The following is a 56,483-nucleotide window of genomic DNA, read 5'->3' as shown; positions in this document are numbered from 1 at the left end:
CACTTCGGTCGCGTACATATGTGGATGGCGCGGCTCGTACGGGGAGGTGGCAGGCAAGTGGTGGATCAGCTGACGCAGCACGATCCGCGGCGGATCGGGCCGTTCGAGGTGCTGGGCCGGCTGGGGGCCGGCGGCATGGGGCTGGTCTATCTCGCACGCTCGGCGTCCGGCCGGCGCGTGGCGATCAAGACGGTGCGCACCGAGCTGGCCGAGGACCAGCTCTTCCGCGTCCGCTTCACCCGCGAGGTCGAGGCGGCCCGCGCGGTCTCCGGCTTCTACACCGCGGCCGTCGTCGACGCCGACCCGCGTGCCGCCGTGCCCTGGCTGGCCACCGCCTACGTGCCCGCGCCCTCGCTGGAAGAGATAGTGAACGAGTGCGGGCCGCTCCCGGCGCAGGCCGTGCGCTGGCTCGCCGCGGGCATCGCCGAGGCCCTCCAGTCCATCCACGGGGCGGGCCTGGTCCACCGCGACCTCAAGCCGTCCAACGTCCTCGTCGTCGAGGACGGCCCCCGGGTGATCGACTTCGGCATCGCCTCCGGTGTCTCCAACACCCGGCTGACGATGACGAACGTCGCCGTCGGCACCCCCGCCTACATGTCCCCGGAGCAGGCCAAGGACTCCCGCAGCGTCACCGGCGCCAGCGACGTCTTCTCGCTCGGCTCCACCCTCGTCTTCGCGGCCACCGGCCACCCGCCCTTCCATGGCGCCAACCCGGTCGAGACCGTCTTCATGCTGCTCCGCGAGGGCCCCGACCTCACGGGCCTGCCGGACGAACTGCGCCCGCTCATCGACGCCTGCATGCAGATGGAGGCCACCGGCCGTCCCAGCCCCGCCGACCTCCAGGCTCAGCTGGCCCCGCACCTGTTCGGCTCCGGCTCCGACGACAGCGGCACCGCCTCCGCCTGGCTGCCGGAGAAGGCGGTCGCGCTCATCGAGACCCGCCGCGGCGGCCGTACGGCCGTCAAGGCCGTCCCGGTCACCACCGGCGGCCCCCGCGGCGGCGCCCGGCCGGCCGTCCCCCCGCCGCCGCCCTACGACCCGCCGGTCCCGGCCCGCGTGCCCACCCCGGCCGGCGCCCCCGGCACCGGCCCGGTCCAGCTGGCCGGCGCCAAGGTGCCCATCGGCCCCGGCCCCCGGGTCGCCGACGCCCGCGCCGCCGCCGTCAAGGCGCCCCCGCCCGAGGCCGGACTGGTGGCCGGCTGGTCCCGGCCCCGTCCCGGCGTGGCCGCCGCCGACCCCGCCGTACCGCCCGCGCCCCCGGCGCCCCCGGAGACGCCGGGCGGCTGGCGCCCCTGGCGTTTCCGCATGTCCAACGACGTCTGGGGCACCCCGTCGGTCGACGGTGACCTGGTCTACGTCACCTCCTTCGAGGTGCACGCCCTGGACGTGGCCACCGGCCGCCGCCGGTTCAAGACCCGGGACGTGGCCTGGTCCATGGCGGTGGCGGACGGCCGTGTCCACGCCTCCGACGGCCCCACCCTGTTCGCGCTGGACGCCCGCGAGGGCACCGACCTGTGGCGGCTGTCCACGGACGCCTGGGTGTACTCCCTGAACGCCGACCGCGGCACCGTCGTCACCGGCACCCGGGGCGGCGGGGCGCAGGCCTGGGACGCGTCCAACGGCCAGAAGCTGTGGGAGATCACCGGCTGCCAGACCGACTTCGAGTCCCCCGAGGCGGGCCCGGTCGTCCACGACGGCACGGTCTACGTGTGGCAGGACGCCCGGCTGCGCGCCCTGGAGGCCCGCACCGGCGAGGAACGCTGGTCGTACCCCATCGGTGACGCCGCCTCCTGCGGCGGTGTCCCCGTCCGTCTCGCCCCGGCCCCCGACGGCTGCGTCTACCTCTCCGCCGGCACCCGGGTCCTCGCCGTCGAGGCGGCGAGCGGCATCGTCCGCTGGCACTTCGAGGCCCCCGCGGTCTTCCTGTGCCCGCCCGCGTACGCCCCGGGCCCGGCCGTCACCGGCGGCGGCGTCTACCTCGCCGACTACCTCGGCACGGTCTACGCCCTCGACGCCGCCGACGGCCGCGACCGCTGGCGCATCGCGACGGAGGGCCGCTCCTCGGTGGAACCCGTCCTGGTGGCCGCCGGGCACGTGCACGTCGGCAGCGGAAAGGGCCTGTACACCCTGGACGCGGTCACCGGCACGCCCAAGTGGCGCTTCCAGGCGGGCGGTGACGTCGTGGGCGCGCCCGCCGTGGCGGAGGGCCGCATCCACTTCGGTTCCACCGACCACCTGCTGTACACCCTCAAGGCCGACGACGGCCGGCTGCGCTGGAAGCTCGCCACGGGCGGCGAGATCACCGGCTCACCGGTCGTGCGGGACGGGGTGGTGTACGCGTGCAGCAAGGACCGGTGCGTGTACGCGCTGGACGCGGAGAAGGGCACGGGGACCGCGCGGACCGCGTAGGGCGCGACGGCCGTCGCACCGGTGTACACGGAAAGGGCTCCGGACGGCGGCCGTCCACGGCCGACGCTACCCCCGGCGTCCGGCACCCGCCAGGTGCGGGCCGTTCCCGGACATGCCTCGGCCGCGACGGCTCCCCCTCCGCGCCGCCGCGGCCGATTCCCCCGTCGGATGAGAGGCCGGTCAGACCGTCTCGTCGGTGGCGTGGACGTTGTCCGTCGTGGCGGTGCCGGCGGGCTCGCCGGACAGCTTCAGCGGTTCGACGGTGGCGTGGACGTTCTTGATGGTGACGGGCTCGCTGGTGGCGTGCACGTTGTCGGTGGTGGCGACGCCGGTGGGCTCCCCCGTCGCGTGGACGTTGTCCGTGCTGGTCTGGTCGCTCATCTCGCTGGCTCCCCTGGCAGTGCTGTGCGATGAATAGGCGGGATCCGCCCGGCATCTCCCCCGAGTACTGTCGGGTGGATCCCGCTGGGCCGGTTCACCCTAGAGGGCCGGCCGCGTGCCGTACCGCCGGCCCCCCTCATGCGACGGCTCGGCAAGGACGACAGTGCCGGACAGCGATAAACGAATGATGAACGTCACTTTCCGGATCCCCGGCGCGGCTCGCGTCCCGGGAGGTGCGCGGCCGTCCCTCAGGCCGCCGTCGTCGGCTTGAGCAGGGACCGGACGCGGTCCGCCTCCGGAGTGCCCAGCGCCTCGAAGATGCCGAGGGCCTCGCTCCAGCAGACCTGGGCCCGGTCCAGCTGGCCGATGCCGTTCAGGGCCTGGCCCAGCACCGTCAGGACGTTGCCGCACCGCCATTCCCCGCCGATGTCTCTGAGCACGGTCAGCGCCGACTCCGCGTTCACCGCGGCCTGGGCGGGGCGGTCGGCGGCGAGGTCGAGCTCGGCGAGACGGAAGAGCGTCATGCCCTCCCACAGCCGTTGCCGGCTGTCCCGGAACACCTGTAGGGCCCGCTGGAGGCAGTCGGTGGCGTCGGCCAGCCGCCCACTGTGGGTGAGCGCCAGCCCCAGCGCGTAGCGGCCGTTGGCGCCCTTGAGCGCATGCTCCATGTCGTCGTACATGGCGGTGCCCTGCCGTGCGAGTGCCACCGCACTGTCCGTCCGCCCGGTGGCCAGGTGGATGCGGGACAGATTGCACAGCGCGCTGGCCTCACCGGGGCGGTCCCGCAGCGCGCGGAAGTTGTCGATGGCGCGCTCGAAGTGCTCCTCGCCCACCTTGTGCCGGTTCTGGTACAGCGCGATGACGCCGCTGATGTTCGCCGCCCAGCAGCCGGTGAGCGGATCGGCGGCCTCCCGCGCCAGCCCCGTCGCCCGTTCCGCTTCCTCCAGCGCCACGTCGAACCGGCTCCCCGAGATGTGGTGCACGAACGCCAGCGTGGTCAGGGCCCGTCCCTCGCTCCGGCGGTCCCCGGCGCTTCGCGCGGCGTCCCGCAGCAGCTCCGCGACCGCCTCGTACTCCTTGGAGTTGGCGCCCGACTCGGCCAGGTCCACCGCGGCCCACAGGGCGTCGACCGCACGGCGCAGCGTCCCCGGTCCGGCGGACTGCCGTACGCAGGCGAGGAGGGACACGGCCTCGGAGTACAGCCAGTCCCGGGCCGCCCGCCGGTCCGGGAACACCAGCCCGGCGTGCTCGGCGCGCTCGAGATGGTCCACGAGGCGGTCGCCCGGCCGTTCGATCAGATAGGCGTCGCCCGCTGTCGCCAGGTAGAAGTCCAGCAGCCGGGACAGCGCCGCCTCCCGGTCGCTCGACGGCTGTTCGTCGCGCTCCGCGCAGGACCGGGCGTAGAGCCGGACCAGGTCGTGGAAGCGGTAGCGGCCCGGTGCCGCCGACTCCAGCAGGGACGTGTCCACCAGGGACTCCAGGAGGTCCTCGGTGTCGTCCGCGGGGAGGTCCAGGACCGCTGCCGCCGCCGCCAGGGAGAGGTCGGGGCCGTCGGCCAGGCCCAGCAGGCGGAAGGCCCGGGCCTGGGCGGGTTCCAGCTGGCCGTAGCCCAGTTCGAAGGTGGCCTTCACGGCGAGGTCGCCGGCCTGGAGCTCGTCGAGGCGGCGGCGTTCGTCGGCGAGCTTGGCCGCCAGGACGGACACCGTCCAGGTGCGGCGGGCCGCCAGCCGGGAGGCGGCGATGCGGATCGCGAGGGGCAGGAAGCCGCAGGCGGCGACGACGTCCAGGGCGGCCTCGCGTTCCGCGGCGACCCGTTCCTCGCCGACGATCCGCGTGAAGAGGCACAGCGCCTCGTCGGGGGACATCACGTCCAGGTCGATCAGGTGGGCGCCGGCGAGGTCGAGCATGCGGACCCGGGAGGTGACCAGGGCGGCGCAGCCCTCAGTGCCGGGCAGCAGGGGCCGTACCTGGGCCGCGTCCTTGGCGTTGTCCAGCAGGACCAGGACCCGGCGGCCGTCCAGGACCGAGCGGTACAGGGCCGCCCGTTCGGCCAGGGAGTCGGGGATCGCCGACTCGGCGGTGCCGAGGGCGCGCAGGAAGGAACCGAGGACGGTCTCCGGTTCGGCGGGGCGGTGGCCCGCGCCCTGGAGGTCCACGTACAGCTGGCCGTCGGGGAAGGCGGTGCGGGCCCGGTGGGCCACGTGGACCGCCAGGGTCGTCTTGCCGACACCGCCGATGCCGGCCAGCGCCGACACCGCCATCACCCGGCCCTCCGCCTCGGACGCCGAGGACAGCACCTCGCTCAGCTCCGACACGAACGCGTCCCGGCCGGTGAAGTCGGGGACGGACGCCGGGAGCTGGGCGGGGCGGACGGACACCGCGGCGGGCTCCGCGACGGGCGCCGAGGGCTCGGCGAGGGCCGGGTCCGCCCGGAGGATGCGCTGCTGGAGTTCCCGCAGGCCGGGGCGCGGGTCCACGCCGAGTTCCTCGGCCAGCAGGCGGCGGGTGTCGGCGTACACGGCGAGGGCTTCCGCCTGCCGGCCGCTGCGGTACAGGGCCAGCATCAGCAGCTCGCGCAGGCGTTCGCGCAGCGGGTGGGCGGCGGTCAGGGCGGTCAGTTCCGAGACGGCCTCGGCGTGGCAGCCCTGTTCCAGGTCCATGTCCAGGCGCGCCTCCAGCAGGCCGAGGCGCCATTCCTCCAGCCGGGCCCGCTGGGCCTCGGCGTAGGGGCCGGGGACGCCCGCGAGCGGTTCGCCGTCCCAGAGTGCCAGCGCCTTGTTCAGCAGGGCGCGGGCGTGGGAGAGGTCTCCGGCGCCGCGGGCCTTCTCGGCCTCCGTCGCCAGGTCCTGCGCGACCGTCGCGTCCAGGGCGCCCTCGCGCAGCCCGCGGACGGCGTAGCCGCCGGACTCGCTGACCAGTACGTCGGGATCCAGGCTCTTGCGCAGCCGCGACGCGTAGGTGCGGACCGCCGCCAGCGCCTGGGACGGCGGCTCGGACCCCCACAGCGCGTCGATCAGTTCCGCCGCCGTGGCCGTACGGCCTTCGCGCAGCAGCAGGGCGGCCAGCAGGGCGCGCTGCTGGGGGGAGCCCGTGCTGAGCGCCTCCTCACCGCGCCAGGCCCGCACCGGGCCGAGCACGCCGAAGCGCAGCGGGGCCGCCTCCGCGGTGGCCACGGAGCCGGCGCGCCGCTGCTCGGGCACTCGCGGCCGACCGTCCATGCGTTCGTCCCCCTCGGCGTCACGGACAACCCCGTCAGTTTGCCTTGTTCCGGGGGGTTGCGTCAGCCGGGGGAGACGCCGATCACAGGTGACGGGTTCCGGTCCACAAGGCCCTCACACGGTCTCCGCATCCGGTCCGCCCGCCGGCCACTACTGACGGGCTGTCAGAAGTGGTTGCCGATAGCCGACATGGCGGCTACGAGGTCTCCGGCCGGTCCGTCAGGTCCACCCGGATCGTCAGCAGGTCCGTGCCGAACGCCCGTACCGCCGTGCTGTTGAGGCGCGGCAGGGAGCGCAGCCGGGCCACGGCGTCGTCGTCGGGGAGGAGATGGGCGGTGCCGTGGTGCCAGCGGCCGGCGACGCGGACCCGGACCCGGGGGTCGGCCTCGATGTTGCGCACGTACTGCGACCTGCGGCCGAACTCCGAGACCAGCCAGAAGGAGTCGCCGATCCGGCGTCCGCCGACCGGGGTCGGCCGGGGCAGGCCGGATGTGCGGCCGGTGGTCTCCAGCAGGGTCTGGAACGGCAGGCGCCGGTTCAGCGGGTTGGCGACGTACCGCTGCAAGCGGGTCACGACGCGGTGCTTGAGATCGGCGCGGCCTGACATGTCCGACGGTCCTCCTGCGCTGTGCGGGCACGCCGGCCCGGCCCCGTGCGGGGCGTGTCACGCGCCGGCGGTCACGCGGCGCACGCCTGCCAGCGTCCCCCGCGGCCTGGGCGAACGCAACGGGGGAGCGCGCCCGGAAGGGCGCCCGGTCCGCCCCGGCCCGCGTCCCCGGGCGAGCGTTATGGGGTGGCGGGGGGAACGGCGCGCTCTGGGTTCCGGTCCGCGTCCCGGGCGAGTATGAGGGGGGTGGCTGCGCCGGTTAGCCGCGCCGCCGGTGCGTGTGCTGGGGGATGTGGTGGCGGGGAGGGTCGGTGCGCTCCGGGTGCCGTGCCGGTGCGCGTTTCGGGGGCGAGTGGGATGGGGTGGCAGCGCCTGCTAGCCGCGGCGCCGGTCCGCGGCCCGGGCGAACGCAACGGGGAGCGCGCCCGGCTCGCCCCGGTCCGCGTCCCCGGGCGAGCGTTATGGGGTGGCAGGGAGGATCGGCGCGCTCCGGGTTCCGGTCCGCGTCTCGGGCGAGTGGGATGGGGGTGGCTGCGCCAGCACGCCGCGCCGCCGGTGCGCGTCCCGGGGGGCTTGGTGGCGGGGAGGGTCGGTGCGCCCTGGGTTCCGGTCCGCGTCTCGGGCGGGCGTGATGGGGGTGGCAGCGTCGGCAAGCCCCACCACTGGTGCGCGTCCGGGGGGCGTGACGGCGGGGAGGGCCGGCGCGCCCGGCCATCGGCCCGCGACGCGCCACCGGCCCGCGCCCCGGGGAAGCGTGACGGCGGGGGCGACCGGCGCGTCCCGGGGCGGCCGGTACGGCGGGGGTGACCGGCGCGTCCCGGGGCGGCCGGTACGGCGGGGGCGGGGCCGGGACACCTCGGTGCCCGATTCCGACCGGTCGGTATGGACAGACGGGCCGGCGCCCGGTACAGATGCCCCATGCGTATCTCCGTCACGGTCTTCCTCACCGACGAGACCGTCACCCCCACCCGCCTCGCCCGTGAACTCGAGGCCCGCGGCTTCGCCGGCCTGTATCTCCCGGAGCACACCCACATCCCCGTCGAGCGCACCAGCCCGTACCCCGCCGGCGGCGAGCTGCCGCGCGAGTACGGCCGTACCCTCGACCCGTTCGTCGCCCTCGGCCAGGCCGCCGCCGTCACCGAGCGCCTCGGCCTCGGCACCGGCATCACCCTGGTCGCCCAGCACGACCCGATCGGCCTCGCCAAGCAGATCGCCACCCTGGACCACCTGTCCGGCGGCCGGTTCACCCTCGGCCTCGGCTACGGCTGGAACGTGGAGGAGGCCGCCGACCACGGGGTGCGCTGGGGGACCCGGCGCGAGCTGGTCCGGGAGCGGATGGCGGTGATGCGCGCCCTGTGGGCGCCGGAACCCACGGCGTACGAGGGGGAGTTCGCCGGTGTGCGGGCCAGCCTCGCCCACCCCAAGCCCGTCCAGGAGCCGCGCGGACCGGTCACCGGCCCCCGCACGCTGGTCGGCGGTGCCGCGGGGCCCAAGCTGTTCGCGCACATCGCCGAGTTCGCCGACGGCTGGCTGCCGATCGGCGGGCGCGGGCTCACCGAGGCGCTGCCCGTCCTGCGCTCGGTGTGGGCGGACGCGGGCCGCGACCCGGCCGCCCTCCAGATCGTCCCGTACGCCGTCCGGCCCACCCCCGGCAAGCTCGACCACTACGCCGAGCTGGGCGTCGAGGAGGTCGTGGTCCAGTTGCCGCCCGCCGGGGAGGCGGAGGTGCTCCGGGCGCTCGACGAGTACGCGCCGCTGCTGTAGCTCCCGAGGGCCCGTTGGGGTGATCAGCGCGAACGTATGCTCAAGAGATGACGACTTCCGCGACCCCCGGAACCGGCCCCACCGAGAACTCCATGCGTCGCGCCCTCAAACGTGCCCGCGACGGCGTCGCCCTCGACGTGGCCGAGGCGGCGGTCCTGCTCCAGGCGCGCGGCGAGGCGCTCACCGGCCTCGCCGCGTCGGCCGCCCGGGTGCGGGACGCGGGGCTCGAGGCGGCGGGCAGGCCCGGCGTCATCACGTACTCGAAGAGCGTCTTCGTCCCCCTGACCCGGCTGTGCCGGGACAAGTGCCACTACTGCACCTTCGCGACCGTGCCGGGCCGGCTGCGCCGCGAGGGGCACGGGATGTTCATGTCCCCCGACGAGGTGCTGGACATCGCCCGCAAGGGCGCCGCCCTCGGCTGCAAGGAAGCTCTGATCACCCTCGGGGACAAGCCCGAGGACCGGTGGCCGGAGGCGCGCGAGTGGCTCGACGCGCACGGCTACGACGACACGATCGCCTACGTCCGCGCCGTCTCCATCCGCATCCTGGAGGAGACGGGCCTGCTGCCGCACCTCAACCCGGGCGTCATGAGCTGGACGGACTTCCAGCGTCTGAAGCCGGTCGCGCCGAGCATGGGCATGATGCTGGAGACGACGGCGACGCGGCTGTGGTCCGAGCCGGGCGGCCCGCACCACGGCTCCCCGGACAAGGAGCCGGCCGTACGGCTGCGGGTGCTTCAGGACGCCGGCCGCTCCTCCGTGCCCTTCACCTCGGGCCTGCTCATCGGCATCGGCGAGACGTACGAGGAGCGCGCGGAGTCCCTGTTCGCCCTGCGCAAGGTCGCCCGCGCCCACCACGGCATCCAGGAACTGATCATCCAGAACTTCCGCGCCAAGCCGGACACGGCGATGCGCGGCATGCCGGACGCCGAACTGGACGACCTCGTCGCCACCGTCGCCGTCGCCCGGCACATCATGGGCCCCACCGCATGCCTCCAGGCCCCGCCGAACCTGGTCGACAGCGAGTACGAGCGGCTCATCGGGGCCGGCATCGACGACTGGGGCGGCGTCTCCCCGCTCACCATCGACCACGTCAACCCCGAACGCCCCTGGCCGCAGATCGAGGAACTGGCGCGCAGGTCCCGGGCGGCGGGCTTCGAGCTGCGCGAACGACTGTGTGTCTACCCGGAGTTCGTGCGCCGCGGCGAGCCCTGGCTGGACCCGCGGCTGCGCCCGCACGTCGACGCCCTCGCCGACCCGGCGACGGGCCTGGCCCGCCCCGACGCGGTCGTCGAGGGCCGCCCGTGGCAGGAGCCCGACGAGGTCTTCACGGCGACGGGCCGCACCGACCTGCACACGTCCATCGACAGCGAGGGCCGCACGGCCGACCGGCGCGGGGACTTCGACGAGGTCTACGGCGACTGGGAGGCCCTGCGCGAGGCGGCGGCCCCCGGCATGGTGCCGCAGCGCATCGACGGCGATGTGCGCGGAGCACTGCGCACCGCGGCCGACGACCCGACGCGCCTGACCGATGCCGAGGCCCTCGCCCTGTTCCACGCGGACGGCCCGGCGCTGGACGCGCTGTGCCGGGTGGCCGACGACGTCCGCAGGACGGTGAACGGCGACGACGTCACCTACATCGTCACCCGCAACATCAACTTCACCAACGTCTGCTACACCGGCTGCCGGTTCTGCGCCTTCGCGCAGCGCCGCACGGACGTGGACGCGTACACGCTCTCGCTGGAGCAGGTGGCGGACCGGGCGCAGCAGGCGTGGGACGTCGGCGCGGTCGAGGTGTGCATGCAGGGCGGCATCCACCCGGACCTGCCGGGCACGGCGTACTTCGACATCGCCAGGGCGGTGAAGGAACGCGTCCCCGGCATGCACGTGCACGCCTTCTCCCCGATGGAGGTCGTCAACGGCGCGAGCCGGACCGGGCTGTCGATCCGCGAGTGGCTGACCGCGGCGAAGGAGGCCGGTCTGGACTCCGTTCCCGGTACCGCGGCCGAGATCCTGGACGACGAGGTCCGCTGGGTGCTGACCAAGGGCAAGCTGCCCACGGCCACCTGGATCGAGGTGATCACGACGGCGCACGAGCTGGGCATCCGCTCGTCGTCCACCATGATGTACGGGCATGTGGACCAGCCCCGCCACTGGCTCGGCCACCTGCGCACCCTGGCCGGGATCCAGCGGGAGACGGGCGGCTTCACGGAGTTCGTGACGCTGCCCTTCATCCACACGAACGCGCCGGTCTATCTGGCGGGCATCGCCCGCCCGGGCCCGACGACACGGGACAACCGGGCGGTGACCGCGATGGCCCGTCTGCTGCTGCACCCCTGGATTCCCAACATCCAGACGAGCTGGGTGAAGCTGGGCACGGAGGGGGCGGCGGAGATGCTGCGCTCCGGCGCGAACGACCTGGGCGGCACGCTCATGGAGGAGACCATCTCCCGGATGGCGGGCTCCTCCTACGGCTCGTACAAGTCGGTCCGCGACCTGGTGGCGGTGGCGGAGGCGGCCGGCCGCCCGGCGAAACCGCGCACCACCCTGTACGGCGAGGTCCCCGGGGAACGGCAGCGGGCGGCCGAGGCGTCCGACGGGCACCTGCCGGAACTGCTGCCCGTCCTGGACTGAGTACGATGATCCGACCCCCGATCCCAGAAGGGGCCCCGTAGCGGAGGAGATGCGTACCCGTGGCTGCCCTACTGCCCTCGTGGGCCTGGGTCACCGGTCTGACGGCGGGGGCGACCGCGGTCGTCATCGCCCTCGCCGTGCAGGCGGACCACGCGCCGCATCCCACGGCCGCGACGGCCCGGCCCGGCCCCTCGGCGTCGGCGAGAGCCCACGCCTCCCCGGCCCCGGAGGCGCCGGCCGCGCCCGCCCTGCCGGACGCGTCCGGCGAGGGCCGCCGGATCGTCTACTCGCTCGGCGAGAAGCGGGTGTGGCTGGTCGACGCGACCGGCCGGGCCGGCCGCACCTTCCCGGTGTGGCCGGGCACGGTCGGCCCGCGGCCCGGCCGCTACTCGGTCACCCTGCGCACCCAGTCCCTCAAGGGCTCGGACGGCGTGGAGATCGAGCACGTCATGTACTTCACCAAGGCGTCCGGCGTGAACATCGCCTTCTCCAACGCCCTGGACGGCGCCTCGCCGCCGCCCGCGAACGGCCAGAAGCTGGGCGGCATACGCATGCGCAAGGAGGACGGCGCCGCGCTGTGGGCCTTCGGCGACCAGGGCACCAGGGTGGCGGTCGTCAACTAGCGTCCGGCCGCCCGCCGCCGGGCAGGTGGTTGACGATGAGGGCGACTCCGCTGACCAGGAACACCCGGGTCGCCGCGTCCAGCCCGTTCCAGCTCTTCGACTGCCACATCGCGAACCACTCGCCGCCGATCGCGATGAACCCGGCACCGAAGAGCAGCAGCAGCATCAGCAGCCCGTAGGTGGACACGCGCCGGGCGAGACCGTGCCGCCCCCGAGCCCACAGGTACGTGCCCCACACCAGGAGCACGGCCGCCACCGTCTCCCAGGCGATGATCAGGACGTAGGCGGTGTCCTGGAGGCCGGTGCTCGTGATGGCCCGCCACATCAGGGCGTCGTCGCGGAACGTCGTGTCCATCGCCAGTACGTGCCGTACGAACTGCTGGTTCGTGCCGAAGTCGGTGATGTTCCCGATGGCCACCAGGGCGATGTACAGGGCGAGGATGCCGGTCACGATGCCGGCCGCGGTACTGGCGGTGCGCGAGGGGCGCGTGGTCATGTCCATGGCTGGCATCTTGCCCGACCGCGGGCGGCTCACGTGGGGGTGCCGCGATCCCCGCGCACGGAATGCGCCACCCCGCGCCGCCCCCGTCCCCTTCGGCCCGCTTCGCCCCACTGAACCGACCGTCCCCGGTCGATTACAGTGCCTAGCGTCGTACGGATGGACGGTGCCGTGAGGAGGCCTGGTGGGTGCGACGTCCGGCGCCGTCTGGGGCCGTGCCGAACAGCAGGACTTCCGCAGCAGGGTGCGCGGCACCCTCCTCGGCACCGCCGTGGGCGACGCGCTGGGCGGCCCGGCGGACGCGCTGTCCCTGGACGAGATCCGGGCGGCCTACGGCCCCGAGGGGCTGCTCGACCTCGCCTTCGGACACGGGCGGCGGGGCACGGTCACCCACCACACCCAGCTGACCCTGTTCACCGTCGACGGGCTGATACGCGCCCAGGTGCGCCGCGACACCGGCGTCTGGCACCCGCCGACCGACGTGCACCGGGCGTACCGGCGCTGGGCCGCCACCCAGACCGACTGGGGACCCGACGAACGCCGCGCGGACGACGGGTGGCTGGCCCGCGAGGAGTGGCTGTACGCCCGCCGCGAGCCGACCCGGGCGCTGCTCATCGGGCTCGGCGACGCCGCCATGGGCACGCCGGAGCGGCCCAAGAACCCCGGTGAACTCGGCCCGGAGGCCGTCGCCCGGTCGGCGCCGTTCGGGCTGCTGGTCGGCTGGGAACCGCAGCTCGTCGTCCAGCTGGCGGTGGAGTGCGCGGCCCAGACCCACGGCCACCCCCTCGCCTGTCTGTCGGCGGGCGCGTACGCCGTGATCGTGCACGGGCTGGCCCGGGGCGAGAGCCTGGACGGCGCCGTACGGGGAGCCCTGGACCTGCTCGCCGCCCGCCCCGGCCACCAGCCGGTCACGGACGCCCTCCGGCACGCCCTCGGCGCCGTACGGCAGGGTGTGCCGGGCCCGGCCCGGGTGGAGGAGCTGGCCGGCGACGGCACGGCGGACGGGCTGCTCGCCGCGGCCGTGTACTGCGCGCTGGTCGGGGAGGACGTACGGCACGGGCTGTGCCTGGCGGTGAACCAGAGCGGCCCCTCGGCCGCCGCGGGCGCCCTGACCGGCGGCCTCCTCGGCGCCCTGCACGGCGAGACGGCCCTCCCCCCGGCCTGGCTGGCCGAGCTGGAGGGCCGCCCGACGGTGCTGGAGCTGGCCGACGACTTCGCGATGGAGATGACCCAGGGTCCCGCCCTGCACGGGCCGGCCGGCTCGTCCCCGGGCTGGCTGGCCCGGTACCCGAGGGCGTGAGCCGGGCCCGTACTCCCCGGCGCGGCAGCCCCTCCTACGGCGCCCCCACCACGTCGTCCCCCGCCGTGGCCGGTGCCGGGACCGCCGCCATCGCGTCCCCGTCCGTGTTGACCTTCTCGATGACGGCCAGCCGCTCCGGGGTGTCCTCCGGCTTCAGGTGGCCGATCAGGACGTACAGGACCAGGGAGACCGCCAGCGGCACCGAGACCTGGTACTGGAGCGGGACGCCGCCGTCGATGTTCCAGTTGATCGGGTAGTTGACCAGCCAGAAGGCCAGCAGGCCCGCCGCCCAGCTGGTGAGGGCCGCCGTCGGGCCGGAGCGGCGGAACGGGCGGAGCAGACCGAGCATCATCGGGATCGCGATCGGCCCCATCAGACCGGCCACCCACTTGATGACGACCGTGATGATGTCCTTGAACGCGGGCGAGTTGACCTGCGTGGCCACCGCCATGGACAGGCCGAGGAAGACGACCGTGGTCACGCGGGCCGCGACCAGCCCCGACCGCTCGCCCCACGCCCGTGCCCGCGCCGACAGCACCGGCGCCACGTCCCGGGTGAACACCGCCGAGATCGCGTTGGCGTCGGAGGAGCACATGGCCATGGTGTGCGAGAAGAACCCGACGATGACCAGGCCCAGCAGGCCGTGCGGCAGCAGCTGTTCGGTCATCAGGGCGTAGGAGTCGGAGCCGTCCGGTTTCTGCGCGTGGACCAGCAGAGGGGACATCCACATCGGGAAGAACAGGACCACCGGCCAGACCAGCCACAGGACCGCCGACAGCCGGGCCGAGCGCTCGGCCTCGCGCGCGCTGCCCGTCGCCATGTAGCGCTGGGCCTGGTTGAGCATGCCGCCGTTGTACTCGAAGAGCTTGATGAACAGGAACGCCAGCAGGAACACCGTGGTGTACGGGCCGATCAGCGGTTTGCCGTGGCCGTGCAGGGCCGGCTGGTCCCAGGCGTCGAGGAAGCCGATGTGCCGGTCGCCGAGCTTGGTCACGACCGCGACGAACATGGAGACACCGGCCATCAACTGGATGATGAACTGGCCGAGTTCGGTGAGCGCGTCCGCCCACAGCCCGCCGATCGTGCAGTAGACCGCCGTGATGGCGCCGGTGATCAGGATGCCCTGGTTCAGTGACACACCCGTGAACACCGACAGCAGGGTGGAGATCGCCGCCCACTTCGCGCCGACGTCCACGATCTTCAGCAGCATGCCGGACCAGGCGAGCGCCTGCTGGGTGCGCAGGTCGTAGCGGTTCTTCAGGTACTCCAGCGGGGAGGCCACATGAAGGCGGGAGCGCAGCCGGTTGATCCGCGGCGCGAACAGTTTCGAGCCGATGGCGATGCCGAACGCGATGGGGAAGGACCAGGTGACGAACGAGGTGACGCCGTAGGTGTAGGCGATGCCCGCGTACCCGGTGAACATCACCGCGCTGTAGCCCGACATGTGGTGCGAGATGCCGGACAGCCACCAGGGCATCCTGCCGCCGGCCGTGAAGAAGTCCGAGACGTTGTCCACGCGCTTGTGCGACCAGACGCCGATCGCGACCATCACGCCGAAGTAGCCGATGAGCACGGCCCAGTCGAGACTGTTCATGTGCCCGATCGTGGGTCCGAGCACATGAACACGACAAGCGAGCGGTCGGTCAAGTCGAGGTAAAATCGTCCGCGATATTGACCTGAGTTCACCTACGTGAACGCAGGAAAGGGTGGTCCCGCCCGGAAACGCCAACGGCCCGGCACGGCGCCACCACGGCGCCGGGCCGGACCGCTCACGAGCGACCGCGGGACCTGGGTCAGGCAGGCGGACGGACCCCTGCGCGGCCCACCGCCCCGACCCTCACGGCGTCTTCAGCTCGTCCGGACACGGCGTACCGCGCGGCAGCTGATACGGCGCGGCCAGCCGGTACGTCCCCGTGTGCGGCGCCAGCAACACCGTCCACCGGTCCCCGTTCGCGTCCTCCGGCGTCTGCATCAGACACCCGTCGACGTTGCGGTACGTCCTCGGCGCGTCCGGGGACGGCTGCGGCGGGCGCACACTCTTGCCGTGCTCGTCGACGACGCTCAGCCACGGCGAGTACGGGATCCGGATCAGGATCCGCCCCGCCCTGCGCACCTCCAGCGTCATCTCCCCCTGCTCGGCCCGGTCCACCACCGCGTTCGGCTCGGCCATCGGCGCCGGATCGGTCACCTTGAACAGCTGCCAGTTGGCGTCGCCCCAGACCTGCTCCAGATACGGCATCCCGCGCCGCAGCAGCTCCCGCTCGCGCTCACCGCCGTCCCCGTCCGGGTTGTCCCGGGGCAGCACCACGAAGTGCACGGCCCACCGCTGGAGCCACTCGTGGTAGTTCGCCGAGTTGAGCGTGTCGTCGTAGAAGAGCGGGTTGCGCTCCATGTCGGCCTGCCGGTTCCAGCCGCGGGCCAGGTTCACGTACGGGGCGAGGGCCGAGGCCTCGCGGTGGGAGCGGGCCGGGACCACCTCCACGCGGCCCTTCTCGGCGCCCGCCTTCTGCAACTCGTTGACCAGCGGCGCCAGCTCCCGCGCCCAGGACGCGGCCGGCGTCGTGTGGATGATGTCGTCCACCGTCTTGAAACCGAGCCAGCCGGTGAAGCCGAGCAGCGCGAGCACGGTCAGGTACCACGGACGCGACTTGCGCACCGTGTACGGCAGCACGGCGATCAGCGTCGCGCCCGCGAACAGCATCGGCAGCCGGGAGATGTTCGAGCCGATCTGCGAGTTGATCAGCCACACCAGGACCACACCGAGGCTGTAGACCGCCGCCGTCAGCCGGACGGTCACCCACTCCCTCGGCGCCAGGAACAGGCACAGCAGGCCGTACAGCAGCGGCAGGACCACCGAGCCGATCCCCATCGGCTGGGTGCCGGAGAACGGGAACAGCCAGGCCGACACCGCGACCACCGCCGTCGGCGCGAGCCCCAGCGCCCAGGCGCCCGGCCGCCGCTTCTGGAGGAACAGCGCCGCCGCGACCAGACCCACGAACAGCCCCGCGACCGGCGACGCCATCGTGGCGAGCGCGGCCAGCGGGGCGGCGACCAGCGCCTTCGCCCAGCGTTTGTAGCGCCACCGGTGCGGCCAGCAGAACACGGCCGCGACCGCGCCGAGCGCGAACATCATGCCGAGCCCGAAGGTGACCCGCCCGGAGATCGCGTTGCACAGCAACGCGACGACCCCGGCGAGCGAGGCCCACAGCGGGTTGCGCACCCCCCGGCTGCGGATCAGCACCAGCGTCAGCAGGCCCGCCGACACCGTCCCCGCGACCATCATCGTCGTACGGACGCCGAGGACCGACATCAGATACGGCGACACCACGCTGTACGACACCGGGTGCATGCCCCCGTACCAGGCGAGGTTGTACGCCGAGTCCGGGTGCCGGCCGACGAACTCCGCCCAGGCGTCCTGCGCCGCGAGATCGCCGCCACTGTTCGCGAACGTGAAGAACCAGATGATGTGCAGCACACCCGACAGCGCGGTGAGCGACAGCACCGGGTGCCGCAGCATCCGCTGCCGGAGGGCCTCCACGGCACCGGACGCGGTCCTGCCCGCCCGAGTCGCGGCGGCGGATCCGCCCGCGACGGCCGGGTCTGCGACGGCCGGCCCAGCGACGGCCGGCTCCGCGCCGGGCGTCTCCGCGTCAGTCGCCGGGCGGCGTATTCGCGGCCCGGGGCCCGGCCCCGGATCGGTGTCGTCGGCGTGTGTCGGCTCCACTGTGGCCACCTGAAGGCACTCCCCGTGTCCCGTCTTCTGTTCCCGGCCGCTTTCCACGGTGGTCCCGGCCGCTTCCCGTCCAGTTCGCCGCCGTGTCCCCGACCGGCGGCCCGCCCCGATTCGCGACGCTAGCACGCACCCCGCCACGGGGCTCCCGGGGCGGGACTCCGTCGACGGGGTGCGGGCCGGGCCGGCCGGTACGGGTCAGCCGATACGGGTCAGCTTCGCGCCGAGCCCGGGCTCGGCCAGGTCCTTCGCCAGGGCCACCGGAACCTCCACCCCACCTGCCGAGCCGTCCCCCACGGTGAGCGAACCGACCCGGGCGCCGGCCTTCGCGGTGTGCGGCACCGCACCGGAGGTGAAGGACAGGCTGACCTTCAGCCCCGACCAGCCGACGGCGGAGACGTCCTTGGTGACCACCACCGGAGTACGGCCGCCGAGCCGGTCGTCCACGTAACCGACCACGTCGCCCTTCTTCAGGATCCTCGACGGGGTCAGCGCCTTCTGCGCGGCGAGCAGCGCGGTCTTGCTGACCTCGTTGGCCGTGGTGAGGATCGGCGGCTTCTGCTGGTCCAGGATCGCGCCGACGACGGTGACCGTCTGCCCGCCGACCTGCTTGCGCGAGGCGAACAGCAGGTTGCCGCCGGCCGCGGTGGTGGTGCCGGTCTTGATGCCGAGCGCGCCGATCCGGTACGGCAGCTCGTTGTAGTTGGGCCAGTTACGGCCGGAGGGGTCCGTCCAGCTGGCCGCGCTGGTGATGTCGACCAGCGCCGGCACCTTCACGACCGCGCGGCCCAGCCTCACCTGGTCCCGGGCCGTCGAGACGGTGGTCTCCTTCAGCCCCGAGGGATCGGTGTACGTCGTCCCGGTCATCCCCAGCTGCCTGGCGGTGGCGTTCATCTTCTTGACGAACGCCGCCTCCGAACCCGCGTCCCAGCGCGCGAGCAGCCGCGCGACATTGTTGGCGGAGGGGATCATGACGGCCGACAGGGCCTGCTTCTCGGTGAGGTGGTCGCCGGCCTTGACGGTGTTCAGCGTCGACTCGCCGTCCTTGTCGTAGCCGCCCTCCTTCTCCGCCTTCGCGTCGACCTTGATCTTCGGACCTTCCTGCCCCCGCTTCAGCGGGTGGTCCCTGAGCACGATGTAGGCGGTCATGGTCTTGGCGACCGAGCCGATGGCCACGGGCGTCTGCTTGCCGAAGTGGCCCATCGTGCCGACGCCGTCCACGTCCACCCAGCCCTGGCCCTCGCCGGGCCAGGGCAGCCGCAGCGCGTCACCGTCGAACGTGTAGCCGTCTTCGGCGGTCAGCGCGAGCGTGGGGGGCGGCAGCGGGCGGAACGCCTGCACGACCGCGACCACGATGACCAGGAGCAGGACCAGGGGCGTCCAGATCTTGACCCGGCGCACCAGGGTGCGGACCGGGGTCTCCGGGGGCGGCGGCGTGTTCGTCAGCTCCGCCAGCAGATCCAGCGGGGGCTTCGGCGGCAGGGGCTGCTGAGTGGTCCGCTCGGGACCGACCTGGGGGACGGTGGTGGTGGCTTCGGAGGCGGGAGCGGGGGCGGGGGTCCTGGAGGCCGTGGCGGGTGCGTCTGCCTTGGCGGCCGGGCGCATGTCGTCCCTCAGCGCGACGAACTTGCTGGTGCGCTCGGATTCGGACTCCGGGGACTTCGGCTTGCCGCCGAGCTTGAGCATGGTCGTCGGCTGATCGACGGCGGGCTTCTTCGGCCGTACGGCCTTGAAGACGGCGGTCGCCTGATCGACAGCCCCGGGCTCCGCCTGGGCTTCGCCTTCGGCGCGCTTCGATTTCCCACCCGCACCACCCGTGCGGCTCTCGTCGTCGGCTGCGGGTGGCCCCTGCGGGTCGTCTCCGCCGTCGGCGTCCTCGGGCTCGTCGGCGGCGTCCTCGGGCTCGGCGTCCGCGTCGGCGGCGTCCGGCTCTCGCTCGGCGTCGGTGGCCTTGGGGGCGGTGGCCTTGGCGTCGGCGTCGGCGTCGGCAGCCTTGAGCTGGTCCTCGGCGTTGGCAGCCTTGGCCTCGGCGTCGGCAGCCTTGAGTTCGTCCTCGGTGTCGGTGGCCTTGGGCTTGGCCTCGGCATCCGCAGACTTGGGCTTGGCCTTGGCGGCGGCTTCCGGCCCGTCCTCGGTGTCGGCAACCGCGTCGGCGGCCTTCGGCTCGGCCTCGGCGGCGCCGGTTTCCGGCCCGTCCTTCGTGGCGACGGAGTCGGCGATGGCGGCCTTCGGCTTCGTCCCGGTGCGGTCCGCCGCGGCTACGTCTTCCGCGGCGCCGGCCCGCACGCCGGCGGCGTCGGCATCCCCGGCCCCACCCTTCGAGGCGCCTTTGCTCGCGCCGGCCTGCGCCTTGGCGCCGGGCCGAGTCTTCGTGCCGGCCGCGCCCTCCGTGCGGGTCTTGGGGGCGGTGGCTTCGGCGTCCGGGGCAGCCTGCGCCGCGACGGCTCCGGTGGCTTCGGGGGCCGTGCCGGCCTTCGCGGTGGCCTTTGCCCGCGACGCGGTCTTCGAGGGCGCCTTCGCAGGGGCCTTCGCGCCGGTCCTGCCCTTCGGGACGGCCTTCGCTTCCGAGTCGGCCTCGGCGCCCGGCCGGCTGCCCGCAACCGCCCCGGCGTCGGCCTTCGCGCCGGCGGTCGTACCCGTGCCAGGGGCGGTCCTGCCCTCCGTGGCGCCCGTCTGCTTGCCCGTGGGGGCCTCGGAGGCCGTGTCCTGCCCAACGGCGCTCGCCGACGGGCTGACCGTGCTGGTGGGGTCCGGGCCGGCCGGGGTCGCGGGCTTCGCGGAGGTGCCGGGGCCGGGCTTCGGGGTCTCGGCGCCGCGCACCCATGCCGACACCGCCGTGCGGAGGTCGGTGTCCTCGTCCGGGGGCGTCGAGGACTCGGCTTCGGGTGCCGCCGGCTCGGTGACCGCGGTCGGCCGTGTGCCCCGTACCGACAGGACCCTGGTCGCCGTATCCACCCGGCCGCCGCCCGAGGAATCCTTTTCGCGGGAGACGCCCGAGGAACTCTTTTCGCGGGAGACCGCGACGCGCGGATCACGCGCCTCGGGAACCGAACCCGCACTCCCCGACGTCGGTTCCGCCGACGACTCGCGCTGCTTCGACCTGTCGGGGGACTCGCCCGCCACCGATGCCTCCTCCATGCGCCGCACGCCCTCGGGCGCGCCCTGTCCGAACCATGTACCAGTGTCCTGTGTGAGGACTTGGGCCCTGCGGTAGACGAGAACGACATACGTGCCGGTTCCCTCACGAACCGGTCACGCGCCCTCGACAGACCAATGTGAGAGGGGTCACCCTGTCATTCATCCACGCGGGGAGGCATGGATGGGCAGGAGCCGCAGAACAATTCCGGAGGAGCTTCTGTTGCTCGCACTGGACCCGGCCACGGGTACCACTGCGCAGCCGCAGTCGCTCGACCTCGGTCTGGCCGGTGCACAGCTAGTGGAGCTGGCGCTGGCCGGACGGATAGCCCCAGACGGGGATCGTATCGCCGTGGTGGTGCCACGGCCGACAGGAGATCCGACCTTGGACTGCGCGTTGGAGTTGCTGCGAAGGCGTGGCGCTCCGGTACGTGCCGTCCACTGGATCGGCGGGCCGCGCCTGGGGCTCCGCCAGACCTACCTCTCGCATCTGGAGAGGTGCGGCATGGTGCATGCCGTGGCCGGCCAGATGTGCGGGGTGCTGCCGACGACGCGTTATCAGGCGACCGACAACGAGATCAGCCGGGAGATCCGAGGCCGGCTGGATTCCGCGATCCGCACCGGCGTACCGCCGGACCCGCGGACCGCGGCGCTCGCCGCGCTGGCGCACGCCGTCGGACTCGGCAAGCACCTGTATCCGGGGAACGAGGGACGCTCGTCCCGGTCCCGGCTGCGGGACCTGATCCGCCACGACCCCATGGGCGGACTGGTCGCACACGCCGTGATGGACGTGCAGAGCGGTGCGGGCGCACAGCCGCGCCGTGGCCCCGCGGTCCCGGCCGGCCGGCAGGCCGCGCCCGGCGTCCGCTCCGCGCCGGAGCCCGCACACGGGGTTCCGATGCAGCCGCGCCACGGGTCCATGGCTCGCGCCGTGGCCCACTGAGCCGTAACTGTCGGTTCCTCCAGACCCGGTTCGGGAGCCGCTGGTCCGAGCGGGGCGGTGAGACCCTTGTGGTCCGCCGCCCCGCTCGGCTGTGTCCGGGCTTCCGCGACGCCACCCCGTACGCCGCATATCCACTGTTTCCCAGCGGCGGAAAGCGCCTTGGTGGCAGTCTGCTGAACAGCAGATACGGAAAGTCAAGTAACAGGCAGGCAGCCGGAGGTGCACGTCCCGTGGCGTCCAATGTCAATCCCACCGTCAGGCGGCGCCGACTGGGCCAGGAGCTGCGCAGGCTCCGTGAGCTCAAGGGCATGACGGCCGAAGAGGTGGCGGAGCGGCTGCTCGTGTCGCAGTCGAAGATCAGCCGGCTGGAGAACGGCCGCAGGAGCATCAGCCAGCGCGACGTGCGCGATCTGTGCGGGGTGTACGAGGTCGAGGACCAGCGGATCGTCGACTCGCTGATGGAGATGGCCCGGGACTCGCGGCAGCAGGGCTGGTGGCACACCTTCGGGGACATCCCGTACAGCGTGTACATCGGCCTGGAGACCGACGCGGAGTCGCTGCGGGTGTACGAACCCCAGCTGGTCACGGGCCTGTTGCAGACCCGGGCCTATGCCGAGGCGCTGGTGCAGGGGGCGTTGCCGGAGACGTCGACGGCGGAGATCGAGAAGCGCGTCGAGGTGCGGATGCGCCGACAGGAACGCATCACCGCGGAGAACAACCCGCTGCGGCTGTGGGTGGTGCTGGACGAGGCCGCCCTGCGCCGGGTCGTGGGCAGCAGGCTGGTGATGCGGGAGCAGCTGGAGCACCTGATGGAGATGTCCCAGCTGCCGCACGTCACCGTGCAGGTGCTGCCCTTCGAGGTGGGTGCGCATCCGGGGCTCAACGGCCAGTACGCGATCCTGGAGTTCGCCGACGCGGCCGACTCCAGTGTGGTGTACCTGGAGGGCGTCACCAGCGACCTGTATCTGGAGAAGGCGCAGGACGTGCAGAAGTACGCCGTGATGTACGAACATCTGCGGGCACAGTCCCTCAATGTGGAAGCATCCCGGCAGTACATCGCGAATGTGGCGAAAGGGTACGCCGACTGAGACCTTCCCCATGAGGGCGCCGGATCGTACACCACCGGTCCACTCCAATGGAAGATTCACCCGAGATATGCCATCCGGTCGAGTGAACGGCTCCTCCGGCGGCGGCAGTTGCCCGGTAGCGTCGATCACGCCAAGCAGCCGACATGGTTGGCGTGAACCGCACTACCGCAACTCGCAACAGGAGTGGACATGGCACTGATTCAGGGCGCTTCGGAGACGTGGATGAAGTCTTCCTATTCCGCGGGCAACGGCGCGTGCGTCGAGGTCAAGTCGCCCACCGCCGCCGAACTCGCCGTCCGCGACTCCAAGGACCTCCAGGGCCCGGTCCTGGCGTTCCCCGCCACGGCGTGGAACGCCTTCGTGGCCTCCGTCAAGGTGTGAGGGGTTCTCCCTGACCCTGACCCGACAACTGCACGAGCACCACAAGTATCCCTCTGCATTACCAGCACCACCGGAAGAGCCCTCTCGACCAGTCGCCGTCCTAGCCGAGAGGGCTCACGCCTTTCCCCGCGGACCCCGCCTTCGCCCATGGAGCCCGGTTCGGGTCAGCTGACCGGGAAGGCGACGTCACACACCGGATCGTCGGCCCCCGCCGCCTCCCAGTCCGCGAAGTACACCTCCCGGCAGGGCCCCGCGATCCGCAGCCCCCGTCCGGCCACCCACCGCTCCACCGCCTCGAACGCGGCCAGGATCTGCGGATGTGCCACCTGAGCCTTGGTGATCCGGGTACAAGCCAGCCGGGCCGGCGGCTGCACCCGCACCCCCGTCTCCCAGGCCCGCCCGTGCCGCCCGGCCCACGCCCGGGCCGCCATCTCGTCCGCCACGGGCACGCAGCACTCGGCCGGTCCGTCGCTGTCCATCGACACCTCGGAGTGGTAGACCACGAACGGCGGCCCGGTGACGCCACCGCACTCCCGCGCGGCGCCCTCCAGCCGCCCCAGCGACGCCCCGATCCAGCTCGGCAGCTCGTCCGCCAGCGTGTGCCGCGACTCGGTGATCAGCACCTGCTCCGGCACGTCCACGGTCTCGATCACGAACTTGTCGTACATCTCGGAGTTCCTCCCCGACAGCCGTCCACGGAGGTACTCGGCGAGGGCCCGCTGCCCGGCCAGCCGGGCCTCCACGTCCGCCCAGTAGGCGCCGAGCGACTCGGCGGCCCGAACGCCCTCCGCGCCGGTCACCTCGGCGATCCGGGCGAGCGGCATGTCCAGCCGCCGTAGCAGGGCCACCAGCCGCGCGTGGTCCACCTGGCCGGCGCGGTAGTAGCGGTAACCGCTGGCCTCGTCGACATGGGCCGGGGCCAGCAGGCCCAGCCGGTCGTACAGCCGCAGGGCCTTGGCCGACAGCCGGGCCCGCGCGGCGAACGCGCCGATGCTGAGCAGTTCCTCGTCCACGCTGCGGGCCTCCTCGCTCACCGGCTCGGGCGGCGGGGCGCCCGGGCCGGTGCCGGGGACCCGACCGCGCTCGGCCCCCAACGGCCGCCGCGCGCTCGCGCCCCGTCACCGACGGGCCCCCACGGCTCCCTCGCTCCTCCGTCACCGGGCGGTTCCGTTCCGCCCGGCACGCAGGACGCTCGTCCCTGCCCCTGGGGCAAGGTCAAGCCGTACTCAGCCGAGCTGCGCCTCGATCGCGGCGGTGACCGCGTCCGAGTCCGGCTCTGTCTGCGGCGAGAACCGCGCGACGACCTGGCCGTCCCGCCCGATCAGGAACTTCTCGAAGTTCCAGCGGATGTCCCCGCTGTGCCCCTCGGCGTCGGCGAAACCGACGAGCCGCTCGTACAACGGGTGCCGGCCCGCGCCGTTCACGTCCACCTTCTCGGTCAGCGGGAAGGTCACGCCGTACGTCGCCGAGCAGAACTCCGCGATCTCCTCGGCGCTGCCGGGCTCCTGCCCGAGGAACTGGTTGCAGGGCACGCCCAGCACGGTGAAGCCCTGCTCGGCGTACCGCTCCTGGAGCTTCTCCAGCCCCGTGTACTGCGGGGTCAGCCCGCACTTCGAGGCCACGTTCACGATGAGCACGGCCTTGCCCGCGAACCGCGGCAGATCGGCGGAGCCACCCTGGAGAGCCCCGATCTCGACGTCCAGCACGGAGCCGTTGTGGTCAGTAGTCGTCATGGGCGGATGCTAGCCCCTGCGCTACGGCCGGCCGTCACCCTCCTGCGCCGGAGCGGGAGCGGGGGCAGTGGTAGGGGCGGGAGCGGTAACCGGAGCCGGAGCCGGAGCGGTAACCGCAACGGGAGCGGGATCGGGAACCGCAGCCGCAGCCGCAGCCGCAGCCGCATTCGCAGCCGCATTCGCAGCCGGGGCGGCCTGCTCCCCGGCCTGCCGGGTCACCCCGCGGTCGGCGTCGATCTTCTGCGCGGCCCGGTCGAAGTACCGCAGCAGTTCCACCGGGAACGGCATCACGAGCGTGGAGTTCTTCTCGGCGGCCACCTCGACGACGGTCTGCAACAGCCGCAGCTGCATCGCCTCGGGAGTGTCCGACATGATCCGGGACGCGTTCGCGAGCTGCTGCGCGGCCTGGAACTCACCGTCCGCGGTGATGACCCGGGCCCGCCGCTCCCGCTCGGCCTCGGCCTGCCGCGACATGGACCGCTTGAGCGACTCCGGCAGCTGTACGTCCTTGATCTCCACGCGGTCGATGTGGACACCCCATCCGGCGGCCGGGCTGTCGATCATCAGGGCCAGCCCCTCGTGCAGCCGCTCCCGGTCACTGAGCAGGTCGTCCAGGTCACTCTTGCCGATGATGGACCGCAGGGAGGACTGGGCGACCTGACCGACCGCGAAGACGTAGTCCTGCACCTCGATGGCCGCGCGCACCGGGTCGGTGACCCGGAAGTAGACGACGGCGTCGACCTTCACCGACACGTTGTCCCGGGTGATGCCCTCCTGCGTGGGCACGGGCATCGTCACGATCTGCACGTTCACCTTGCGCATCCGGTCGGCGAACGGGATCAGGAAGGTGATGCCGGGCTGTCGGTGGCTCGGCAGCGCCTTCCCCCAGCGGAACACCACCCCGCGCTCCACCTGGTTGACGATCCGCATCCCGCCCCTCAGCACGAGCAGCAGAACCCCGGCCACGACCACCACTGCCACGACGGTGCCTTCCACGGCACTCCCCCTCCGACGCGATCCGGACAACGGGGAGGACACCGCGACGGGGGCCGGCGGATCCGGCCCGGACGTCAGGAAAACGTCAAGAACGAGGCCCTGATCCCTGCCGCCGCGTGATCCGGAGAGGCGGCCATGCCTCGCACGCCGGTCAGGTCTGGGGTGTGTCGTCCGGCTGGGTGTCGGCGAACTCCCACCAGGCGAGCGGCAGCCAGTCGCCGTCGACGAAGCCGTCGACGGACCCACCGGTGCCTCGTATGGTCACCGGGGTTCCTGCCGGATAACTGGTGCCGGACAGCCCTGACACCGGGACGAGCAGCTTGCCGAGACGTCGCGTCAAGGTTCTTGATCCTCTCCGAACCGTACGGGAAAAGGACTTCGCAGTCCTTAGGTGCAAATCATCTCATCATGCGCCAGTCTGGAATATGAGGAAACGCACAGAAGGCCGGCCGAGCTGCATGATCGAGGCCCGTTTCCGCGATGGGCGGCGAGGCTCCCCCGACCGCCGTTCCCGTGAGTGATCGAGCAAGCACACTTAGTGGAGGTGCTCGACGATGAGGGCTGTTGTGTACAAGGGACCGTTCGAGGTAGCGGTCGAGCAGGTGGAGGATCCCCGGATCCAGCACCCGAACGATGTGATCGTGAGCGTGACATCGACCGCCATCTGCGGCTCCGACCTGCACATGTACGAGGGCCGCACCGCCGCCGAGGCCGGCATCGTCTTCGGCCACGAGAACCTGGGGATCGTCCAGGAGGTCGGTGACGGGGTGACGACGCTGAGCCGTGGGGACCGGGTCGTCATGCCGTTCAACGTCGCGTGCGGCTTCTGCAAGAACTGCACGGCGGGCTTCACCGGCTTCTGCCTCACCGTGAACCCGGGCTTCGCCGGAGGCGCCTACGGCTATGTGGCGATGGGCCCCTACGTGGGGGGACAAGCGGAGTACGTACGGGTGCCCTACGCCGACTTCAACTGTCTGAAGCTCCCCGAGGGCACCGAGAAGGAGACCGACTTCGTCCTGCTCGCCGACATCTTCCCCACCGGTTACCACGGCAACGAACTGGCCGATGTGCGCCCCGGTGAGAGCGTCGCCGTCTACGGCGGCGGCCCGGTCGGACTGATGGCCGCGTACTCGGCGATCCTGCGTGGGGCGAGCAAGGTGTTCGTGGTCGACCGAGTGACCGAGCGGCTGCAGAAGGCCGAGGAGATCGGCGCCATACCGATCAACTTCACCGAGGGCAACCCGGTCGAGCAGATCCAGGAGCAGAACGCGGGTGAAGGCACGGACAAGGGCATCGACGCCGTCGGCTACCAGGCCCAGGCGCGCGGCGAGGATCGCGAGGAACCGGCGACCGTGCTGAACTCGCTGGTCGAGACGGTCCGGCCGACGGGTGCTCTGGGCGTCCCGGGCCTGTACGTTCCGCGCGACCCGGGCGGACCGGACGAGCAGTCGAAACACGGCATGCTGATGGTCGCCATCGGCCGCCTGTTTGAGAAGGGACTGCGCGTGGGCACCGGCCAGTGCAACGTCAAGCGCTACAACCGGCAGCTGCGTGACCTGATCATCGAGGGCCGCGCCCGGCCCAGCTTTGTCGTGTCCCACGAACTGCCCCTCGACCAGGCACCCACGGCATACGAGAAGTTCGACAAGCGAGTGGAGGGCTACACCAAGGTCGTTCTCCACCCACAGGCGTAAGGGCGACCCATCGACAGCCGTGATCGGCTCCCGGGAGCCGATCACGGCACGTGAGTGGCACGCACCGGAAACGACGAAGGGCCAGCCGGGGGGAACCCCTCCCGGACAGGCCCTCCGCTACCTACGGCCCTTGGCTACCTACGTGCCCCGAGCGGATCCGAACCCTCCGTCCCCTCCGCACCTGAGCGCGCCGGCCGCCACCCTCAGTCGACGTCCACCCGGCCGTCCTTCGGCTTCTGCTCCTTGCGGGCAGCCAGCTGAAGCAGGCCGCCGTCCTCGCTCTCCGCGGAGCGGCGTCCGCCGGAGTCGTGACCGTTGAGGTTCTGCCGGACCGAGTCGAGGATCGTCAGACCCTGGGACACCAGGCCGGCGGCGATCTCGCCGAGACCGTCCGCGCCGTTCAGGACGTTGACGTTGGCGCCGGCGAGGCCACCGGCGGCCTCCTTGACGATCTGCGGGAGCTGGTCGATCAGCAGCCGGTCGAGCGCGACCCGGTCGTACGAGGCCGCCGCCTCTGCCTGGATCTTCATCCGCTGCGCCTCGGCGGCCGCGAGGATCCTGACTCGCTCGGCCTCGGCCTCGGCGGGCTTCACGATCTCGGCCACCAACTGCTGCTGGCGCAGCTTGGCCTGACGCAGGGCCAGCTCCGTCTGGGCGGCGAGCACCTCCTGCTGGGCGTCTGCCTGCGCCAGCGGTCCGGCCTGCGCGGCCTTCGCCTGGGCGCGGTCCACCTCGGCCGAGTACTCGGCCTTGACGACGGCGGTCTGCCGGGCGTACTCGGCCTGCTCACGGGCCGCCGCCTGCTGCGCCTGGGCCGCGGCCTGGGTGGCCTGCGCCTGGGCGATCTGGGCCTGCCGCTGGATGGCCGCCTTGTGCGGCGCCGACATCGCGTCGATGTAGCCGGTGTCGCCGTCGTCGATCGACTGGATCTGAAGGGAGTCGACGGTCAGGCCGATCTTCGCCATCTCGGTCTTGGAGGTGCCCAGGACCTCCGCGGCGAGCTTCTGCCGTTCGGTGACGATCTCCTCGACCGTCATCGAGCCGATGATGGCCCGCAGATGGCCGGCGAAGATCCGGCCGGTGAGCACCGACATCTGCTCCTGGTCGGAGAGGAACCGCTGGCCCGCGTTGATGATGCTCTCGTGATCGTTGCCGACCTTGAAGGCGATGACCGCGCGGACGTGCAACGCGATGCCCTGTCTGGTCACGCAGGTCTCGGTGACCTCGGCCTCACACATGGACAGGGTGAGGAACCGGACCTTGCGGAAGACCGGGAGCACGAACTTGCCGTGTCCCGTCACCACGCGGAACGGCGCACCCCCGAGGCCCCGCCTGCCTCCCGAGATCAACATCGCCTCGTCGGGGGCGGGGACGCGGTATCCGAACATGCCTGTACTCCTCAGTCGGCGTCGGCGATGTCCTCGCCGAGCGCGTCCAATGGATCCACCCACTCGATGACGCCGACCTCACGGCATCCACGCGATTCGATCACGAGTACCGTCGCGCCCGCGGACAGGGGGTTCTCCGACCAGGCGAGGAAGGTCTCGGAGCCACCCCTGACCCGCACCAGGATCTCGCCGGGGCCTGCGGATCCGCGCGTCCCGATGAGCACCTTCCCCGTGCAGCCGACCACGGCTTCGTCCTGTGGCATCACCGGCGGTCCTCCTCGTCCTGACCCCATGATTCCGACGATAGCCCCAGCCCGCCCGGGACCCAACGGCCAGGAGGCCCGGCTCTGCGCCGGCGGAACGACAGCGCCCCCAGGCATGCCGGTGGGGCGGGCGCGGCGTACCGCGGGGGGCCGGGTCGCTCTGGGGAAGGTCCGGATCGCTCTGGGGAAGGCCAGCGAGCGGTCCGAGCGAGGCGCGCGCGTCTCGTCAGACCTTCTCGACTCGCACGGAGTGGCCTGCGAGAAGCCGATGCAGATCGTCGGTGTCCGAGGTGAAGACGGTTGTCCGGACCCCCTGCGCGGCGTCTCGCGCGGCCACGGCCGCCAGGACGGCGTCGATGGCGTACTTGTGTCCGTGCAGGCCGGCGGTCTTCAGCAGGTCGCGCGCCATGGCAATCACCTGGTCGTCCGTGTGCACGATGCGGATCCGGGACAGCGTCCGGTTCCACAGCGCCTGCCTCGACGCGTCGCGGGGGTCCCATGCCTCCAAGGTGGTGAGTGCCGAGGTGACGACGGGAATGCCGAGCCGCGGAGCCGTCTTGACCAGTGCGGCCCTCTCCCGGTCGCCGTGGACCGCCTTGGCGAGGGCCTCGGAGCCGAACACGAAGAGGCGCTGCCAGACGACCCGCTTTCTCCGCGACCCGGCCCGGAAACCCCTGTCGGCATCCTCGTCCAGGCCACCGGCCCCTGCTCCATTCGCGGTGGCTTGGGCGCGTCCCCATGGATGCGTGGCGACAGCCGTCCGGCACGGTGACCGAAACAGCGAAGGGCCGGCTGGGAGAGAAGCTCTCCCAGCCGGCCCTTCCGTACGTGCCCCGGCAGAATTCGAACCTGCGACACCGGCTTCAGGAGTTCGATCCGACGCCTCAGCGCTCGGCTGGCACGAGGCTTGAGCCAACGCCTATGACCGCACGCGGTTGCTGGGGTCGGGGGGCCGTTGATGTCAGCGATGGATGTCAGGCGACCCGCCCGGAGGTACTGCGGGAGCAGTTCCACTTCTCGCCGGGGCTGAGGGGCCGTAGACCTTCGCGGTTGTTTCGCCGCTGTTCGTGGCGTTGCCACGCAGTTGGACACTCACGGCCTGCGGTGGGTCAGCGCCGCCAGCCGTCGGCGTCGAGGACCAGCCAGAGGCGGTCCCTGCTCCACCAAGGATCGAGGAGGGAGATGTGGCTGTCGTCATTGTTGCGGTCGCGCAGCCCCATGACGTAGTCGGTTCCCTTGAGTTGGAATTGGTAGAGGTCGCCCAGACGGCGGATCACCCACTCCTGCTTTCCGCCGGAGACGGTCCCGTTCTCGAGGAACACTCTCGTCTTCCACTCGATGCGATTACAGGGTTTCTTGCCGCCGTCCTCTCGCTCCGGCTCCAGGAACCGGTCAGCTTTATCGTTCTTGATCGTGTAGGTGCCGTCGGCGGTGTGGGTGAATTCCCACTCGTAGAAGCCGCCGATCTTGTCGATGCTCTCCCGCCACGCTTGGGCGACGTGGCGGTCGCTGTTGGGGTCGTCCGGCATCAGGACGCCACCGGAGTGAGCGCTGATGATGATCTTCCTGCCGCTGGTCAGATCGGACACGTCTCCGAGGATCTGCGGGTTCGGGTCGCGCGGGCGGGGATTGGGCATGGCTGTGATTCCTTCCTCGTGTACTTCCGATACGTAGAGGGGGGCGCGTTGTGTTGCTGTGGCCCATCGGCCTGCCCCTGAACAGGACAGCAGCCGCGTATGCAGGAGGCAGGACCGGAAATCTCGCGGCACACTTGCGCCGGCCTGTCCTCATTGCCAGGGCAACCTGCCTGATTCGGGAACCGCGCTTATTGCGCCGTCCCCTTCAGCCTCGGCTACGAGAGAAACCCCGGCATCCTGGCAACCGCGTTCGGGTGGTGATGAGCGCTGCCTGCTTCACGCTGGTAGCCGCGGTCGAAGGTGCGTGCGGGACCTGGATATCCCGAAGCCAGTGAGCAGGGCGGCCTGCGGGTAGCTGGGCTAGGGCCTCCGCCTCACTCCCCACCCCAGCTCCCATCCTGTCTGCCGTCGACACACACCGTGGAGCGGGCGTGGTTCAGGGCGTCGAGGTGGCACGGCCACACTGCTCACGGCGGCCGAAGTTCCGCCCCGCGTCGTGATGAAGATCCCGGGGCACTCGCAGATCAACATGACCAGGAACGTCTACACGCACGTCGTGCAGGACACGCAGCGCGAAGCCATGAGCCACATGGACCGGCTGCTCAGGACGAGGCGCCCCGGTCGTGCGTGACCGCCTGCGTTGATGTCAAAGACCCCTGACCATGATCGGTCCGGGACGTTTTGCCTGGTGCCCCTGGCAGTGTTCGAACCTGCAAGACCCGCTTCAGGAATTCGGTCACTGTGCGGTGCGGCCTGCTGAAACGGAACTGAACAGCTCGTCGTCGGTCCGGCTGCGGCCGCCTCGGTGTGGCGGCGTTCGCGGCCGTTGATGTCAGATGGGCCTGAGGATGATGCTCACCGCGCGGTAGTCATACCCGTCCTGCTTGAAGCCGGGTGCTTCCCAAATGAGATCCACCTGTTGCCCCGGTGACAGCGTGCGAAAGCCAGGCGCCTGAATGTCGGAGTAGTGGCCGAAGCATCCGCCGGGAGTCTGGGGCGAGTCGAGCACGCCCCACCCTTCCTCGTCCCTCCACTCGCGCACAGTGGCAGCAACAGTGGCGAGGACTTTACGGGCCCCTTTGCGGCGACGCATCTACCCATCCCTTTCATCTGGCTCACAAGATCACAGACAGCCTGGCTCACCAGGCTGGCATTGTCTCCTGTACGGGTGTGATCACCGGTTGACCGGGATCTCGTAGACGATCTCGCAGTGTGCTGCGGGCACCACGATGTCCGCCGTCTCCACGGGCCCCCCGTCGTCGCTGTAGTACGTGCGCCGGATGTGCGTCACGAGCGCCGCCTTCTGGATGCCCAGGAGCGACGTCTCCTCGACCGTGGCCTGCCGCGGCTCCGGCTGCTCCACGGCATGGCTGACGGTGACGCCGATCGCTGCCATACGGTTCACGACTCCGGCGCCCGCGTGGGGCCCGCCCTCCGGCAGCACGACGAGAGTGCCGGCCGTGAGGTCGTACGGCTCCCAACTCGTCGACAGCTGCACCGGCCTGCCGTTCGCCAGGAACTCGTACGCGGTCCGGACGCACAACTCGCCTTCGGCGATTCCGAGCCGCGCGGCGATGTCGGCAGGCGCCGGCACCTTGGCGTCCGTCCGGCTCTCCCAGTCGCCCTGCCTGCCGACTGCCTTCATATCCGCCCGGAACGGCGAGCCGTCGGGCCTCTCCCGCGCCGACGAACGCACCATTCGCACTCGCTGCCGGGGTTCGGCGACGTACGTGCCCGATCCGGCACGCCCTTCCAGCACGCCCTGAGAGATCAGCAACTCCTGTGCCCGGCGCACCACGTTCTCGCCGACACCGTACTCCTGGCCGATCTGGGCGCGGGAGGGTAGGCGATCTCCCGGCTCCCACTCGTGCTCCGCGATGCGCCGCCGGTGTTCGTCGGCGACGCGGAGCAAGGGCGGCTGCTCAGGCATATGGAAAATCTAGTCCAATGCCATGACGGAAAGCTGCTCCCAAGAACACCCTCGGCTTGTACGTCAGCATGAGCGGCTTCACCTCCGATGCCCTGGCGATCTACAGCCTTAGCGCGCCGTTCATCACGATGGACGGCGGCGACGTCATGGCTGTGCTGGACCAACGCATTCGCCTGGACGACCTGATGACTCACAAGAGGAAGCACGCCAGCCAGACTGGTCACTGCTATCTGCCCGTCTCCGAGATCTTCTCGAGGATGGAATAACCTATTGGGAGAGGTGGAGATAGACGATTGCGCCAACAGCGGCTTTCCGTCATGGCATTGAGAGCCGGTCCGACGGGCGTACGGAGGCGTGAGGTCGGTGGAGTCTCAATGAGTAAGGCAAGAGATGTCTTCTTGCCCTGGGTCTTGTCGGAGATCTTGGTGACCTACGTTTTCCCTGCTCAAGAGCGGTGGGCCGGAGCGCCTGGTGGTCGTCGTTGGTCGTCATTGGCCGCTGTTGAGCGACCTCGGACGGCCCAGAGACGGCCCAGCCACGCCGCGCTCGACTGACGGCCGGCACTTCGATATGACCCGTCCAAACCTCAACCGACGACAGTCAGCCACGATGGCGGGCGCGCCGACCGAGTACGCACGCGTATGTCTCACTGCACCCCCACGGGCCTCAGCCACGTTGCCGCTTCCCTCGACCGCAGCAAGCCAGGATGGCCAGTCCGTCATGATGCTTTCTGAGCCCTCAGCTTGGGAAGCTCGGGTTCTTTGGCCGTGGTTGCTGCGCTGACCTGCGACGGCATGGTGTTGCAGTCTTAGTCGCACCCGGGGCGAGTTCCCGCTGCTCCCCCTTGATTCCCCACAGGATCTGGCACGCGAGTGGCACAGTCCCTTCGCCTTGAACGTCCCTCGGCGGAGCCAGGCCCCGGAGTGTCTGAGCGTCAGCCGACGACAGCCAGCCACGATGGCGGGTCAGCCGACCGTGCAGGTGCGCGTGTGCCTCGCTGTACCACCGCCGCACTGTCGGCCGTAGACCAGAGCAACTGTCTCCGCGGGAAGACACGACAGTCGCAGTTCTGCAATTATGCTGATCTTTTCATAGAAGCGAATGATGTCTTTGGTTGTACCCGTTTGTTCAGTCGATTTTCCGACTCGCATGATCATCTCGCTTGACCTTAGGTCTTGCTTTGTTATTCACTTATCGTGCTCTCATGGCTACGGGGGCGACAACGGGAGTCCCCGCATGGTGTGTGTCACGTCTCTGGCCAGGCCTGTTGTGACGGCTGTCATCTCAAAGGCGTCGCGTGCCATCAAGGATATGGGGCGCGACGCGGCGCAGGCGACATCAGGTGCTCATGCAGAGACCGAATCAAAGGAGTAAGTCATGCTCAGTCTTCGTAAGGCCGTCACGGTGGCTGGAGTGGCCACCGGTGCGATGGCGCTCGCTCTCGCAGGTAATACTGCCTACGCAGCGGGGTCCGCCTACCTGCTTTATACAACGGATGACAATCCTGGAGGCGACCTGGACTGGTGGGGTGCATATTCGGGCACTCAGGATAAGTGGGTCGTATGTGACAACCAGGCTGATGGCTATGCCGCCAAGGGCACTGTGACTTGGTCGGGTGGCTCGACCACTCTTTGGGCCAAGTCAAACGGGGCCTGTACCTATTCTCCGGACAGTTGGAACTTGGCCGAAGGGACGACGGTCACACTTAAAGTGTGCCTGAATAACGCGGCGGAGGGTGACCGCTTCTGCCACACCGCTACCTCGTCGGCCTGATTGGGGAACTCTCAGGTATTCCCTGCGACGCATTCGCCGGATATCACAAAGCGGCAAAAACGGCATGATTATGTTTGACCACAATTAAAGGGTCGACCTTTAATGTCGACGCCCCTTGGCCTGATCCAGGTTAGGGGGCGTCGTTCCTTGGCCTTCGTTTCGAGGATCGCCCGCCGCCCCTGCTCGCGGATCCCGCTGACTGCCATAGTGCACGAGGTAGGTGTCCACGGAACCCCGGTCTGTGCCCTTGCCCTAGAGTCGAACCTATGGGCGAAGAGTGCGAGTGGCCGGTGTCGGTCGCGCTGCCCGGCGGCAGGGTCGTCGAGGGCGGCCTGCTGTCCCGGCGTCGGGACGATGAGGGCCGCTGGTGGTACCGAGTCGCGCTCGACATCCCGGCCGCCGCGGTCCGCCCCGTCGACGGGCACGACTACACACAGATCCGATGCAGAGCCTGCACAGCGCTGGGTGTTGCCGGCCATGCCGCACGACCGGGAAGAGGAGCGGGGGCCCTCATCCTGCACACGGAGGGCTGCTGGGTTGTCGGGGGCTGCCTGACGCCGGTCGACGACCTCCAGGAAGCGGCGACGCCACTTGCCCACCGTCTGCGGCCGGATGCCCAGTTCGGCGGCCACCTGCTGGTTCGACTTCCCCTCTGCGCAGCCCAGCACGATCCGGCACGGCTGGGCCAGAGCCTGCGCGGACGTCGCCTGCCGCGACCAGCCCACCAGCGTCTCGCGCTCATCGTCCGTCAACGTCACTTCGGCCGCCGGCCGTCCCCTACGCGCTACACGGACAGCCTACATATTCATCGAACTTCGGGCGCAGGACACTAGGTCGGCGGAGAGGCTTTGGGGCTGGAGTTTCAATGACCGAGTCAAGGCTGTGGCCGCCCTCCACCCGTGAGGGCGGCAGCTCGTCCCGGAGATCGTTTGTGCCTCAGCCGACGAAAGCCAGCCACGACGGCGGGCGCGCCGACCGATCAGGTGCGCGTGTGTTTTGCTGCAGCCCCGCTGGCCTTAGCCACGCCGCTGGCTTTGTGGCCTTGGGCTGAGTCAAGCCGTCTGCGTGATGAGCGGGGCGGGGGTGAAGGCCCGGTCGTCGCGTAGAAGAGCCCACACCACGCTGGTGCGGCGTCGTGCGAGGGCGATGACGGCCTGGACGTGTTTACAGCCCTCGCCTCGTTTCTTGAGGTAGTGCTCCCGGTTGGGGCCGTCGCGGATGATGCTGGTCTGCGTGGAGAGGTAGAAGACTCTGCGTAGGCGGTGGCTGTAGCGCTTGGCTCGGTGCAGGTTGCCGGTGCGGCGGCCGGAGTCGCGTGGGACGGGGATCAAGCCGGCGGCTGAGGCAAGGTGGCCGGCGTCGATGTAGGTGGTCATGTCGCCCGCGGCGACGACGAACTCGGCTCCTAAGATGGGACCCATGCCTGGCAGTGACTCGATGATCTCGGCCTGGGGGCGGGTGCGGAAGGCGTCGCGGATCTGCCGGTCGATGCGCTTGAGTCGGTCATCCAGCAGGATCTGAGTGGCCAGGTCGGCGCTCCGGCCGCCGCCGACCAACCCGCCCGTACTTCCGTTGGGGACGGCAACTCGACATCCGCCCGGTCAAGGCCTTCGGTGACGGCTCCGACATCACCGAACAGGCCGTCGCCTCCTACGTGGCCAAGTACGCCACCAAGGCGACCGAGAACACCGGCACTCCGGACCGCCGTATCGGTGAACTCGCCGAACTCGACCGCCACCAGGACCCGACCACACCCGGCGGCTCATCACAGCCTGCCGCGACCTGGATGCCCTCTATCCGGACCGGCGCCTTTGGGCCTGGGCGCACATGCTCGGCTTCCGCGGGCACTTCTCGTCCAAGTCGCGCACCTACTCCACCACCCTCGGCGCCCTCCGCCAGGAACGCGCCGACTACCGCGCCGCTCAAGAGGCGTCCGCCCTCGGCCTCGATGACCACGAACCGGACACGGTCCTCGTCCTGACCGACTGGCAGTACGCCGGCCACACTCCAGGCGAAGCCGTCCTCGCCGCGACCATTGCCCGCGACCTCCACACCAACCGCGAAACCGCCCGCGAAGCCCTGAGCGACAAGCCCACCGAGGAGGGAGCCGCAGCATGACCACCGCCATCGCCGAACTTCTGACCGTGCCGGAGGTCATGGCCCGGCTCAAGCTCGGGCGCTCCAAGGTCTACGACCTGATCCGGTCGCAGCGTCTCGTCTCGATCAAAATCGACGGCGCACGTCGGATCCCCGCTGACGCCGTCCGGGACTTCGTCCTCGGTCAGTTGGAGGAGGCTGCCTGATGGCCACGCAGCGCAAGCGCAACCCGAACGGCGCCGGCACCATCACCAAGCGCAAGGACGGCCGTTTCCAGTGCGCGGTCTACGTCCTCCAGCCGGACGGCACCCGGGCCCGCAAGTTCGCCTACGGCAAGACCTGGGCCGAGTGCGACGCCAAGCGCCGGGAACTCCTCGACAAGGTCGACCAGGGCGTGCCCGTGCCGACCCGGTCGGCCAAGCTCGCCGAGTGGCTGCCGTACTGGCTGGACAACGTCATCAAGCCCCGGCGAAAGCTGAGCACGTACGACAAGTACGAAGCACACGTCCGGCTCTACCTGGTGCCGCTCCTCGGCGCCAAACGGCTCGAATCGCTGGGCGTCGCCGATGTGCGCCGTTTCCTCGTCCGACTGGAGCAGGAGACCACCTTGGCAACGGCCAAGGAGTCGCACCGGGTTCTGCGTTCCGCGCTGTCCTCCGCCTGCCGTGAGGAACTGATCGCGCGAAACGTCGCCAAGCTGGTCGAGCCGCCGCGCAGCGACTCGCGGGAGCTGAAGCCGTGGACCCTGGACGAGACGCTCGACTTCCTCGCCGCATCCCGCCGTGACCCGCTCTACGCGGCCTTCGTGCTCGCCATCGCCATGGGCCTGCGCCGAGGGGAGATCATCGGCCTCCGCTGGTCCGGCATCGACCTCGACGGTCGCGTCCTGTACGTCCGCCACCAGGTCCAACGGCGCCGTGGCGTCCTGTACGACGACGACCCCAAGAGCCGCCGTCGCCGTGCCGTTTCGCTGCCCGCTCTCTGCATCGCGCCCCTGCGCTGGCACCGGCTGCGGCAGGCTGACGCTCGCGCCAAGGCGGGGGAGAGGTGGAACGACTCCGACTACGTCTTCGCCACCCGCACCGGTCGCCCCGTCGAGCCGCGCAACCTGTACTGCTCCTTCACCCGCGTCGCCCAGTCCGCCGGCCTCCGCGTCGTCCGGCTGCACGACGCCCGCCACGGCACGGCCACGCTTCTCACGGCGGCCGGCGTCGCGCCCCGGGTCGTGATGGAGATCCTCGGGCACTCGCAGATCAGCATCACCATGGACGTGTACACACACGTCGTGCAGGACACGCAGCGCGAGGCCATGAGCCACATGGACCGGCTGCTCAGGAAACGCCCCGGTCGTCAGTGACCATCGCCGTTGATGTCAGATCTGGATGTCAGAAGGGGGCCACCTACGAAAATTCGTAGGTGGCCCCCTTCTGACCTGGTGCCCCCGGCAGGATTCGAACCTGCGACACCCGCTTTAGGAGAGCGGTGCTCTATCCCCTGAGCTACGAAGGCGTGGGTGGGCGTCCTGGTGGGCGCTCGGTCCACAGGGTACCGGATCGGGGCCGGATCGGGTGGGGGTGGTTGATCAGGAAGGGGGGACGTGGGTGTAGCGGGACGCGGTGTGGACGTCTGTCTGGATGCGGTCGGCTGTCGAGCGCAGGGCCGGGAGGAGGCCTGGACGCAGTCGTCGAGGGTGCGGCGGGTCGGGTGGGTGGTCAGGTGGGGTTCGCCGGTACGAAGTTCGCCGGTACGGGGTACGGCGTGACGGGCAGGCCTGCCGTAGGCCGCGGGCCTCGCTCTGCGGTCCGGCCGGGCCGGTATCCCCGTCCTGCCCGGACCCCTCTCACGTCCGCGTTATCCGCAACCGGTAGTTCCCTTCCTCGTCCTTGCTCATCACCTGCACCGTTATCCCGTGGCGCGGGTCCTTGAAGCTCTCGCCGGGGGTGAAGGGGGCGTCGGAGAGTTCCGCGTGGACGTTGGGGCTGCGGGTGCAGCCGCCGCTGGAGCGGTGGCTGTCGTAGACGGTGACGGGGCCGCGGCCGGTGTCGACCGTGGCGTCGATCTTGTAGATCAGCAGGCCCGGGCGGCACACCATCTCGTCGTTGCCGCCCTGTGCGCGTATCTCCAGCGCGTAGGCGCTGCGGGCGGTGACGGGCACGAGGATCAGCTTGCCGCCGCCCACTTTGTACAGCGGCGACAGGGTGTACTCGACGCTGCCCCGCGTCGCCGCGCAGCCGACCTGGTTGCCGTCCAGCCAGCCCAGTTTCCATTTGTGCCAGCCGAGCAGGTCGTTGTCGGCGCCCCAGTCCTCGCTCATGATGTCCCAGTGCCCGACCGCGCCCCCGCCCTCCTGGGTGTACAGGTCGGGCAGTCCGAAGGTGTGGCCGTTCTCGTGCGGCAGCACCCGGAAGCCGGTGCGGGCGTAGGAGCCGGAGCCGTCGTCCTGGCGGGAGTAGACGAAGGACGCGTTGGCGACGCGGACGCCGTCGGCGACCGGGGCGTCGGTGTTCCCGGCGAAGGTCACGGACAGCACGGTGTCCAGGGCGGAGGGGCCGGCGTTCGGGGTGACGAGCACGTTCAGCAGGTCGTAGTCGCGGAAGTCGACCGTGGGATCGGCGGCGGCCACGATGTCCTGCACCAGACGCCGGTAGCCGGGGTCGAAGGGGGCGCCGCGCTCTATGCCGTACGCCCGGAAGGTCTTCGGCATCCGCAGCCAGCTGGTGACGGGGGTCTCGGGGCGGTAGTCGAGACGGCCGTACGACGCGGTGCGGAACCATTCCTGGGTCTGCGGGAAGAACTCGTGGAAGCGGTCCATGGCGCCGCCCTGGCCGGGCGCGTCGGGAAAGTCGATCATCAGGGTGAGGGCGCGGACCGTGCCGGTGGAGCGGGAGTAGCCGGGCGGGGTGGGCAGGCCCTCGGTCATCTGCACCCCCAGGCCGCCGTGGACCATGCACGGCAGCAGCGCGGAGGAGCGGGCCAGGGCGGCCGGCCCGGCGGTGGTGGGCGCCGTCAGATGGCCGGTCCCTGCCGAGGTGCTGACCGCGAGGGTCAGCACGGTCACCACGGCGAGGGCGGCCACACGGCGCGGGCGTATGCGGCGGCGGGGCGGCTGCGGCTGCATACATGGACCTTTCGCTCCACGGCAGCCGCCGGTCTGGCTGCACCCTTGTGATCACCCTGGGGCGGCGGGAGGAAGGGCGCGCGCTGGCGGAGCCGATCGTGGGAATGCCGGTCCGCACAGGGGTGAAACCCGGGGAAGGGCGTGTGTGGCGCGGGTCACAGGAATTTCCGGGAGGGCGGGAAATAACCGGGGAGGCTCTCCCCGTTTAGCCCTGTGTCGGAGCGAAGCGGGGACCGGCTCCCCGGATCGGCCCTCTCGCCCCGGCAGGCAACGACCGGTGACACAACGAACAGCGCGACAGCGACACAGCGACACAGCGACACAGCGGTACAAGAGCACCGACCGAGCACCGACCGACGTTTCAACCCGGGCCCCGCGCCTCAGAGACCTCAAGGAGTACACCGTGACGGCCACGACCGCCTCCACCGTGCGCAAGGTGCCCCGGCCCCGCGCCGACGCCCTGCGTAACCGGGAGCGGATCGTCACCGCCGCCCAGGAGATGTTCGTCGAGCACGGGCCGGATGTGCCGCTCGACGAGATCGCCCGCCGGGCCGGCGTCGGCAACGCCACGGTGTACCGGAACTTCCCCGACCGGGACGCCCTCGTCCGCGAGGTCGTCTGCACCGTGATGGACCGTACGGCCGAGGCGGCCGAGCGGGCCCTCGCGGAGACGGGGGACGCCTTCGCCGCCCTGGAGCACTTCGTGCACACCGCCGCTGACGAGCGGATCAGTGCCCTGTGCCCCATGGTGACCAGCACCTTCGACCAGCACCATCCCGACCTGGAGGCCTCCCGCAAGCGCATCGAGCAGCTCGTCGAGGAGGTCATGGGCCGGGCCGAGGCGGCCGGACAGCTCCGGTCCGACGTGGGGGTCGGCGATCTGCTGATCGTCGTCGCCCAGTTGAGCCGGCCCCCGGCCGGCACGGACTGCGTCCGTGGCGACCGCTTCGTCCACCGTCACCTGCAACTGTTCCTGGACGGCCTGCGGGCCCCCGCCCACTCCGCCCTGCCGGGCCCGGCCGTCAGCATCACCGAACTGCGCAACTGCTGACGCGACCAGCGACTGGCGATCACGATCACCGATCAGCGCCGATCACCGATCACCGATCAACGGTCACCGGTCAAACGATCAGTGATCAGTAGTCAGTTATCAGCGACAGTTCGCGACCGCGTCCACGCATCTCCGTTTTCTCGTCATTTTCCGTTTACAAGCTGTCTTTTCCGTCACGAAGTCCCGAAGTGGGTATCCCCATGTCAGAAACAGCCCTCAAGGCTCCCGGCCTCGCCGCCCCGCGCGGTGACGCCAACCGCTGGAAAGCGCTCGTCTTCATCGCGCTCGCCCAGCTGATGGTCGTCCTGGACGCCACCATCGTGAACATCGCCCTGCCCTCGGCCCAGCAGGACCTCGGCATATCCGACGGCAACAAGCAGTGGGTCGTCACGGCCTACGCCCTCGCCTTCGGCGGACTGCTCCTCTTCGGCGGCCGCATCGCCGACCTGTGGGGCCGCAAGCGCACCTTCGTGCTGGGGCTCGTCGGTTTCGCCGCCGCCTCCGCGCTCGGCGGCGCCGCCACGACCGGCGGGATGATGTTCGGCGCCCGCGCCCTCCAGGGTGCCTTCGGCGCGCTGCTCGCCCCGGCCGCGCTCTCCCTGCTGGCGGTGATGTTCACCGATGCCAAGGAGCGCGCCAAGGCGTTCGGCATCTACGGCGCCATCGCGGGCGGCGGCGGTGCCGTCGGCCTGATCCTGGGCGGCTTCCTCACGGAGTACCTGGACTGGCGCTGGACCTTCTTCGTCAACGTCCCGTTCGCCGTCGTCGCCGCGGCCGGCGCCTACTTCATCATCCGGGAGCCGGAGGGCGGCCGTAACCGCTCCCCGCTCGACATCCCCGGCGTGATCCTCTCCACGCTCGGCCTGGTCTCCCTGGTGTACGGCTTCACCCGCGCCGCTTCCGACGGCTGGGGCGACAGCGTGACCGTCGCCATGTTCGTGGCGTCCGTGGTGCTGCTGGTGGCGTTCGTGATCGTCGAGGCCCGCGTCAAGGCCCCGCTGCTGCCGCTGCGCGTGGTGACCGACCGCAACCGCGGCGGCATCTACCTCTCCCTCGGCCTCGCGATCATCGGCATGTTCGGTCTGTTCCTCTTCCTGACCTACTACCTCCAGATCGTGAAGGGCTACTCGCCGGTCAAGACCGGTTTCGCGTTCCTGCCGATGGTCGCCGGCATGATCACGGGCTCCACCCAGATCGGCACCCGGCTGATGACCCGCGTCCCGGCCCGCATGCTGATGGGCCCGGGCTTCCTGGTCGCCGGTCTCGGCATGCTGCTGCTGACCCAGCTGGAGATCGGCTCCTCGTACGCCGGTCTGCTGCTGCCCGCGGTCGTGCTGCTCGGTCTCGGCATGGGTACGGCGTTCATGCCGGCGATGTCCCTGGCCACCCAGGGCGTCCAGCCCCGGGACGCCGGTGTGGCCTCCGCGATGGTCAACACCTCGCAGCAGGTCGGCGGCGCGATCGGCACCGCCCTGCTGAACACGATCGCCGCCTCGGCGACCACCTCCTACGTCAGGGACCACATCGCCGGTGCCGCGGCCAAGCCGCAGCAGGAGCTGGTGAGGCTCCAGGGCATGGTGCACGGCTACAGCACCGCGATCTGGTTCGCCGTCGGCATCCTGGCCCTCGCCTCCCTGATCGCCTTCACCTTCGTCAACGCGGGCCGTGCCGGTGGCACCGTGGTGGCCGCCGGTGAGGGCGCCGAGGACGAGCTGCCGGTGCCGGTGATCGCCCACTGACGGCCCGCCGTCCGCACCCGCTTCCGCTTCGGCACGTGAGCTGACCGCTTCGGCACGTGAGCTGACCGCTCGGGTACGTGAGCAGACCGCTCGGGTACGTGAGCAGACCGCTCAGGTACGTGAGACGGCGGAGCCGGGGCGGGCCCGCGCCCGCGGCGTCGCGCTGACCCGTGCGGGAGTCAGCGGAGCCAGGGCAGGTCCGCACCCGCTCCGTCGGGCTGGAGGCCCTCGGCGACGATCTCCATGATCTCGCCGAGGGCCTTCTGCTGTTCCGGGGTCAGCCGTTCGAACAGCGCCTGCCGTACGGCGGTCACATGGCCCGGTGCGGTGCGCCGGAGCACCTCCAGGCCCTCGTCGGTGAGGACGGCGAACTGGCCGCGCTTGTCGGAGGGGCAGTCCTCGCGCCGTACCCAGCCGTTCTTCTCCAGCCGGGCGATCGCGTGCGAGAGCCGGGAGCGGGTGATCTTGGCCTGCATGGCGAGCTCGGTCATCCGCAGCCGGCGGCGCGGTGCCTCGGCGAGGCCGACGAGGAGGCCGTAGTAGATGTGCGGCATGCCCGCGTCGCGCTGGAGCTGCCGGTCGAGGTGGTCCTCGAGCAGGGTGGTGGCGTGCAGGTACGCGCGCCAGACGCGCTGTTCCTCGTCGGTGAGCCAGCGGGTCGGTGCGGCGGTGTCCGGTGCCGTGTTCATGGGTCCACTGTACGAGCCGGCTGCTTGAAACTTGAACAAGTCGGGCGTAAGGTCGATCGTACGAGCTTGAGAGTTAAAGTATCTGGCCGGTACCGCAGTCTCGGTACCGCAGTCTCTGGACCACTGGGAGCCGCCGAGATGTCCGCCACCACCCAGGAGCGCATGCCCGCCCTGTACCTCAGCCACGGCGCCCCGCCGCTCGCCGACGACCCCGTCTGGCCCGGCCAGCTCGCCGCCTGGGCCGCCGCCCTGCCCCGCCCCCGGGCCGTCCTCATGGTCTCCGCCCACTGGGAGGAGGCCCCGCTCGCCCTCGGCGCGGTGGAGACGGTCCCCTTGGTCTACGACTTCTGGGGCTTCCCGGAGCACTACTACCAGGTGCGGTACGCCGCCCCCGGCGCCCCCGCGCTCGCCGACTCCGTCCGCAAGCTGCTGCGCGCCCCCGGCATCCCCGTCCAGGACATCCCCGACCGCGGCCTCGACCACGGCGCCTACGTCCCCCTCGTCGAGATGTTCCCCGCCGCCGACGTCCCCGTCCTCCAGATCTCCCTGCCCACCCTCGACCCGGTCCGCCTGATGGACATCGGCCGCAAACTCGCCCCGCTCCGCGACGAGGGCGTACTGATCGTCGGCTCGGGGTTCTTCACCCACAACCTCGCCGCCCTGCGGTACACCGGCCCGGGCGTGCCGAGCTGGTCCTCCGAGTTCGACGACTGGGGCAGGCGCGCCCTGGAGGCCCGCGACTGGGACGCCCTGCTCGATTTCCTGGACAAGGCCCCCGCCGGCCGCTACGCCCACCCGCGCACCGAACACTTCGCCCCGCTCTTCGTCGCCATGGGCGCGGCGGAGGCGGGCGGCGAGCTGGACACACAGAAGTCGGTGATCGACGGCTTCTGGTTGGGCATGGCGAAGCGGTCGGTGCAGTTCGGCTGAGTCCGCCCGGCTACAGCCGCTTCTCGTACCAGGCCACGTCCCAGTAGCGGCCGAACTTGCGTCCGACCTCCTGGAAGATGCCGACGCGCCGGAAGCCGAAACGCTCGTGGAGCCGGACGGACGCCTCGTTGGGCTGGGCGATGCCCGCGTAGGCGCGGTGCACGTCCTGCGCGGCGAGGGCCTCGAACAGGGCGCGGTAGAGCTGCGTGCCGATCCCGCGCCGGCCGGACTCCGGGGCGACGTACACCGACGTCTCCACGGACGTCACGTACGCCGGCTTCGGCCGGTGCGGGCCGGATGTGGCGTACCCCAGAATCCGCTCCGAGTCCGCGGCCGTGGCAACCAACAGGCGGTGCGGGCCGTCTTCCGGGTGGGAGAGCAGCCAGGGGCGGCGCTCCTCGGGAGTGAGGGCCACGGTGTCGAATGTGATGGCCGTCTCACGCACGTAATAGTTGTAGATCTCCGTGAGGCTCTCGAGATCCCTCTCGATCCCCGCTCTGACCTGCACCTCGGCGGTCTCCGACGGCATCTCGCCCCCTCACGTGGTGGCACAGGGTACTGCATGATCAGAAAAATCGGGGGGCGGGTTGGGAATTCTGTCCGGATTCCAGTCGTTGTTTCCCACGGATGCAGGGCACTCGGAAAGAGTCCCAGAGACAGTCCCCGGAGTGCTGAGCGTTCACCGGAACCACCCGCCAGCCCACCACCGCAAGGGAGCACGCATGGCAACCCGTGCCGTCGCCCGTCGTAAGTCCGCCACTGGCGAGACGGCCGACTCGGCAAGCAGTGTTCGCGCTCATGGCGGCGAGATCGCAGACCGCGACCTGGTCGGCATGTACCTCGACGAGATCGCGCGCACGCCGCTGCTCGACGCCGCCAAGGAAGTCGATCTCTCCCAGACCATCGAGGCGGGTGTGTTCGCGAGCCAGCTCCTCGACGGCTGCGAGGAGACCAGGGCGGATGCCACCCGCGAGGAGCTGGAGGCACTGGTCGCCGAGGGAGAACGGGCCAAGGACGTCTTCATCCGCTCCAACCTCCGTCTGGTCGTCGCCGTCGCCCGGCGTTACCCGCGCAGTGGCCTGCCCCTGCTCGACCTGATCCAGGAGGGCAACGCCGGCCTGGTGCGCGCCGTGGAGAAGTTCGACTACCGCAAGGGCTTCAAGTTCTCGACGTACGCCACCTGGTGGATCCGCCAGGCCATCACCCGCTCCATAGCCGACCAGTCCCGCACGATCCGGCTCCCCGTTCACCTCGTGGAGGAGCTGGGCCGCATCCGCCGCGTCCAGCGTGAGTTCAACCGTGAGAACGGCCGCGACCCGGAGCCGGCCGAGATCGCCGCGGAGCTGGGCTCGACGCCCGAGCGCGTCATCGACGTCCTCGACTGGGCCCGCGACCCGGTGTCTCTGAACATGGCGGTGGACGACGAGGGCGAGACCCAGTTCGGCGACCTGCTGGAGGACACCTCGGCGGTCTCCCCCGAGCAGTCCGTCATGACCCTCCTGCGCAGCGAGGAACTCGACGACCTGATCGGCCGCCTGGACCAGCGCACGGCCTCCATCATCAAGATGCGGTACGGCATCGAGGACGGTCGTGAGCGCACCCTGACCGAGGTCGGCAAGGAGCACGGTCTGACCCGCGAACGCATCCGCCAGATCGAGAAGCACGCCCTCCTGGAACTGAAGAAGCTGGCCCGCGACACCGGGTTCGACGCGGCGGCGTAGCGGAGACGGGGAGACGCCGGGGGCCGCGTGGCCCCTCGGGCAGGGGAGTGTGGCGGCGCGCGGGCGTGGGGATGATCGTCATGACCGATGTCCGCCCGTGGCCGCTGCCCGTGCCCAACGGCGTCCGCCGGTGGGCGGCGTCCGTCCTCGGATGACTTGCTCGACTTGGACGACTTGGATGCCTTGGACGACTTGCATGCCTTGGGCGGGCGTCCGGCCGTGACCGAAGGCGCCGTGGCGTACCGGGCGTACGACGCGGTGGGGTGCCGGCCCTACGCCGTAACGGCGAAAACGGCGTATCGGATGTACGGCTTCCGCGCGGCGCGCACGCCCGGTGGCGAAAGACGGCGCAAACATGGCGTGGTCCGATCGCTTCAACCGTGCAGCCCGAGGGAACAACTCATGCGGGCCCTTCAGCGGGCCTCAGGACCGCACTCCCCACCCCCACGGCACCACCTCCGGCTGACCCTGGCCGATCCCACGTGAACCACGTCCCGACGCAATCCCCCCCCGGCGCCGGGACTTCCCCGCCGGGCTCCGGCGCCCTCCCCCCCCCCGGGCGTCCGGAGCCCGGCTTCTTCGTGTCTCGCGGCGGAGTCCGGGGGCCGTGGGGGTGCTCGTCGGGTCGGTTATCGGCTGTTCGTCATGGCTGTGCCAGGTGCCCGGGCACTGGAACGGCGGTCCACCCCGTACCTGAACAGCGGGGTGGACCGCCGGATGGCAGATTCTGTCACACGGGCATAAATTGCCGGGGCCCACCAGCCGCTTTCCGCCTCCGCGCCGGTGTCGCTCACCGAACGCCGCAAGGCCGAGACCCGGGTGGAGATCGCCCGGGCGGCGGCGGCCCTCTTCGTCCGGCAGGGCCTCCGCGCGACCCGCGCGGAGGACATCGCCCAGGCCGCCGGCGTCGCGCCGCGCACGTTCTACCGCTACTTCGCCACGAAGGAGGAGGCGGTGGCCCCGCTCTACGCGGCGGGCGCCCAGCGCTGGACCGAGGCGGTCCGCACGGCCCCGGCCGGCCTCGGCCTCCCGGACGCCCTGGAACACGCCGTCCGGCACACCCTCACGCCCGGCGTCGGCGTTTCTGCCGCCTCCTGGGAATGGGTCCGCACCCTCATCCGCCTGGCCGACACGAGCCCGGCCCTGCGCAAGGTCTGGGCCGAGGTCTGCCAGACGTCGGAGCGGGCGCTGGCGGAGATCCTGACGTGGCGGACGCCGGCCGAGCCGACGCCGGCCGAGCCGACGCCGGCCGAGCCGACGCCGGCCGAGCCGACGGCGGACTCTCCGGGGGCGGGGGAGCGCGCCGTGGGCCCGGTCGCGGTCACCCCTGATCTGCGGTTCGCCGCGGCCGTGGCCGGTTCCGCCGTCCGCGTGGCCGTGGAGTGCTGGGCGGCCACGGCGGCCCCGCCCAGTGGGCCCCAGGGCCCGGCGGCCCTCGCCCTGCGCCACCTGGCGTCGGCGCGGGACTTCGGCTGGGGCGGGGAGCGGCGGACGACGCGGTAGCGGCGCGGGGGGCCGGCCGGTTCGGGCGGGTGGGAAGCGGCCGGGGCGGCGCGGGGGCCGGCCGGTTCGGGCCGGTGGGTCGAGGCAGGAGGTGGCGCGGGGCGAGCCCGTTCGGGCCGTGGGAAGCGGCCGGGGCGGCGGCGGGCCGGTGCGGGATTCAGGGGTGGCCGTGCGCGGCCGGGTCCGTGGCTCTGGTGAGGCGTTCGCCCAGCTCTCGTACGCCGTCCACGAGTTCTGCCGGGCCGCGCACGGTGAACTCGCACCCGACCATGGCCAGCCGCACCGCGAGCCACTCGACGGGTCCGCCGGTGGTGCCGCGCAGGACGCAGCCGCCCGCGCCGTCGTCCTCGACTGTTCCGGCCCACGTCGGTATCCGCGCGGAGACCTGCTCCGCCGGCGCGGCGAACCGCACGTCGAACGTGTACGTCTCCTGGTGCCGGTGGATGGACTGCCGCAGATACTCGGCGGCGCTCCCCGTCGGCAGCTCCCTCGGCGCGAACCGGACCCCGGTCGAGAACGGCCGGCTGACCCGGTCCACCCGGAACGTGCGCCAGTCGGCCCGGTCGAGGTCGTAGGCGACGAGGTACCAGCGCCGCCCGGTGGACACCAGCCGGTGCGGCTCGGTCAGCCGGCGGGACGCGCTGCCGTCCTTGTCGCGGTAGGCGAACCTCAGCCGTTCCCGTCCCGCCACGGTCGACGCCATCACGGTGAGTGTCTCCGGCGCGATGCTCGGCCCGTCCCCGCTGGTCAACAGCGTCGTCGCGGCCCCCAGCGTGGACACCCGGTGGCGCAGCCGGGCGGGCAGCACCTGTTCGAGCTTGGCCAGGGCCCGTACGGACGCCTCGTCCACCCCTGCCACGGCGTGTCCGGCGCCGGCCCGCAGCCCCACGGCGATCGCGACCGCCTCCTCGTCGTCCAGCACCAGCGGCGGCATGGCCTTGCCCGCCACCAGCCGGTACCCGCCGTCCGCGCCCTTCGTGGCCTGCACCGGATACCCCAGCTCGCGCAGCCGGTCGACATCCCGCCGCACGGTACGCCGGGACACCCGGAGCCGCTCGGCCAGCTCCCCGCCGGGCCACTCGCGGGGGGTCTGGAGGAGGGAGAGGAGCTGGAGCAGGCGTGCCGGGGTGTCGGTCGTCATGAGGACCAGGATGCCGTGGATATAGGACACGATCTGACCTAGTGGACGTCTAGCTTGCTCGCATGACCTCGATCGACCGCAACGCCGAGAAGATCCGCGGCACCGGCCCCGGCACCGGCCCGCTCCCACCCACGCCTCCGGCGTCCGGCGACAGGACCCGCTGGCTGGCTCTGGCCATCGTCATGACCGCGGCCTTCATGGACCTGGTCGACGTGACGATCGTCAACATCGCCATCCCGTCCATCGAGCGCAGCGCCCACGCCTCGGTCAGCCAGATCCAGTGGATAACCGCCGGCTACGCCCTCGCGTTCGCAGCCGGCCTCATCACCGGCGGCCGGCTCGGTGACATCCACGGCCGCAAGCGGCTCTTCCTCGTCGGCGTCGGCGGCTTCACCCTCGCCTCCGCCCTGTGCGGCTTCGCCGTGAACCCGGAGATGCTGGTCGCCTCCCGCATCCTCCAGGGCGGCATGGCGGCGCTGATGGTGCCGCAGGTGCTGTCGATCGTGCACGCCACCTTCCCGGCCCACGAACGCGGCAAGGTCTTCGGCCTGTTCGGCGCGATCGTCGGTCTCGGCGCGGTCTCGGGCCCGCTGCTGGGCGCGCTGCTGACGGAGTGGAACCTGTTCGGCCTGGAGTGGCGGCCCATCTTCCTCATCAACCTGCCGGTCGGCGTCGTCTCCTTCCTCCTCGGCCGCCGTTTCATCACCGAGTCGCGGGCGCCGAAGGCCCTGAAACTGGACCTGGTGGGCGTCGCCCTGGTGACGCTGGGCCTGTTGATGCTGCTCTACCCGCTCACCCGCGGTCGCGAGCTGGGCTGGCCGCTGTGGGGGTACGTGTGCATGGCCGGCGCGCTCGTCGTCTTCGCCGGGCTGGTGGCCTACGAGCGGCGCAAGGCGGCCCGGGACGGTTCCCCGCTGATCGAGCTGTCGCTGTTCCGCGTGAAGAGCTTCGCCGCCGGCATCGCCGTACAGACCGTCTTCGGCGTCGCCCTCGGCATCTTCTTCCTGGTCTGGACGCTCTACATGCAGATCGGCCTGGGCTGGAGCCCGCTGCGGGCCGGCCTGACCGGGGTGCCGTTCTCGATCGCCGTGTCGATAGCGGCCGGGCTGTCGGTGCAGCAGCTCGTCCCGAGGTTCGGCCGCAAGGTGCTCCAGGCGGGCGCGCTGCTGATGGGCGCGGGCGTGCTGCTGTACCTGTGGGAGGCCCACCACTACGGCCTCGCCATCGCCTCCTGGCAGATGACCCTGCCGCTGGTCGTGATGGGCGCGGGGATGGGGCTGATCGTCGCCCCGCTGACCGACGCGGTGCTCTCGGAGGTGCCGCGTGAGCACGCCGGTGCCGCCTCCGGGCTGATCAACACCGTGCAGCAGATGGGCAACGCTCTGGGGCTGGGCCTGGTGTCGGTCGTGTTCTTCGGGGAGATCGGCGACCGGCTGACCCCGGACGGGATCGGCCCGGCCTTCGTGCACGCCTTCCAGCACGCCCTGTGGTGGGTCGCCGGGATCATGGCCGCGATCTTCCTGCTGATGTCCGCCCTCCCCAAGCGCCCGGCGCAGCACCTGGAGGGCGCGGAGCCGGAGGCCGCGGAGGACGGCGCGGGGCAGGACGCGCCGGTGGCCGGGGCGGAGCCCGAGCTGGTGCCGTGACCCCGCAGGCCGCGGCGCCCCGCCCCCGTAGGAAGGGGTGAGACACACACGCGGCACACGCCCGTACGAGCACACAGGCCCGGCGCCGGACAGGCGCCGGGCCTTGTGCGGCCCGCGCGCGTGTTACGCGTGTCCCACTGCCACTGCCACTGCCACCGCTGCTGCCGTCCGCTCATGCGCACTCACGTGCATTCATGCCCACTCGTGCCCGTCGCGCGCCCGAATCTGTTTACTTCGTCGAAAGCTCGGCGTAGTCTCGGCTCGAAACCACACGTTCGGGCATGACTCGGAAGTGGTCGGACATCGAGGCGACATCAAGGCGGAGGCAGACGGACATGTACGCACCGGAGCGGCAGCAGGAGATCCTCCGGCTCGCCCGTGACGGCGGCCGGGTCGACGTGCTGTCGCTGGCCGAGGAGTTCCAGGTCACCGCGGAAACGATCCGCCGCGACCTGAAGGCCCTCGACCGTGCCGGCCTCGTCCGCCGGGTGCACGGCGGCGCCATCCCGGCCGGCCGGCTCGACTTCGAGCCGGACCTCGCCGAGCGCGAGACCACCGCCGCCGACGAGAAGGACCGCATCGCCAAGGCCGCCCTCGCCGAACTGCCGGCCGAGGGCACGATGATCCTGGACGCGGGGACCACGGTCGCCCGCCTGGCCGCCGCCCTCCCGCTGGAGGCCGACCTCACCGTTGTCACCCACTCCCTGCCCATCGCGGCCCGCCTCGCGGACCACCCCGGCCTCCAGCTCCACCTCATCGGGGGGCGCGTACGGCACCGTACGCGCGCCGCCGTGGACGCCTGGGCGCTCCGCGCGTACGGCGAGATCCGCGCCGACGTCCTGTTCGTCGCCGCCAACGGCTTCTCCGCCGAGCACGGCCTGACCACCCCCGACCTCGCCGAGGCCGCGGTCAAGCGCGCGGCGATCGCCGCCGCCCGGCGCGTGGTGCTGCTGGCCGACTCCGCCAAGCACGGCCAGGAGCACTTCGCCCGCTTCGGGGGCCTGAGCGACGTGGACCTGCTGATCACCGACAGCGGGCTGAGCCCGGAAGACACCGCCGTCATCGAGCGCGGCGGCACGGAAGTAGTGCGCGCATGATCCTCACCGTCACCCCCAACCCGTCCCTCGACCGCACCTACGAGGTGCCCGCCCTGGAGCGCGGCGAGGTCATCCGCGCCACCGGTGAACGCATGGACCCCGGCGGCAAGGGCGTGAACGTCTCGCGCGCCGTCGCCGCCGCCGGCCGGCGCACCGTCGCGGTCCTGCCCCTGGGGGGCGCGCCGGGCGCGCTCGTCGCCGACCTGCTCGACGCGCAGGGCATCGAGGTCGCACCCGTCCCGGTCGCCGGCGCCACCCGCTCCAACATCGCGCTCGCCGAGGACAACGGCGTCCTCACGAAGATCAACGCGCCGGGCCCGGACCTGTCCGCGGCGGAACAGGAACTGCTCCTGGAGACGGTCCGCGCCCAGTCGCGCGACGCCGACTGGATCGCCTGCTGCGGCAGCCTGCCCCGGGGGCTCACCCCCTCCTGGTACGCCGACGTCGTCACGCGGGCGCACGCCGGCGGCGCGCGCATCGCCCTGGACACCTCCGGGCCCGCGCTCCTGGAGGCGCTGCGCGCGCGGCCCGACGTGGTGAAGCCCAACGCCGAGGAACTCGCGGAAGCGGTCGCGCGCCCCCTGGCGACCGTGGGCGACGCCCTCAAGGCGGCCGAGGAGGTGCGCGCGATGGGCGCGGGCTCCGTGCTCGCGAGCCTGGGCGCCGACGGCCAGCTCCTGGTGTCCGACGCCGGCGCCTGGTTCGGCAGCGCGCCCGTGTCCGCCGTCCGCAGCAACGTCGGCGCCGGCGACGCCTCCCTCGCCGGCTTCCTCATCGCCGGCGGCACCGGACCCGGCGCCCTCGCCTCCGCCGTCGCCCACGGCGCCGCCGCCGTCCAGCTCCCCGGCAGTGTGATGCCGGGCCCCGCCGACCTGGACCCCACGGTGGTGACGGTCACGGCCGACATCCCCCTCGACCGCGAACTGACGGAGCCGGCGCCATGACCCCCCTCCCCACACCCACCCCGCCCCGCTCCCCCCACACCACCCCCGTCCCCACCACCGCCCACCCGTCCCCCCGGGCGGTACGCGTGCAGAGGAGCCCGCGATGAGCGACATGATCACCGCGGATCTGGTCGACCTCGACCTGTCCGCCGACACCAAGGAAGCGGCGGCCCGTGCGCTCGCCGAGCGCATGGCGGCCCAGGGCCGGGTGACCGACCTGGAGGGCTTCCTCGCCGACGTCGCCGCCCGCGAGGCCCAGATGCCGACCGGCCTCGACGGCGGCATCGGCATCCCGCACTGCCGCAGCACCCACGTCACCGAGCCGTCCCTCGCCTTCGGCCGCAGCGCCGCCGGTGTCGACTTCGGTGCCGCGGACGGCCCGGCCGACCTGATCTTCCTGATCGCGGCACCCGCCGGGGCAGACGACGCCCACCTGACGATCCTCTCCTCCCTCGCCCGCCAGCTGATGAACGCCGAGTTCACCGCCGCGCTGCGGACGGCGCGCGCCCCGGAGACGGCCGCGGCGCTGATCCGCGGGGACGAGGTGCCGGCGGGGGAGACGGGCGCCGCACAAGACACCGAGGGCACCGGCCGGAGCACCGGTGACGGCGCCGCTCAGCGCACCGCGGGCGCCTCCACAGACACCGCTGCGGCGCCGGCGGCGGCCTCCGCCGACGCCGCAGCGGCCACCAGCACGGCACCCACCCCGCCCACACCCCCCGACAGCGGCGCCGAAGAGCGTCCCTTCCGTATCGTCGCCGTCACCTCCTGCCCCACCGGTATCGCCCACACCTACATGGCGGCCGAGTCCCTGGAGAACGCGGGCCGTGCGGCGGGGGTGGAACTGGTCGTGGAGACGCAGGGCTCGGCCGGCTTCACCCGGCTGGATCCGGCGGTGATCGCGGCCGCCGACGGCGTGATCTTCGCGCACGACGTCCCCGTACGCGACAAGGACCGCTTCGCGGGCAAGCCGACCGTCGACGTGGGCGTGAAGGCGGGCATCAACCGTCCCGGCGAACTCATCGCGGAGGCCCGTGAGAAGGCGGCGCGCGGGGAGACCAGCGCCCCGGGACACGCGTCGGCCGGTACGCCGGTCGAGCGCGCGGGCGACTCCACCGAGGGGTACGGCAGCAAGCTCCGCGCGTGGCTGATGTCCGGCGTCAGCTACATGGTCCCGTTCGTCGCCGCGGGCGGTCTCCTCATCGCCCTGGGCTTCGCGATCGGCGGCTACGGCATCAAGAACGCGCCCTCGGTCATGGACCACTTCGTGTGGAGCCAGGCGGACAGCTGGGGTGCGCTGCTGTTCCAGATCGGCGGCGTGGCCTTCGGCTTCCTGGTCCCGGTCCTGGCCGGCTACATCGCCTACGGCATGGCGGACCGCCCCGGCCTGGTCCCCGGCTTCGTCGGCGGCATGATCGCATCGACCATCAACGCCGGTTTCCTGGGCGGTCTGGCGGCCGGTCTCCTCGCCGGTGGCGTGGTGCTGGCGATCCAGCGGTACGACGTACCCGCGGCGCTGCGCGGCATCATGCCGGTGGTGGTGATCCCGCTGATCTCCACGGCGATCGTCGGCTTCCTGATGTTCGTCGTGATCGGCAAGCCCATCGCGACGGCCCAGAAGGCCCTCACCGACTGGCTGGGCGGCCTCACCGGCACCAACGCCGTCCTGCTCGGCGCGCTGCTCGGCCTGATGATGTGCTTCGACCTGGGCGGCCCGGTCAACAAGGTCGCCTACACCTTCGCCACCGCCGGTATCGCCGTCGCCAACCCCAGCGCCTCCGCCATGCAGATCATGGCCGCGGTGATGGCGGCCGGCATGGTCCCGCCGCTGGCGATGGCCCTGGCCACCACCGTGCGCGGCAAGCTGTTCACCCGGACCGAGCGCGAGAACGGCAAGGCCGCCTGGGTCCTGGGCGCCTCGTTCATCTCCGAGGGCGCGATCCCCTTCGCGGCGGCCGACCCGCTGCGGGTCATCCCGTCCGCCATGGTGGGCGGCGCGCTCACCGGCGCCCTGTCGATGGCCTTCGGCGCGACTCTGCGCGCCCCGCACGGCGGCATCTTCGTGGTCCCGCTGATCGGCAACCCGTTCCTGTACCTGGTGGCCATCGCGGCCGGCGTCTGCGTCTCCACGGCCCTGGTCGTCGTCCTCAAGGGCATGCGCAAGCAGGCCCCCGGGTCCCCGGCCACCGACCCCGCCGCGGACCCGGCCACCGCACCGGAGGGGAGCAGGCAGGCGATAGCCGCCTGACCGCCGCACCACTCCGCGCGGCGCCTTGTCCCTTTAGTTCGCTGTGAGTTGTTCACGGCACCTGCGAGATACGTCACGGTCCGGGCCCGAAGTCCCGGACCGTGGTGTGTACTGGGATGCATGCCTGACCACGCCTCGACCCTCCAGCTGATCGGCGTGGCCGTCCTCGCGGTGGCGGCCGTCGCCTGGGCCGTCGTCCTGGTGCGTCTGCTCCGCCTGCTGCGCCGCACCGGCCCCCGGGCCACCGCCGGGCGCTCCACCGCCCGGCGTGGGCCCGCGCGGCTGCCGGCCCTGCCGCGTCAGACCCGGGTCGGCCCCCCGCTGGAGTCCGTCGAGCTGACACCCGCGGAACAGGACGCGTTCGCCGGCCTGGTGCGGCAACTCGCCGGCGGCTGACCGGGGGCGGTTTCGGCCCCCGCCGCCGCTACCCCTGGCGCGCCGCGCGCCTCTCCATGGCCTCACGGGCCGCGTCCTGCGACATGTACACCTCGCACATGTGCCGCCCGTCGGGGGTCGCCGTGTGCTCGACCTCCCACAGGGAGAGCTCGGTGCCGTCCGGCAGCAGGAAGGCGTGTTCGTACAGCGTGTAGCTCAGCCCCGCCCGTCCGGCCCGGCCGGGCCGTCCGAAGGCCTGGGTGATCTCGTGCGCGGTGGCCGTCGCCAGCAGCGCCGCCATCTGGGCGTCGGGCCGGTCGGCGTTCTCCGCGCGGCGCAACAGCCGGCGCGCGTGGTCCGCCGAGTCACCGGAGGCGAACACGTGCCGGGGTTCGGGAACCGCCCACAGCCGCATCAGCGCGGGCAGTTCGAACTCCCGGGTGTCCGGCGGCATCCCCAGCCGTGCCGTGGCGGCCTGTAGCTCCTCCTCGTCGGCGTACACCTCGTGCTCCGGCGCGCTGCCGGGCATGGGGTTGTGCACCAGCTCCCACAACGTCACCGCCGTGCCGTCGGCGAGCAGCCAGGTGTGGCGGTACGTCTCCCGGTGCAGCCCCGCGCTGTGGTACGCGGAGTGCAGCGAACTGTCGTGCGCCAGCGCGCAGTCCAGTCGCCGTATCACCTCGTCGGGCAGCTCGAAGGAGTTCAGGGCACGGCCGAGGAGTCGCGCGAGATGCTCCTCAGGAGACTCGGGCGACTCGGCTGGTTCGTACGCTGCGGTCTCGTACGGAACGCTCAAGGCATCTCCCGGCGTTGCTGCATGTCACCTTGTGGGTGCATACCGTAGCCCCTCGGCCGGACATCATGCCCGGGAACCGGGAAAACGTACGCCGGGAAAACACGCGGGCCGCGCGAAATCTTCCCGCGCGGCCCGTCGTACCGTCAAAAGCCGCCGGTCAGAGGACACTTCCCGCGGTCCAGGCGCTCCATGACATGTTCCAGCCGTTGAGGCCGTTGTCGGGGGCGACCGTCGCGTCGGGGGAGTTCTTGACGATCACGACATCCCCGACGAGCGTGTTGTCGTAGAACCACTTGGCGGAGGTGTCGCCCTGCGCTCCCTGCACGTCCGCGAGCCCGACACAGCCGTGGCTGGTGCCCTCCCGGCCGAAGGGCGGATTGCCCCTGTTGTACCAGTAGTTGCCGTGGATGAACGTCCCCGACGACGTCAGCCGCATCGCGTGGGGGACGTCCGCGATGTCGTACTCCCCGCCGAACCCGACCGTCGAGCCGTTCATGCGGGTCTGCACGAACTTCTCGGAGACCACCATCTGCCCGTTGTACGTCGTGTGCTGCGCGCTGCCCGCCGATATCGGCACCGACCTGAAGGTCTTGCCGTCCCGCACGACCGTCATGGTCTGCGTGCCGGCGTCGACCGTGGAGACCTGCGACCGCCCGACGGTGAAGGAGACGTTCTTCTTCTGCACCCCGTAGACGCCCTTCGCGCCCTCGACCCCGTCCAGGTCGACCTTCATCGTGACCTTGGACCCGGCCTTCCAGTACTCCCGCGGCCGGAAGTCCAGGCGCCGGTCCCCGAACCAGTGCCCGACCACGTGCTGACCGCTGCTGGAGTTCACCGCGATGTGCGACTGCACGGCCTTCTTGTCGGTGATCGCCTTGTCGAAGGTGAACGACACCGGCATGCCCACGCCGACGGTCGTGCCGTTGTCCGGCGTGTAGGTGCCGATGAAGCTGTTCGACGAGGTGACAGTGGTGAAGATGGAGTTCGCCGCCGCCGTACGGCCCCGGGAGTCCTTCGCGGTCGCGGCTATCCGGTACTTCGTCCCGCGCTCCAGGTGCTCCTTCGGCCTCCAGCTGCCGCCGTCCGGCGACATCGCCCCCGGCACGGTCTGCTCCGACCCGGCCACGGTCATCTTCACGTCGGTCAGCCTGCCGTCGCTGACCTTCACCCCGGTGGCGTTGATGGACGCGCCGGTCGAGCCGTCCTTGGCCGATATCGCTATCTCCGCCGTCGACGTCTTCGGGGAGCCCTTGGCGCCCTTGC

The 56,483-nt window shown here is 71.4% G+C and carries 47 protein-coding genes, 1 tRNA gene and 3 pseudogenes (1 of these 51 running past the window's edge); 25 read left to right on the top strand and 26 right to left on the bottom strand.

What is annotated here, in order from left to right:
• The first annotated feature begins 57 nt into the window (after window positions 1-57).
• Window positions 58-2,409, top strand: coding sequence for a serine/threonine-protein kinase (locus ABZ117_RS05855; protein WP_356817759.1), 2,352 nt, complete (start codon window positions 58-60; stop codon window positions 2,407-2,409).
• A 180-nt stretch (window positions 2,410-2,589) separates the two neighbouring features.
• On the opposite strand, the gene ABZ117_RS05850 is transcribed toward ABZ117_RS05855, so the two are convergent.
• The 3 genes from ABZ117_RS05850 to ABZ117_RS05840 all read right to left on the bottom strand — a co-directional run bounded on the left by ABZ117_RS05850 (window position 2,590) and on the right by ABZ117_RS05840 (window position 6,615).
• Entirely contained in the window at window positions 2,590-2,790 is a 201-nt protein-coding gene (locus tag ABZ117_RS05850) for a hypothetical protein (protein WP_356817757.1), read from the bottom strand.
• 248 nt (window positions 2,791-3,038) lie between these two features.
• On the bottom strand, window positions 3,039-6,008 hold the full coding sequence (locus tag ABZ117_RS05845) for a BTAD domain-containing putative transcriptional regulator (protein WP_356817755.1): 2,970 nt from the start codon (window positions 6,006-6,008) through the stop codon (window positions 3,039-3,041).
• Between the two features lie 196 nt (window positions 6,009-6,204).
• Window positions 6,205-6,615, bottom strand: coding sequence for a nitroreductase/quinone reductase family protein (locus ABZ117_RS05840; protein ID WP_356817753.1), 411 nt, complete (start codon window positions 6,613-6,615; stop codon window positions 6,205-6,207).
• A 918-nt stretch (window positions 6,616-7,533) separates the two neighbouring features.
• Here ABZ117_RS05840 and ABZ117_RS05835 point away from each other — a divergent pair.
• Genes ABZ117_RS05835 through ABZ117_RS05825 form a run of 3 tightly spaced genes read left to right on the top strand, consistent with a single transcriptional unit; the run spans window position 7,534 to window position 11,635 of the window.
• Window positions 7,534-8,379, top strand: coding sequence for an LLM class F420-dependent oxidoreductase (locus ABZ117_RS05835; protein WP_356817751.1), 846 nt, complete (start codon window positions 7,534-7,536; stop codon window positions 8,377-8,379).
• A gap of 47 nt (window positions 8,380-8,426) precedes the next feature.
• Window positions 8,427-11,012: a bifunctional FO biosynthesis protein CofGH gene (locus ABZ117_RS05830; RefSeq protein ID WP_356817749.1), complete on the top strand. Its 2,586-nt coding sequence runs from the start codon at window positions 8,427-8,429 to the stop codon at window positions 11,010-11,012.
• Between the two features lie 59 nt (window positions 11,013-11,071).
• Entirely contained in the window at window positions 11,072-11,635 is a 564-nt protein-coding gene (locus ABZ117_RS05825) for a hypothetical protein (RefSeq protein WP_356817747.1), read from the top strand.
• Here the strand turns inward: ABZ117_RS05825 and ABZ117_RS05820 are convergent.
• Entirely contained in the window at window positions 11,628-12,131 is a 504-nt protein-coding gene (locus ABZ117_RS05820; RefSeq protein WP_356818149.1) for a DUF2165 domain-containing protein, read from the bottom strand. The two genes, ABZ117_RS05825 and ABZ117_RS05820, sit on opposite strands and share 8 nt — an antisense overlap.
• Before the next feature lie 187 nt (window positions 12,132-12,318).
• On the opposite strand from ABZ117_RS05820, the gene ABZ117_RS05815 reads away from it, so the two are divergent.
• A complete protein-coding gene (locus tag ABZ117_RS05815; protein ID WP_356817745.1) occupies window positions 12,319-13,434 on the top strand; it encodes an ADP-ribosylglycohydrolase family protein in 1,116 nt (371 codons plus the stop codon).
• A 34-nt stretch (window positions 13,435-13,468) separates the two neighbouring features.
• On the opposite strand, the gene ABZ117_RS05810 is transcribed toward ABZ117_RS05815, so the two are convergent.
• The 3 genes from ABZ117_RS05810 to ABZ117_RS05800 form a co-directional block, all read right to left on the bottom strand.
• A complete protein-coding gene (locus ABZ117_RS05810; protein ID WP_356817743.1) occupies window positions 13,469-15,028 on the bottom strand; it encodes a sodium:solute symporter family protein in 1,560 nt (519 codons plus the stop codon).
• Window positions 15,029-15,271: 243 nt separating this feature from the next.
• Window positions 15,272-17,167: an MFS transporter gene (locus ABZ117_RS05805; protein ID WP_356817741.1), complete on the bottom strand. Its 1,896-nt coding sequence runs from the start codon at window positions 17,165-17,167 to the stop codon at window positions 15,272-15,274.
• A 195-nt stretch (window positions 17,168-17,362) separates the two neighbouring features.
• Window positions 17,363-20,302, bottom strand: a complete 2,940-nt coding sequence (locus tag ABZ117_RS05800; RefSeq protein WP_356817739.1) for a D-alanyl-D-alanine carboxypeptidase — start codon at window positions 20,300-20,302, stop codon at window positions 17,363-17,365.
• A 181-nt stretch (window positions 20,303-20,483) separates the two neighbouring features.
• On the opposite strand from ABZ117_RS05800, the gene ABZ117_RS05795 reads away from it, so the two are divergent.
• From ABZ117_RS05795 to ABZ117_RS05785, 3 genes are all read left to right on the top strand, one after another.
• Window positions 20,484-21,242, top strand: coding sequence for a GPP34 family phosphoprotein (locus ABZ117_RS05795; RefSeq protein WP_356817737.1), 759 nt, complete (start codon window positions 20,484-20,486; stop codon window positions 21,240-21,242).
• A 230-nt stretch (window positions 21,243-21,472) separates the two neighbouring features.
• Window positions 21,473-22,330: a helix-turn-helix transcriptional regulator gene (locus ABZ117_RS05790; protein ID WP_356817735.1), complete on the top strand. Its 858-nt coding sequence runs from the start codon at window positions 21,473-21,475 to the stop codon at window positions 22,328-22,330.
• A gap of 189 nt (window positions 22,331-22,519) precedes the next feature.
• Window positions 22,520-22,711 carry a DUF397 domain-containing protein gene (locus ABZ117_RS05785; protein WP_356817733.1) on the top strand — a complete coding sequence of 64 codons (192 nt, stop codon included), beginning with the start codon at window positions 22,520-22,522 and terminating at the stop codon, window positions 22,709-22,711.
• Between the two features lie 164 nt (window positions 22,712-22,875).
• Here the strand turns inward: ABZ117_RS05785 and ABZ117_RS05780 are convergent, their stop codons facing one another.
• The 4 genes from ABZ117_RS05780 to ABZ117_RS05765 form a co-directional block, all read right to left on the bottom strand.
• Window positions 22,876-23,724, bottom strand: a complete 849-nt coding sequence (locus ABZ117_RS05780; protein WP_356817732.1) for a MerR family transcriptional regulator — start codon at window positions 23,722-23,724, stop codon at window positions 22,876-22,878.
• A gap of 213 nt (window positions 23,725-23,937) precedes the next feature.
• Window positions 23,938-24,444 (bottom strand): glutathione peroxidase, encoded by a 507-nt coding sequence (locus ABZ117_RS05775; protein ID WP_356817730.1) that lies wholly within the window; start codon window positions 24,442-24,444, stop codon window positions 23,938-23,940.
• A gap of 21 nt (window positions 24,445-24,465) precedes the next feature.
• Window positions 24,466-25,374, bottom strand: a complete 909-nt coding sequence (locus tag ABZ117_RS05770) for a slipin family protein (protein WP_356818148.1) — start codon at window positions 25,372-25,374, stop codon at window positions 24,466-24,468.
• 217 nt (window positions 25,375-25,591) lie between these two features.
• Window positions 25,592-25,780, bottom strand: coding sequence for a hypothetical protein (locus ABZ117_RS05765; RefSeq protein ID WP_356817728.1), 189 nt, complete (start codon window positions 25,778-25,780; stop codon window positions 25,592-25,594).
• Window positions 25,781-25,994: 214 nt separating this feature from the next.
• Here ABZ117_RS05765 and ABZ117_RS05760 point away from each other — a divergent pair, with 214 nt between their 5' ends.
• Entirely contained in the window at window positions 25,995-27,134 is a 1,140-nt protein-coding gene (locus ABZ117_RS05760; RefSeq protein ID WP_356817726.1) for a glutathione-independent formaldehyde dehydrogenase, read from the top strand.
• 203 nt (window positions 27,135-27,337) lie between these two features.
• Here ABZ117_RS05760 and ABZ117_RS05755 read toward each other — a convergent pair whose 3' ends face one another.
• From ABZ117_RS05755 to ABZ117_RS05740, 4 genes are all read right to left on the bottom strand, one after another.
• Window positions 27,338-28,522, bottom strand: coding sequence for an SPFH domain-containing protein (locus tag ABZ117_RS05755; protein WP_356817724.1), 1,185 nt, complete (start codon window positions 28,520-28,522; stop codon window positions 27,338-27,340).
• An 11-nt stretch (window positions 28,523-28,533) separates the two neighbouring features.
• Complete coding sequence (locus ABZ117_RS05750) at window positions 28,534-28,785, bottom strand: hypothetical protein (protein ID WP_356817722.1); 252 nt, start codon at window positions 28,783-28,785, stop codon at window positions 28,534-28,536.
• A 226-nt stretch (window positions 28,786-29,011) separates the two neighbouring features.
• Window positions 29,012-29,407, bottom strand: coding sequence for a PIN domain-containing protein (locus ABZ117_RS05745; protein ID WP_356817720.1), 396 nt, complete (start codon window positions 29,405-29,407; stop codon window positions 29,012-29,014).
• A 487-nt stretch (window positions 29,408-29,894) separates the two neighbouring features.
• Window positions 29,895-30,422 (bottom strand): hypothetical protein, encoded by a 528-nt coding sequence (locus tag ABZ117_RS05740; protein ID WP_356817718.1) that lies wholly within the window; start codon window positions 30,420-30,422, stop codon window positions 29,895-29,897.
• A 451-nt stretch (window positions 30,423-30,873) separates the two neighbouring features.
• On the opposite strand from ABZ117_RS05740, the pseudogene ABZ117_RS05735 reads away from it, so the two are divergent.
• A pseudogene (locus ABZ117_RS05735) lies at window positions 30,874-31,053 on the top strand (site-specific integrase); the annotation flags it as partial.
• A 201-nt stretch (window positions 31,054-31,254) separates the two neighbouring features.
• On the opposite strand, the gene ABZ117_RS05730 reads toward ABZ117_RS05735, so the two are convergent.
• On the bottom strand, window positions 31,255-31,515 hold the full coding sequence (locus ABZ117_RS05730) for a cold shock domain-containing protein (protein ID WP_356817716.1): 261 nt from the start codon (window positions 31,513-31,515) through the stop codon (window positions 31,255-31,257).
• An 81-nt stretch (window positions 31,516-31,596) separates the two neighbouring features.
• Window positions 31,597-32,352: a GntR family transcriptional regulator gene (locus ABZ117_RS05725; protein ID WP_356817714.1), complete on the bottom strand. Its 756-nt coding sequence runs from the start codon at window positions 32,350-32,352 to the stop codon at window positions 31,597-31,599.
• 68 nt (window positions 32,353-32,420) lie between these two features.
• Between ABZ117_RS05725 and ABZ117_RS05720 the strand changes: the two genes are divergently transcribed.
• Window positions 32,421-32,618 (top strand): hypothetical protein, encoded by a 198-nt coding sequence (locus ABZ117_RS05720; RefSeq protein ID WP_356817713.1) that lies wholly within the window; start codon window positions 32,421-32,423, stop codon window positions 32,616-32,618.
• 1,111 nt (window positions 32,619-33,729) lie between these two features.
• Complete coding sequence (locus ABZ117_RS05715; RefSeq protein ID WP_356817711.1) at window positions 33,730-34,125, top strand: hypothetical protein; 396 nt, start codon at window positions 33,730-33,732, stop codon at window positions 34,123-34,125.
• Window positions 34,126-34,193: 68 nt separating this feature from the next.
• On the opposite strand, the gene ABZ117_RS05710 is transcribed toward ABZ117_RS05715, so the two are convergent.
• Window positions 34,194-34,793, bottom strand: a complete 600-nt coding sequence (locus tag ABZ117_RS05710) for a helix-turn-helix domain-containing protein (RefSeq protein ID WP_356818147.1) — start codon at window positions 34,791-34,793, stop codon at window positions 34,194-34,196.
• 384 nt (window positions 34,794-35,177) lie between these two features.
• Window positions 35,178-35,660, bottom strand: a pseudogene (locus ABZ117_RS05705) (transposase); the annotation flags it as partial.
• 3 nt (window positions 35,661-35,663) lie between these two features.
• On the opposite strand from ABZ117_RS05705, the pseudogene ABZ117_RS05700 reads away from it, so the two are divergent.
• The 3 genes and pseudogenes from ABZ117_RS05700 to ABZ117_RS05690 all read left to right on the top strand — a co-directional run.
• A pseudogene (locus ABZ117_RS05700) lies at window positions 35,664-36,243 on the top strand (replication initiator); the annotation flags it as partial.
• Window positions 36,240-36,428, top strand: a complete 189-nt coding sequence (locus tag ABZ117_RS05695) for a helix-turn-helix domain-containing protein (RefSeq protein WP_356817709.1) — start codon at window positions 36,240-36,242, stop codon at window positions 36,426-36,428. The pseudogene ABZ117_RS05700 and the gene ABZ117_RS05695, both read left to right, overlap by 4 nt.
• Window positions 36,428-37,579, top strand: coding sequence for a site-specific integrase (locus ABZ117_RS05690; protein WP_356817707.1), 1,152 nt, complete (start codon window positions 36,428-36,430; stop codon window positions 37,577-37,579). Before ABZ117_RS05695 ends, ABZ117_RS05690 begins: the two co-directional genes overlap by 1 nt.
• 76 nt (window positions 37,580-37,655) lie before the next feature.
• Here ABZ117_RS05690 and ABZ117_RS05685 read toward each other — a convergent pair.
• Together ABZ117_RS05685 and ABZ117_RS05680 are read right to left on the bottom strand one after the other, a co-directional pair.
• Window positions 37,656-37,731, bottom strand: a tRNA-Arg gene (locus ABZ117_RS05685).
• A 331-nt stretch (window positions 37,732-38,062) separates the two neighbouring features.
• Window positions 38,063-39,340 (bottom strand): M6 family metalloprotease domain-containing protein, encoded by a 1,278-nt coding sequence (locus tag ABZ117_RS05680; RefSeq protein ID WP_356817705.1) that lies wholly within the window; start codon window positions 39,338-39,340, stop codon window positions 38,063-38,065.
• 403 nt (window positions 39,341-39,743) lie between these two features.
• Between ABZ117_RS05680 and ABZ117_RS05675 the strand changes: the two genes are divergently transcribed.
• Together ABZ117_RS05675 and ABZ117_RS05670 are read left to right on the top strand one after the other, a co-directional pair.
• The gene (locus tag ABZ117_RS05675; RefSeq protein WP_356817703.1) at window positions 39,744-40,391 is read left to right on the top strand and encodes a TetR/AcrR family transcriptional regulator; all 648 of its coding nucleotides are present in this window, start codon (window positions 39,744-39,746) and stop codon (window positions 40,389-40,391) included.
• Between the two features lie 200 nt (window positions 40,392-40,591).
• Entirely contained in the window at window positions 40,592-42,130 is a 1,539-nt protein-coding gene (locus ABZ117_RS05670; RefSeq protein ID WP_356817702.1) for an MFS transporter, read from the top strand.
• 179 nt (window positions 42,131-42,309) lie between these two features.
• Here ABZ117_RS05670 and ABZ117_RS05665 read toward each other — a convergent pair whose 3' ends face one another.
• Window positions 42,310-42,819 (bottom strand): MarR family transcriptional regulator, encoded by a 510-nt coding sequence (locus ABZ117_RS05665; protein ID WP_356817700.1) that lies wholly within the window; start codon window positions 42,817-42,819, stop codon window positions 42,310-42,312.
• A 138-nt stretch (window positions 42,820-42,957) separates the two neighbouring features.
• On the opposite strand from ABZ117_RS05665, the gene ABZ117_RS05660 reads away from it, so the two are divergent.
• Window positions 42,958-43,749, top strand: a complete 792-nt coding sequence (locus ABZ117_RS05660) for a class III extradiol ring-cleavage dioxygenase (protein WP_356817699.1) — start codon at window positions 42,958-42,960, stop codon at window positions 43,747-43,749.
• A gap of 10 nt (window positions 43,750-43,759) precedes the next feature.
• Here ABZ117_RS05660 and ABZ117_RS05655 read toward each other — a convergent pair whose 3' ends face one another.
• The gene (locus ABZ117_RS05655) at window positions 43,760-44,278 is read right to left on the bottom strand and encodes an N-acetyltransferase family protein (RefSeq protein WP_356817697.1); all 519 of its coding nucleotides are present in this window, start codon (window positions 44,276-44,278) and stop codon (window positions 43,760-43,762) included.
• A 193-nt stretch (window positions 44,279-44,471) separates the two neighbouring features.
• Between ABZ117_RS05655 and ABZ117_RS05650 the strand changes: the two genes are divergently transcribed.
• Together ABZ117_RS05650 and ABZ117_RS05645 are read left to right on the top strand one after the other, a co-directional pair.
• Window positions 44,472-45,470, top strand: a complete 999-nt coding sequence (locus tag ABZ117_RS05650) for a sigma-70 family RNA polymerase sigma factor (RefSeq protein ID WP_356817695.1) — start codon at window positions 44,472-44,474, stop codon at window positions 45,468-45,470.
• An 819-nt stretch (window positions 45,471-46,289) separates the two neighbouring features.
• Window positions 46,290-46,973, top strand: a complete 684-nt coding sequence (locus ABZ117_RS05645; protein WP_356818146.1) for a TetR family transcriptional regulator — start codon at window positions 46,290-46,292, stop codon at window positions 46,971-46,973.
• A gap of 157 nt (window positions 46,974-47,130) precedes the next feature.
• Here the strand turns inward: ABZ117_RS05645 and ABZ117_RS05640 are convergent, their stop codons facing one another.
• Complete coding sequence (locus ABZ117_RS05640; RefSeq protein ID WP_356817693.1) at window positions 47,131-48,114, bottom strand: WYL domain-containing protein; 984 nt, start codon at window positions 48,112-48,114, stop codon at window positions 47,131-47,133.
• A gap of 182 nt (window positions 48,115-48,296) precedes the next feature.
• Between ABZ117_RS05640 and ABZ117_RS05635 the strand changes: the two genes are divergently transcribed.
• The 5 genes from ABZ117_RS05635 (at window position 48,297) to ABZ117_RS05615 (ending at window position 54,445) form a co-directional block, all read left to right on the top strand.
• A complete protein-coding gene (locus ABZ117_RS05635) occupies window positions 48,297-49,760 on the top strand; it encodes an MFS transporter (protein ID WP_356818144.1) in 1,464 nt (487 codons plus the stop codon).
• 335 nt (window positions 49,761-50,095) lie between these two features.
• A complete protein-coding gene (locus ABZ117_RS05630; protein WP_356817691.1) occupies window positions 50,096-50,857 on the top strand; it encodes a DeoR/GlpR family DNA-binding transcription regulator in 762 nt (253 codons plus the stop codon).
• The gene (gene pfkB, locus ABZ117_RS05625; protein ID WP_356817689.1) at window positions 50,854-51,801 is read left to right on the top strand and encodes a 1-phosphofructokinase; all 948 of its coding nucleotides are present in this window, start codon (window positions 50,854-50,856) and stop codon (window positions 51,799-51,801) included. Before ABZ117_RS05630 ends, pfkB begins: the two co-directional genes overlap by 4 nt.
• Window positions 51,802-51,904: 103 nt before the next feature.
• Window positions 51,905-54,049, top strand: coding sequence for a fructose-specific PTS transporter subunit EIIC (locus tag ABZ117_RS05620; RefSeq protein ID WP_356817687.1), 2,145 nt, complete (start codon window positions 51,905-51,907; stop codon window positions 54,047-54,049).
• A gap of 120 nt (window positions 54,050-54,169) precedes the next feature.
• On the top strand, window positions 54,170-54,445 hold the full coding sequence (locus tag ABZ117_RS05615) for a hypothetical protein (RefSeq protein ID WP_356817685.1): 276 nt from the start codon (window positions 54,170-54,172) through the stop codon (window positions 54,443-54,445).
• Window positions 54,446-54,473: 28 nt separating this feature from the next.
• On the opposite strand, the gene ABZ117_RS05610 is transcribed toward ABZ117_RS05615, so the two are convergent.
• Window positions 54,474-55,220, bottom strand: coding sequence for a DUF6227 family protein (locus tag ABZ117_RS05610; protein ID WP_356817683.1), 747 nt, complete (start codon window positions 55,218-55,220; stop codon window positions 54,474-54,476).
• 157 nt (window positions 55,221-55,377) lie between these two features.
• Window positions 55,378-56,483, bottom strand: partial view of an Ig-like domain-containing protein gene (locus ABZ117_RS05605; protein ID WP_356817681.1) — the 3' portion only. Its footprint extends 112 nt past the window's final position; only the last 1,106 of its 1,218 coding nucleotides appear in the window; its start codon lies beyond the right edge, outside the window; the stop codon is at window positions 55,378-55,380.

This window comes from Streptomyces sp. NPDC006309 (genome assembly GCF_040613095.1).
GTDB lineage: Bacteria > Actinomycetota > Actinomycetes > Streptomycetales > Streptomycetaceae > Streptomyces.
Note: the sequence above shows the minus strand (reverse complement) of the source record. Positions and strands in the feature narration are given on the sequence as shown.

Excerpts from the sequence above, each read along its gene's own strand:
- ABZ117_RS05850 (WP_356817757.1), bottom strand. The coding sequence starts at position 2,790 with ATGAGCGACCAGACCAGCACGGACAACGTCCACGCGACGGGGGAGCCC.
- ABZ117_RS05845 (WP_356817755.1), bottom strand. The coding sequence starts at position 6,008 with ATGGACGGTCGGCCGCGAGTGCCCGAGCAGCGGCGCGCCGGCTCCGTG.
- ABZ117_RS05840 (WP_356817753.1), bottom strand. The coding sequence starts at position 6,615 with ATGTCAGGCCGCGCCGATCTCAAGCACCGCGTCGTGACCCGCTTGCAG.
- ABZ117_RS05835 (WP_356817751.1), top strand. The coding sequence starts at position 7,534 with ATGCGTATCTCCGTCACGGTCTTCCTCACCGACGAGACCGTCACCCCC.
- ABZ117_RS05830 (WP_356817749.1), top strand. The coding sequence starts at position 8,427 with ATGACGACTTCCGCGACCCCCGGAACCGGCCCCACCGAGAACTCCATG.
- ABZ117_RS05820 (WP_356818149.1), bottom strand. The coding sequence starts at position 12,131 with ATGACCACGCGCCCCTCGCGCACCGCCAGTACCGCGGCCGGCATCGTG.
- ABZ117_RS05810 (WP_356817743.1), bottom strand. The coding sequence starts at position 15,028 with ATGAACAGTCTCGACTGGGCCGTGCTCATCGGCTACTTCGGCGTGATG.
- ABZ117_RS05800 (WP_356817739.1), bottom strand. The coding sequence starts at position 20,302 with ATGGAGGAGGCATCGGTGGCGGGCGAGTCCCCCGACAGGTCGAAGCAG.
- ABZ117_RS05795 (WP_356817737.1), top strand. The coding sequence starts at position 20,484 with ATGGGCAGGAGCCGCAGAACAATTCCGGAGGAGCTTCTGTTGCTCGCA.
- ABZ117_RS05785 (WP_356817733.1), top strand. The coding sequence starts at position 22,520 with ATGGCACTGATTCAGGGCGCTTCGGAGACGTGGATGAAGTCTTCCTAT.
- ABZ117_RS05775 (WP_356817730.1), bottom strand. The coding sequence starts at position 24,444 with ATGACGACTACTGACCACAACGGCTCCGTGCTGGACGTCGAGATCGGG.
- ABZ117_RS05770 (WP_356818148.1), bottom strand. The coding sequence starts at position 25,374 with ATGCGGATCGTCAACCAGGTGGAGCGCGGGGTGGTGTTCCGCTGGGGG.
- ABZ117_RS05760 (WP_356817726.1), top strand. The coding sequence starts at position 25,995 with ATGAGGGCTGTTGTGTACAAGGGACCGTTCGAGGTAGCGGTCGAGCAG.
- ABZ117_RS05755 (WP_356817724.1), bottom strand. The coding sequence starts at position 28,522 with ATGTTCGGATACCGCGTCCCCGCCCCCGACGAGGCGATGTTGATCTCG.
- ABZ117_RS05750 (WP_356817722.1), bottom strand. The coding sequence starts at position 28,785 with ATGCCACAGGACGAAGCCGTGGTCGGCTGCACGGGGAAGGTGCTCATC.
- ABZ117_RS05740 (WP_356817718.1), bottom strand. The coding sequence starts at position 30,422 with ATGCCCAATCCCCGCCCGCGCGACCCGAACCCGCAGATCCTCGGAGAC.
- ABZ117_RS05730 (WP_356817716.1), bottom strand. The coding sequence starts at position 31,515 with ATGCGTCGCCGCAAAGGGGCCCGTAAAGTCCTCGCCACTGTTGCTGCC.
- ABZ117_RS05725 (WP_356817714.1), bottom strand. The coding sequence starts at position 32,352 with ATGCCTGAGCAGCCGCCCTTGCTCCGCGTCGCCGACGAACACCGGCGG.
- ABZ117_RS05720 (WP_356817713.1), top strand. The coding sequence starts at position 32,421 with ATGAGCGGCTTCACCTCCGATGCCCTGGCGATCTACAGCCTTAGCGCG.
- ABZ117_RS05715 (WP_356817711.1), top strand. The coding sequence starts at position 33,730 with ATGCTCAGTCTTCGTAAGGCCGTCACGGTGGCTGGAGTGGCCACCGGT.
- ABZ117_RS05695 (WP_356817709.1), top strand. The coding sequence starts at position 36,240 with ATGACCACCGCCATCGCCGAACTTCTGACCGTGCCGGAGGTCATGGCC.
- ABZ117_RS05690 (WP_356817707.1), top strand. The coding sequence starts at position 36,428 with ATGGCCACGCAGCGCAAGCGCAACCCGAACGGCGCCGGCACCATCACC.
- ABZ117_RS05680 (WP_356817705.1), bottom strand. The coding sequence starts at position 39,340 with ATGCAGCCGCAGCCGCCCCGCCGCCGCATACGCCCGCGCCGTGTGGCC.
- ABZ117_RS05670 (WP_356817702.1), top strand. The coding sequence starts at position 40,592 with ATGTCAGAAACAGCCCTCAAGGCTCCCGGCCTCGCCGCCCCGCGCGGT.
- ABZ117_RS05665 (WP_356817700.1), bottom strand. The coding sequence starts at position 42,819 with ATGAACACGGCACCGGACACCGCCGCACCGACCCGCTGGCTCACCGAC.
- ABZ117_RS05660 (WP_356817699.1), top strand. The coding sequence starts at position 42,958 with ATGTCCGCCACCACCCAGGAGCGCATGCCCGCCCTGTACCTCAGCCAC.
- ABZ117_RS05655 (WP_356817697.1), bottom strand. The coding sequence starts at position 44,278 with ATGCCGTCGGAGACCGCCGAGGTGCAGGTCAGAGCGGGGATCGAGAGG.
- ABZ117_RS05650 (WP_356817695.1), top strand. The coding sequence starts at position 44,472 with ATGGCAACCCGTGCCGTCGCCCGTCGTAAGTCCGCCACTGGCGAGACG.
- ABZ117_RS05640 (WP_356817693.1), bottom strand. The coding sequence starts at position 48,114 with ATGACGACCGACACCCCGGCACGCCTGCTCCAGCTCCTCTCCCTCCTC.
- ABZ117_RS05635 (WP_356818144.1), top strand. The coding sequence starts at position 48,297 with ATGACCGCGGCCTTCATGGACCTGGTCGACGTGACGATCGTCAACATC.
- ABZ117_RS05630 (WP_356817691.1), top strand. The coding sequence starts at position 50,096 with ATGTACGCACCGGAGCGGCAGCAGGAGATCCTCCGGCTCGCCCGTGAC.
- pfkB (WP_356817689.1), top strand. The coding sequence starts at position 50,854 with ATGATCCTCACCGTCACCCCCAACCCGTCCCTCGACCGCACCTACGAG.
- ABZ117_RS05620 (WP_356817687.1), top strand. The coding sequence starts at position 51,905 with ATGAGCGACATGATCACCGCGGATCTGGTCGACCTCGACCTGTCCGCC.
- ABZ117_RS05615 (WP_356817685.1), top strand. The coding sequence starts at position 54,170 with ATGCCTGACCACGCCTCGACCCTCCAGCTGATCGGCGTGGCCGTCCTC.